The sequence below is a fragment of the Kitasatospora sp. NPDC022856 genome (assembly GCF_055561235.1).
The window spans coordinates 56371-114041 of the sequence record NZ_JBVHHE010000014.1; the positions used below are offsets into that span (position 1 = coordinate 56371).

Here is a 57671-nt window from a genome sequence, read left to right on the forward strand (position 1 = left end):
GCCACCGCCCCCGGGTGACGCGACGCGGCCGTTCCCGGGTACCGCGGGTTCGGCGGGGCGGCACGGCGCGGGCAGCACGGCAGCGACGGCCGATCCGCCGCTACCGCGCCGTCGCCTCCTCGGAAGCAGCAGACCCCGGCAGCGGCGGTCAGACACCGACCGGGACGCGCACCACGAGCGCCTCACCCACCCGGTTGTGGCGCTCCTCCCAGGTCTCCAGCGCCGTCCGGCAGGCGTGGTCGAGGTGGCGCAGGCCGGTCAGGTCCAGGTGGACGGTCCGGCCGGCGGGCAGTCGCTCCAGCGTGTCCAGGAGCCGGGGCAGGCGGAGGAAGGTCGCGTTGCCGGCCAGTGTCACCCCGACCGTTCCGTCTCCGCGCTCGTCGACCTCCACGTGCAGGTGCGAGGTGTCCCAGGCGCTCTTCAGCACGGAGAGCAGCAGGCCGAGCAGCACCCCCTCGAAGAGGTTGGTCACCACGACGGCGACCGCCGTGGCCATCAGGATCAAGGCCTCCCCGCGGTGCGTCCGCCACAGCGGAACGAGCGCCTTCGCCGGCACGAGCTTGGCCCCGGCGTGCACCAGGACCCCGGCCAGCGCGGCGAGCGGGATGACCGACAGCGCGGCGGGGAACAGCGCGGCGAACAGCAGCAGCCAGAGGCCGTGCAGCACGCGGGAGGCCTTGGTCCGCGCCCCGGCCTGGACGTTGGCGGCGCTGCGCACGATGACGGCGGTCATCGGGAGCGCGCCGAGAGCGCCGCAGACCGTGTTGCCGACCCCCTGGGCGATCAACTCCCGGTCGTAGTGGGTGCGCGGGCCGCCGTGCAGGCGGTCCACCGCCGCGGCGCTGAACAGGCTCTCCGCCGAGGCGATCAGGGCGAACGCGAGCACGGTGCCGAGGACGCCGACGTCGCCGAGTGCCGCCAGGTCCGCGCCGCCGGGGAGGTCGATCACCCCGGCCAGACCGGCGACCTCGACCTTGCCGACGGAGAGGTCGAACAGCGCGGTGGCGGCGGTGGCCGCGGCGACGGCGGCCAGCGGCGCGGGCACCGTCCGGACCCGGGCGGGCAGCCGGGGCCAGAGCACCAGAACGGCTATGGTGCCGATGCCGATCGCGGCGGCGGTGAGCGCCCGCGTCGAGGCCACGGTGTCGAGGACCAGGCCGGGAAGGCCCGCCAGCTTGTCGAGTCCGCTCCTGGGCGCTTTCGCGTCGGCCAGCGCGTAGAGCTGGCCGGAGATCAGCACCAAGCCGATGCCCGCCAGCATGCCCTGGACGACCGAGACCGAGATGGCGCGGAACAGGCGCCCGAGCCGCAGCGCGCCCATGCCGATCTGGAGCAGTCCGGCGGCCGCGGTGATCACGCCGAGGGTGGCGAGCCCGTGTTCCTGCACGGCCGCGAACACCAGGACGGTGAGGCCCGCGGCGGGGCCGGACACCTGGAGGCTGCTGCCCGGCAGCAGCCCGGTGAGAAGCCCGCCGACGATGCCGGTGAGCAGGCCGAGTTCGGCCGGGACGCCGGAGGCGACGGCCACACCGACGCAGAGCGGCAGCGCGACCAGGAAGACGACGAGGGAGGCGGCCAGGTCTGCCCGCAGGTCGGCGGGCCGGAGGGCGGGACGACGGATCATCAGGTCCTCGGTTCGATGGAGTGGACGGAGGGCAGGCGGCCGGTCACAGCGGGAGGAAGAGTCCGGAGTCGGCCCGGTGCGCGAGCACCAGCCCGGTGTGGACCTCGTAGAACCAGCCGTGGATCCGGACCCGGCCGTCGACCAGTCGCCGTGCGATGCCCGGGTAACCGCGCAGCTGTTCCAGCTGGGCGAGGACGTGCCGTTGCACGGGCCCGGCCACGGTCGGGTCGAAGACGTCCGTCCCGTCGGCCCGCAGGACGCCGCGGTCGGCGTTGCCCAGCCAGGAGCGGACGGCGGGCGCCAGGCTGAGGTCGTCGCCGCGCACCACCGCGCCGACGGCCCCGCAGTGCGAGTGGCCGCACACCACGATGTCGCGCACGCCGAGGACGTCCACGGCGTATTCGATGGTGGCGGTCTCACCGGAGGCGGAGTCCGCACGGTAGGGCGGGACGATGTTGCCCGCGGTGCGGAGTTCGAAGAGGTCGCCGGGCGCGGCCCCGGTGATCAGGGCCGGCACCACCCGGGAGTCCGAGCAGGTGATGAAGAGCGCCTGCGGCGACTGACCGGTGGCGAGGCCGTCGAGTTCGCGGCCGGCCCGGCCGGCGCGCTCGGGGAAGGCGCGGGCACGGTCGATCAACGGTTCCATGAGGGCATGCCTCCTTCTGCCTCCCGCCACGGACGGCGGGCGGGCGATCGGGATCGGGCAGGGGACGTTCGGCCCAGGCCCCGGGCCCGGACCGGCCGTCGGGCACGGCGTAGCCGCACGGCCGGTGACCTTCGGTGATCCCCCGATGACCTGATGCATCGTCAAGTGCTAGTAAAGCACGGCCATGAAGACGGTAAAGCCCGCATCTGGGAGGAAAGTGCGCCGGTCCGGTTAACATCTTGTTACCGCGTCGTGCCGGAGCGGTACGGGGCGCGGGCGGCACGTCTGGCGCCGCGCCGGCGCTCCGGCGCGCGCCTCGTCGGCCGCGCACGGATGATCACGAAAAGGTAACCGGTCTGAACCCAAGTTCGGGAGTTGTTCACGCAGCCGTGCGTTGTGTGAGGCCGGGGGATCGCCGTGCGGCTCCACACTCTTCGGCGGGCGGCCACCCCGAGCACGTGTTCCCCCCGGCCGTCCCGTCCCGCACCTCCCCCCATCTCCCCATCTCCCCATCTCCCCACGGGAGTTCCTGTGCACATGTCCCGTTCCGTCCGGGCCGCCCTCGCCACGGTCACGCTCACCGCGGCGCTGCTACCGCTCACCGGCGTCCAGGCCTCGGCCGCCACCGGCCCGCACAAGGGCCTGCCGAACGGCACCAGGACGACCAAGACCCTGGTGATCGGCGTCGACGGCACCCGGTACGACAAGCTGCTGACCGCCGACGCGCCCACCCTCAAGGCGCTGATGGCCTCGGGCCTCACCGCGACCAGCAACCTCTACGCCAGCCCGCTGGCGCCGACGCTCTCCGGGCCGGGCTGGTCCACCATCGCCACCGGCGTCTGGCCGGACAGGCACGGCGTCAAGGACAACACCTTCGCCGGCTCCCGCTTCGACCTCTACCCGGACTTCGCCACCCGGCTGGAGACGGCCTCGCCCAGCGCCTCCACCCTGGTCGCCGCCTCCTGGAACCCGATCGCCGACAACGTCTTCCACGGCACGGCGGACCTGCGGATCGACGAGAGCGAGAACGACGTCAAGACCGCCTCGGACGCCGCCGACTACCTCACCAACGGGAACCCCGACACCACCTTCCTCCACTTCGACGAGGTCGACGAGGCGGGCCACAGCTACGGCGGCACCAGCTCCCAGTACGCCGCCGCGATCCACTCGGTCGACGCGCTGGTCGGGCAGGTCGTCCAGGCGGTGCGCAACCGCGCGACCTACGCCTCCGAGGACTGGCTGATCATCGTCACCACCGACCACGGCCACACCGACGCCGGCGGCCACGGCGGGAACAGCGCCGTCGAGCGCCAGACCTTCCAGATCGTCAACGGAGCCGGCTACGAAGCCGGTTCGACCCGCTTCGACGTCAAGCCGGTCGACATCGCGCCCACCGTCCTCAAGCACGAGGGTGTCGCCCTCCAGCCGGCCTGGCAGCTGGACGGCAAGCCGATCGACGAGATCGTCCCCGACGCCTTCGACGCCCTGCGCCCCGGCCTGCAGACCCGGGTGGACGAGACCGGCATCCCCGCCACCACCAAGGGCTGGACCCACACCCCGCCGTCCGGCTGGACCGTCGACAACTCCCGGATGCCCAGCGGCGGCGTCACCGAGTGGCGGGGCTGGGCCTTCGCCACGGACGAGTTCTGGACGGCGGCCCAGCTCGGCCAGTCCCGGGAGACCAACGTCCGGGCCCGCAACGTCTTCGCGGTCGCCGACTCCGACGAGTGGGACGACAAGTCGCACGGCACCGGGCAGTTCGACTCCACGCTGATCAGCCCGGCGTTCCCGGTCAGCGGCACCCGGGCCACCGTCTCCTTCGCCACCGACTACAAGGTCGACGGCCCGCAGACCGGCGACCTGTACGTCGTCTTCGGCACCGGCACCCCGCAGCTGGTGAAGTCCTACCGCAGTGACCTCAACACCTTCGAGAAGCTCCAGGTCACCGTCCCGGCCGGCGCGACCACGGCACAGCTCCAGTTCCGCTACACCGGCACCAACAGCGCGTTCTGGACGGTCGACCAGGTCTCCGTCACCTCCTGACGCACCACCCGCCCGGGACACGTCGGCCCGGAGCAGCGGGCCGCCACGGCGGAGGGCGGTGGCGGGAGGAGCGACACCTCCCGCCGCCGCCCTCCCGCCACCGCCCTCCGGCCTACCGTCGTGGGCTCCGGCCGCCGGGGGCGCCCGTCATCCGTCCCTCACCCACCTGCCGTAGCACGGCCGCCAGGGCCCGGGCGGCGCCGTCGGCGCCCGGGCGGGGCGCGTCCGCCGCCCGACCGGCTCGGGACGGCGCGGCCCGCCCCGCCCGGTGGCCCGCCCCGCCCGCACCGTGTCGGACGACGGTCAGGTCAGTGTCGGCCCGCCTTGCGGCGGCGCATGACCAGGACGGAGCCCGCCCCGACCAGCACGACGGCGGCGAGGAGGGTCAGGCCGACGTTCGCGCCGGTCGAGGCCAGGCGGTCCGAACCGCTCGCCGCCACCGACCCCGAGGGCGAAGCCGAGAGCGAGGGCGAGGGCGACTCGCCCGCGGTCACGCCGGAGGTCGAACCCGTCGAGGGGGCGACCGTCGCGGTGGGGCTGGAAGAGGCCTTGCCGGTGGGCGACGCGGAGACGGAAGCGGTCGTCGTGGCGCCCGGCGAGGTGGAGACGCTCGGCGAGGTGGAGGCCGACGGGGTGGTCGAGGCCGACGGAGTGGTGGAGGCGGACGGCGCGGGCGTGGACGGCGTCGGGCTCGCGGTGGTGCGCACCGCCGGGCAGGTGTGCGAGAGGTTGAACCACTTCACCTCGCCGCCCATCACCTCCGCGCTGGCCGAGGTCAGCTTGGCGCCCGGGGCGGATCCGACATAGGCGTGCTTGCTCGTCGGCGGCCCGAACACGGACACCACCTGCGGCGCGCCGTTGTCGAAGGAGACCGTGAGCTTGACGAAGTCCGTCGAGTTCCCCGGGAGGACGAAGTGCCAGCCGTCCTGGTCGGCACCGATCGACCCGCACTTCGCCTCGTGCTCGCCGAAGCCGGCGGCCGTGACGGGAAGGTCCTGGTGGACGGGCACGGTGTAGGTGCCGGCGGTGGCGAAGGCCGAAGGCGCGGTGGGGAGGATCAGGAGGCCGGCGGCCGCCGCCGTGAGAACGGCGCGGGTAGTGAGGGAAGCGCGCATGGTCACCATTCGCTGTCAGAGGTAGTCGCAGAGGGGACGCCGACCGGTCCGACCGGACCGGTCACGGTCGTCTCATGTCCCTCAGCGCCGTCGCCGTCCGGCGCGTCACACCCCGGACGTAACAGTTCGGACACCACTGTGCGCGCCGACCGCCGCATCGCCGCCGGCTACGTGGCGCCACCGACCACCGGGGGCACCGACAGCCGGACAGCCGGACAGCCGAACCCTCCGGCGCGGTGCGAGGGGCCGGTGGGTGAGCTGCCCCCTGCCGAGGGCCCTGCCTCAGGGGGCCGTCCGCTCGGCCGGTTCCTCCAGACCGAGCACGGCCAGGAGCAGCTGCTCGTCCTCCAGGTCGCGGGCGTAGGCGGAGACGACCTCGCGGGCCCGGTCCGCGACCGTCCCGTCCGGGGGCCGGGCCACCCGTTCGAGCGAGCCGCCGAGTGTGGAGAGGTCACGATTCACGGCTGACACTGCTACCTCCTCGTTGCCTTGTTCGGAAGCCGACCGCCCACGCTACTGCGGCCGGCCGGCGCGGGCACGTCCGGCCGCCTCGCCCCCGCACCCCGGCGCCGAGCGGAACGGACGGTCCCCGCCCCGCCCCCTCGGCGGGACCCGGACCCGGCCCGGCCGGGGGACGGCGCGAACCAGGGCGCACGAGGGCGAAGGCGATCCACTCGGATGACAGCATGTGTCCGCGCGATGACTGGATGTCACGTTCAATGGGTAGTCCACGAACAGTCAAGCGAGGAGAAGCCGGATGAAGGGCACGACCCGGATGAACAGCACGACCCCCCGCACGGCGCTCCGCCTCGCGGCCGCCGCCCTGACGATCGCCGCCGCGACCGCCTTCACGCCCAGCACCACCGCGCGGGCCGACCAGGCCGCCACCGCGTGCGCCCCCTCCCCCACCTACCACCTGCAAGCGCTCAACCGCTACGGCGACTGGGAGCGCGCCGCGGAGGTGGACGCCTCGATCAACGCGTGCGCCTTCACGCCCGCCAACGAGTGGACGTTCGACGTCGCCCAGGCCGCACCGAACCGCGGCTACGGTCTGGCCGGCTGGAGGATCCGCGCCTGGTTCCAGAACCAGGACCAGACGCCCGACTACCGCACCGTCGTCCTGAAGATCCGCGTCGACCACTGCTACCCCAGCGGCACGTGCGCGAACGACCTCGCCGCGTTCGACGTGAAGCACCGGCTCTTCCGCGACTCCTACACCCGGCAGGTCATCACCGACACCTCCACCGAGGTGATCGGCGACCCCCGCGGGTGGCGCATCGACCCCCGCTCCTGAGCCCCGGACTCCCAGAACAGGAATCGAGGCAACGATGCGCCCGGACCGCCCCACCCACCGCCGGCCCCGCCGACGCGGCGCCGTGACCGCCCTCGTCACGGCGCTGCTGACGCTGGCCACCGCCGTCGCCGTCACCCCCGCCCGCGCGGCGGGCGCCGGCGACGCCGCCGCACGCCGGGACTACGTCCTGCTGGCCCCCGCCCACGTCCCCCTGACCGAACGCGGCCACGAACAGCCCCTCGACCAGCTCCTCGGGCGCATCCGCGCCATGGAGCCCGGTCCCCACGAGAACCACGCCCCCCGCACCGCCCAGCGCTCCGGCCAGGACGACCTGCCCGCCTACGAGTGCCGCGAGCAGGACTCCGCCTTCCACGACCAGGGGTACGGCAAATCGCGGTTCGTCACCTGCCAGGCCTTCCACCTCCACCCCACCCACGTCACCTGCTGGTGGATCTTCTGCTCCGTCACCGGCAGCGCGGACGCCGAGATGACCGACGTCCAGTACGGCCACAACGTCCGCCGCGAGGTCGACGTCGTCCAGGTCTTCGACAACTGGCGACTCGAAGGCGACATCGCCGAGGTGCCGCTCAGCGTGAACGTCACCTGCACCGCCCGGCCCGGGTTCGGCCCCTGCGTCGTCGACAGCGGCTTCGGCGGCCCCTACGTCCAGCCGATCGGGCTGTGGGCGGCCGAGGGCTCGATCACCAGCCGCTACTACTCCTTCCGCCAGGACTCCGCCGGCGGCATCGGCAGCGCCCTCATCAGCTACGCCGACCTCGCCGCGCACGTCTCGGTTATCGGCGAGGGCGCGGCCAACCCCTACGACGGCCCCGACAGCGGCATCCGCTGCGACTCCGCCTCCTACCTCGTCAGCACCGCCTCCGGTGAGGGCTGCGTCTTCCCCTGGGTCACCGAGACCCTGCACCTCCACCGCGCCGACCACCCCGAGTCCGCCGACCACATCGTCACCGCCCAGTACCACCCCGACCAGACCGTCCCCGACGCGCCGAACAAGCAGATCCCCGGCGCCCCCGGCGCGGCCCCGCTGCACCGCGTCGCCGACCAGAACGCCATTGACGCGCACCGCGTCGTCGCCGTCGCCGCCTGCCTGAAGTACTTCCCCGACTACGCCCACGAAGGCCTGGACTGTGACGAGTACCCCTTCGCGTCGACCCTCGAAGGCGCCGACGACAACCTCAAGAACTACAGCGTCGAGCCCATCCACGACTGGGACAACCGCGGCTCCGGCGGCCGGCTCAGCGGCTTCTACCAGAACCGGCGCATCCTCGGCAGCGACTTCACCAATGACCCGTTCCACGTCCAGATCGACCCCTGACCCGCTCGTGGACCCGCGCGCCGACCGGCCCCCGGCCGCACCCGTCGGCGAACCCGCCGCCGAACTCGCCGCCGAGCTCGCCATCGAGCTCGCCATCGAGGTGCGCGCGGAGAACCACCTCTTCCACCTCGTCGACACCGCCGCCCCGCCCAGCGGCGACGCCGACGACCGGCCGCCCACCCCTGGCCCCGGCCGGCTCGCGACCACCGCGGGCGGCACCGTCACCTTCAACAGCGCCCTGTCCGACCACTACCCCCACGTCACCCTCCAGTACTGGTCGGCCCGGCCCTCGGCACCGCCCGGCCACTGGCCCCAGCACATCCGGCTCACCGTCGACCTCGAAGGCGGCCGCCTCGCCCTCACCTCCGGTGTCTCCCACCTCCCGGCAGCCGCCGCGCTGCCGCTCCCACCCGGCCGCTACACGCTCGCCGCCCACCGTGGCGTCCTCCACCCCACCCAGTCCCTCCTCCCCCACCGGGCCGAGCACTGGCTGCTCCAGCTGTGGCCCCACCGGCACCCGTGATGATCCTCGTGGGCACCGCCCGGGCGGCTCGCGGCAGCCGGAGGCCGTCCGGTGGGCACCGGGACCGGTGACCGGCGACCCGAGGCGCGACGCCGCTCCGCAGTGCGAGCAAGTCGACACGTCGGGTTATATCGTCCCTCCATGAGCGATCGTCAGTCGGGGCCGGGCCGGGCGCACCTGAGGGGCCCCGGCGGTGTTCTCACGGAAACGGCCCCGGTGCGAGTGCCGCAGCGGCGGGGGCCGTCCGACGGTTCCGCGTGGTCAGGGGCCGGGCCGGGTGAGGCGACCGGCGCCCGGGCGGCCCGCCGCGGCCGGCCGGGCGGGCGTGGATCCGTGCGACCGGGAGCCCGACGGTGACCGCCGACGCCCTGGTGATCTTCGGCATCACCGGCGACCTCGCGCACAAGATGACCTTCCGATCGCTCTACCGCCTGGAGGCGGCCGGCCTCCTGGACTGCCCGATCATCGGCGTGGCCCTGGAGGACTGGTCGCACGACCACCTGGTCGCCTCCCTGCGCGAGGCCCTGCGGACAGCCGGTGAGGAGGTGGCGGCCGGGGCGCTGGAACGGCTGGCCCGACGGCTCTCCTACCTGCGGGGCGACTTCACCGACCCGGCCACCTACCAGGCGCTGAGCGCGCTGCTGGAGGGCGCCGCCAGGCCGCTCTTCTACCTGGAGATCCCGCCCTCGCTGTTCGGCCCGGTCGTGGAGGCGCTGGCGGCGGCGGGCCTCACGGCGCACGCCACGGTGATGCTGGAGAAGCCCTTCGGCCATGACCTGGCCTCCGCCAGGGCCCTCAACGCACGGCTGCACCGGGTGCTGCCCGAGGACCGCGTCCTGCGCATCGACCACTTCCTCGGCAAGCAGCCCGTGCTGGACATCCAGTTCCTGCGGTTCGCCAACTCGCTGCTCGAACCGGTCTGGAACCGCGACCACGTGGCGGCCGTGCAGATCACCCTGGCCGAGGACTTCGGCGTGGAGGACCGGGGAGCGTTCTACGACCCGGTCGGCGCGCTGCGCGACGTGGTCCAGAACCACCTCCTCCAGGTGCTCGCCCTGGTCGCGATGGAGGCGCCGGTCGGCCCCGGCCCGGACGCGCTGTGGGACCGGAGGGTCGATGTCTTCCGCGCGACGGCGGGCGTCGATCCGGCGCACTGCCTGCGCGGCCAGTACGAGGGCTACCTCGACGTACCCGGCGTCAAGTCCGACTCGGTGACCGAGACCTACGTCGAACTCGGCCTGGAGGTGGACAACTGGCGATGGAGCGGAGTGCCCTTCTCCCTCAGGGCCGGCAAGGCCCTGGCCGCCAGGGCCACCGAGGTACGGGTGGTCTTCAAGCGCCCGCCCCGGCTCGCCTTCCTGGACCAGCCCGCGCACCCCGACGCCAACGAACTCGTCCTGCGGATCGACCCGGACCCGGCGCTGCGGCTGGGCATGCTCTCGAAGGAGGCATCCGGCCGCTCGGCCCGGAGCGTCCACCTCAGCCTGTCCTTCGCCGCCGAACTCGGCAGGCCGCCCGAGCCCTACGAGCGGCTCCTCAACGACGCGCTGACCGGGGACCGTTCGCTGTTCACCCGGCAGGACGTCGTGGAGGAGACCTGGCGGGTGATCCAGCCCCTGGTGGACCACCCGCCGACGCCCGTGCCGTACGCGCGCGGGACGTGGGGACCCACCCCGGGCCTCGGCCGCACCACCTGGCGGCCGCCCTGGCTCTCCAGCCCCCACCCGTAGGTTCACCACGCGTCGCACCGCCGGCCGGCCGGCCGGCGGTGCGACGCGTCCGAACTGCGGTCCGTCAGAGGATCTCGATGGACTTCACCTTCGGCGGACGGTTCGGGAACGTGATGTCGGTCCACCGGTTGATCCTGACCGAGTCACCGTTGGCGTCGTAGTAGATCAGGTCGTTGTTCCCGGTGGAGATCCGGTCGACCCACCAGCTGCCGAAGTCGGTGCGGCCCCCGTTCGCGTAGCAGTCCACGCTCTGTCGCCCGTCGAGGTGCGACCAGATCTTCAGGAAGTTCTCGCCTCCCCGGCACTCGACGTGGTCGATGGCGTACGCGCTGGACGGCACCGCCACCGTCAACGCCGCCGCCGCGGCGAAGGTGGCGGCCGCGGCACTCACGAACTTCCTCGTTTTCGAGATCACGAATTCTCCTCGGACGAATCGGAAACCGAATCGGATACGTACAACTCGACCGAGCTCCGGTTGAGTCGTACTCGACCCAGCATTGGGGCGGCCGGCGGCGTGGTCAATGACGGCTGCGACGAACTGACCGCGTATCGGTCACATCCACCCGGCCTTCCGCGCACCGGACGGGGCCGCTGGGACGGCTGGGCCATGAGTGGTGATTGTCGGCGCGTCAGGGCCGCCACCCGCGCAACCGGTACTCGCGCCGATCATTCCCGCCCCGACCTGGGGAAACGGGAGCACCGCCCGCCGGCCGGACCAGCCGGTGGGACGCGAGGCCGCGGCGCCGCGGCGACCCGTCGGCGGATGAGTGGAACCCGCCACCGCCCGTCCGCACAAGAGGCGTTCCGCAGACGTACGACCTATCCTCCGTTTCCTCGCCACGAAGCCATGCCACGGAACAGCAGGAGCACCGGGCGGAAACGGACCGTCGAATTCCCGGAATCGGGCATTTCCCGTCGGCCACCCGCGCGGACCGGCTCGTCCGGCGGCCGGGCCGGCCGGAAGCACCGCCCAGGGGACTTGGGCTCGGCGCCACCGCGGCGAACCGGGAGAATCCGAACGGGACCTCCGTCCGGGTCCGCGGCCTCGCCCCCGGCCGGCCCTCCAGCCGCGAGGGCTGCCACCGTCCCTGACCCCCCGGGCGCCCGGCGAGAGGCTCCGGCGCGCGGATGTCAGTGCCCACCGGTAGGTTCTGCGGTGGTCCCGAGAAGACCAGGTCGGCCCCGGCAGGGCACTGCCGGGGCCTGCTGATCTTCGGGTCGGGTGTCCCCGGGGGGGGCGGCGCCCGCTACGTGGTCGAGCAGGTGCCGCGGGCGCGGGTGGAGGCGGTCCGGACGGACTCGCGGCGACTCTTCCACGCGCCACGGGCCGGGTGTCGGGCGAGGACCGTGCACGGCTGCCGGCTCCGGGGCGGTCGGTCAGGCACGTGCGCGACCTGCAGTCATCTGACGGATGCCGCCCGGGTGACTGCGCCGGGACAGTGGAGGCGTTCCGCACACCAGCACACCCGAGGAGTCGTCACCATGAGGAAGTCGTCGAACGGGCTCGCCAGGACGGCCGGTGCCCTGGGCCTCGCCGTCGCCGCGCTGACCGGCCTGTCGGCCGCCCCGGCGTCGGCGGGCACCGCCGCCACGGCCGGCTGCACCAAGTACTACTCCAATGAGAACATCCAGGTCCAGGTCGACAACTGCTCGTCCGGCTGGGTGTGGCTGTACGCCGCCGACCCCGGCACCTACTTCAAGGCCACCGTCGTCGTGACCGACTCGTTCGGACACGTGCAGCCGGAACTGGCCGTCGACCGGGGCAAGTCCACCGCGAAGAAGTTCGAGCAGGTCCACAGCTTCCACCTCTGCGGCACCAAGTACCTCAGCTGGGCTCCCCCGACCTGGAAGACCTACTGCACCAACGAGATCTACGTGTGACGGGCCGACCGCCCCTGCTGTGGCCCGGGCCCGGGCCACAGCAGGGGCGGTCCCGCCGTCGGACCGAGCGGCTCCCGGACAGCGCCGACACGTCCCGATGAGGACTCGGTCGGACCCCGCCGGGAGCCGCTCGTGAACGCCCGCGGGGTCAGAACTGCGTGCTGACCGTGACGCCGCTGAAGTCGGTCACGGCGTACAGGCTGAGGTAGCGGTAGCCGGCGGTCGGGTTGGTGACGGTGAGGGACTGAGTGGTCCCGGCGTCGGTGGAGGAGGCGGTGAAGGCGCTGGGCGAGGCCCAGGTGCCCGGGTTGTAGTACAGGTGCGCGGTGCCGGTGCCGCCGGAGGTGGTGACCTTGAGCGTGGAGGTGCCGGCCGGCAGGTAGACGTACAGGTAGTCGGTGTTGCCGGCGGTCGCGGCGCGGCCGGTGCGCGAGCAGTTCCGGCCCATCGCGTCGGCGCGCTGCTCGGTGCAGTTCGGCAGGGTGACCGGGGCGGCGGTCACGGTGACCGAGGCCGGGGTGGTGGCGGTCCTGCCGGTGTCGTCGGTCGCGGTCAGGGCGACGGTGTAGGTGCCGGCGGCCGCGTAGGTGTGGCTCGGGTTGCGCTCGTCCGAGGAGGTGCCGTCGCCGAAGGTCCAGTGCCAGGCGGTGATCCGACCCGGGCCGGTCTGGACGGACCGCTCGGTCGCGCTGACGGTGGCGCCGTTCACCGACGTGTCGAACAGCGCGGTCGGGCCCGCCGCGTAGCAGGCCCCGGCGGCGCAGGCGGTGAGCCAGGCGTCGAAGTCGGCGTCGTAGGAGGTGCCGAGACCGTTGTAGACCGCGTAGCCACCGGTGTAGTCACCGACGCGGAACCGGCCCAGCATGGCCTGGACGTCGGCGGGGTGCTTCTCCAGCATGTACCGGACGGCCAGGTAGCCCCAGGCGTAGACGCGGGTCGAGTCCGAGTTGCCGTAGGTGTTCTGGAAGACCGTGCTGAGCTTGTAGGTGTGCTTGGCCGCCTGGGCCATCGCGTCGGTGTCGGTGGTGGCGCGGTAGCTGTAGGACATGTACTCGGCGAGGCCCTCGACCCACCAGATGTCCGGGACGGACGTCTGGGTGGCGAAGCTGCCCTTCATGTCGTAGATGCCGTCCAGGTAGTGGGTGTACTCGTGGTTGAGGTTCCACACCCGGGCGGGGTCGCCGTTGTTCCACGCCTTCTGGTACATGACGTTCGCGGCCCGGTTGTTCGGGTCGGTCGGGTCCATGACCGTCTGGCCGCCGTTGTCGGTCGAGTTGCCGAAGATCGCCCACGAGTAGGTGGTGTAGTCGGTCTTGTTGGCGAAGACCCCGAGGGTGACGGTCTTGTCGTACTGGTTCGGGATCGGGCCGTTGTCCTTCACCACGTTGTGGAAGAACGCGTCCTCGTCGCGCAGGCTCGCGCAGACGGTGGCCAGCTCGGCGGCCGACAGCGCCTGGGTCTGGATGGTGCGGTTGTCACAGACCAGTTGGTGCGGCAGGACCACCGCGGTGAGCTTGGCGGGCAGGTCGCAGATGCCGTAGTACGAGCACTGGCCGTTGTCGTAGACGGTGGCCTGGAAGGCCGTGTGGACGTACAGCGGGGCGTCGGCCGTGAGGAGCGGCGCGGCGTCCAGCACCCGCTTGACCAGCGGCTTGGCCACCGCCTCGACGGTGGCGCTCGTCCCGGCCATCCGGGCCAGGTCGTTGCCCGCGTTGGTGTCGAGGACGGCGTTGGGGCCGCTGAGCAGGTCCTTGTGGTTGACCGCGAAGTTCGCGAGGGAGGTGACGAGCCGCGGGTCGGCGCCGAGCGCGCTGACGAAGGCCGGGTTCGTGTTGCCCCGCCAGAGCGGGAACCGCAGCACGGAGTTGACCGCACCGACCATCTTCGGCAGGGCGTTGTAGGAGTTGTCGAAGTCGTCCAGCACCCGCTGGTAGACGCTCAGGTAGGCGCCCTGGATGTTGGCGCTGTCGGTGAGCGTCAGCACCTCCCTGAGCACCTCGCCGTTGTTCTCGGTGACGTCGTGCCAGCGGGCGCCGGCGAAGAAGGCGTCCAGGCCGGCCTTGACGCCGCTGGTGAGCGTGGCGTCGTACGGGCCGGTCGCGTCGGGGTAGTACGACTGGATGTAGTAGCCCACCCGCAGGAAGAGCACCAGTTGCAGGATGCCGGTCGAGTTGTCGCCGGTGTAGCCGGCCGCCAGGTCCTTGAACGCGGTGGCGACGGGCAGCATCCGGGCCTGCTTGAAGATGCCCGGGTCGGCGCTGCCGTTGCCGAACAGCGAGGAGACGCAGTCCGTGGTCGAGCTCTTGAGGAACGCGACCAGGTCGGCACCGGAGCGGGCGGCGAAGTCGGCCGGGGTGCAGCTCTGCTCGGCGGCGCCCGCGAGCGCGGCCGAACGGGACCGCGCCGCCACGGAATCGGGGCGGGCCGGAGCCGGCTCGCCCATGAGGGTCTCGCTGAGCAGTGCCGGGGATATCGGGACGGCGGGGGCGGCGAGGTCCTCGGACCGGGCCGTCGCCCTGCCGGGGCCCGAGGGGCCGGCCGGCTTCGGGGCGCCGGCGGTCGCGGCGGTCGGGGTGACCGTCGCGATCCGGATCGGTCCGTCGGCGGCGGGTGCCGCGAAGGCCTGGGCCGGGGGCACGGCGGTGGCCGTGGCGCAGCAGGCGATGACGCCGGCCGCGAGGGTGGAGAGCCGTATGCGCAGTTGCACGCCGAGTCCTTCTGCGAGTGGGGGCAGCCTGACGTGAGGTCGGGCTGAACGAAGGAAATCGACACGGATCCTGCCATCGAATGGGTGACAGAACAATGTCACAGGTCATATTGCGCAACAGATTCCAGCCATGCCCAGGTCACCGGCCTCCCCGTCACCTCCGACGGGGTGGTCCGCACGGGCCGTCGTGAAAGGCCGGTGCCCGGGTGCGCCGTAGCGCACCCGGGCACCGGCCTCGGGAGGGGTCAGTCCTGCGGCTTCGCCGCGTCCCGGAGTGCGAAGTACTCCGGGACGCCGGCCACGAAGCGGCACGCGCCGGTCTCCCGGTCCACGATCACCGGGAGGTTCCCGCCGACCCGCAGTCGCCCGCGCGCGTCGGGGACCGTCGGCAGGTAGCCGAAGACGTAGGCGCCCTCGACGGCGACCGTCTCGTCGATCCGCAGCCGGTACGCGCGCTCGTCCCAGCCGCGGACCCGCTCGCGGCAGTACGCGTCCGCCGCCAGCCGGGCCGACTCCTGGTCCGTGCTCACCATCCGCTTCCTCTCCTGGCTCACCACCATGTGATCATCATTTCGAGATTCTCCCACTGCGAGGTCACGGCGTGCGTCTCGCTCTGGTAGTCGAGGAACTTGATCACACCGGCGTCGTTCACCACGTTGAAGTAGTGGCCGACGTCGACGCCGTCGGTCCAGCCGAACACGATGCCCCGGGTGCCGTAGCCGAGCACGGTCAGCTGGTGGCTGATGTCGTCGACCCCCTCGGTCATGTGGAACAGGGAGTCGTACTTGTACTCCAGTTCCTCCGGGGCGAGGATGCCGCTGTCCCAGGCCGTGGCACCGTCGTGAGTGCCCGCGAGACGGCTGTCGCCGGCCTGGGCGCAGGCGCCGCAGTTGTCGGTGTAGCCGCCGGGGTTCGCCCCCGCCAGGGTGTCCTCCGCCTTGCCGGGCTTCGGCCCCTTGGTACCGGTGCCGCCGCCGCTGTCGGGCGAGCCGCCGCCGCTGGGGCGCCCGGCGTCCTTGCCGGCCGCCGGCGTCTCGGAGGCCGGAGCGCCCGGGTCGTCGCCGCCCTTGCCGGTGCCGGACTTCGGGCTGCTCGGCTTCTCCGTCTTCGGCGTGGTCGGAGCCGGGTCCGCCTTGGTGGTGGTGGGCAGGTCGCCGGAGAGCAGCTTCTTGACCGCGCTGACGACGTCCTCTCCCTCGGACACCGCCGTCTTGATCGCCTTGACGGCCTTGACGCCGCCACTGATCGCCTTGACCGCGCCGTAGCCGTCGATCGCGAACGAGCCGACCACACCGGTGACCTGGCCCGCGAAGTACGAGGTGGAGCTGGTGTCCACCTCGAACAGGTCCGCCAGCGGCGTGTCGTCGACGTACCCGGTGTGGCCGAGCCTGAACGGGGACTCGTTGGAGTACCCGAACATGTCGTTGAACACCTGGTTGTCGCCGTTGGCGATGTCCGCGAAGGAGTTCCAGCAGTCGGAGAGGGTGTTGACGCTCCACTGGTACGGGTCGCCGACGATCGAGTCGCCGACGCCGGTGAAGAAGCTCCCGACGTCGCCCCAGCTCCACCAGAGGCCGTTGGGGTCACTGCCGGAGGTGGGGTTGCCGGCCGCGTACCCGTAGCCGCCCATCTGGTTGGGATCGCCCGACTCGAAGACCGGGTCGACGGTGAGGAACCGTCCGATCATCGGGTCGTAGACGCGCACCCCGAGCAGGTCCAGCCCGCTGGTGGCGTCCGTGGGCTTGCCGAGGTAGCCCCGGTTGTCGGCCCAGGCCGCGGGCGCGGCGCCGCGCGCGTTCCCGTACGGGTCGTACGCCCGCCGGACGACGGCCAGGCTCGCGCCGTCGACCTGGAGCTGGGCGGTGCCGTGCGGGGTGGTCGGCTGGTAGCTGACGGTGCCGGCCGAGGAGCGGACGATCACCGTGCCGTCCGGGCTGTGGTAGTACCGCAGGCCGGTGACGGTCTTCTTGACGGTGTCGAGCCTGAGCTGCTCCGCGCCGCCGAACAGGTAGAGGAGGTTGGTCCCCGGGTTGCGCTGGATCAGCAGGCTGCCGTCGGCGTCGTAGAGGTAGCCCGCCTCCGTGCCGTTGGTGGTGACCGCCTTGGTGCGGCCCTCCTCGTTGTACTCGAAGGCCTGGCTGGTGCCGGGCCCGGTCCGGGTCTTGGTGTTGCCGGCGCTGTCGTAGTCGGGCACGACGGTGGTGCTGCCGGACGGCCCGGTGGTGGTGACGGCACTGGCCGCGTTGGGCTTCTTCGCGGGAGTGACGCCGGCGCCCGGGTAGGTGATGGTCTGGGTGACGTCCTTGGTGGCCGCCCCCTTCACATCGTGGGCGACCTGCTGGGTCCGGTCACCGAGCTGGTTGAACTGCCAGTCCAGCCAGTACGGGGACGGCCCGCCGATGGTGCCCGGCGACGGTGCCGCCGTGGCGCACTTGGTGAGCTGCCCGGCCGTGACCGCGCCCAGGCCCTTGGTGTCCGTCCAGGCGGTGGTCAGCCGGTTCTGCGCGTCGTAGCCGAAGCACTGGGTGTCGGTGACCCGGTCGGTGCCCCCGCTGGACTGGACGTCGGAGACCGCGGTGACGCTGCCCGCCGCGTTGTACCCGTAGGTGGTCGCCGAGATCGGGTTGGCCGTGTTGCTCTGCAGCGTGACCCGGTTGGTGGCCAGCCGGCCGGTGGCCTGGTCCCAGGTCTGCGCGGTCCGCAGCTGCTTGCTCGGTGTCCCGAGGGTGGTCTGCAGGACCTGGCCCTGCGGGCTGTAGGCGACGGTGGCGATGTACGGCCGGCTGGGCGTGCCCATCGCGACCAGCTTGCCCTGGAGGTTGTAGCCGTAGCCGACCGTCTCCGCGGGAAGGCCCGCCTCGGTGCCGAAGGTGGTCGACGCCAGCAGGCTGACCGTCTCGGTGTAGGAGGCCGTCGTGCTGTAGCTCCCGGCGAGGTTGCCCTCGACCGCGGGGATCACCGTGGTGGTGCCGGTCGGCTGGCCGACCGCGTTGTAGCCGTTGACCTTCTTGACGTAGGCGCTGCCGCTCTTGCCGCCCACGTAGCGGGTGGACGAGACCGGCATGCCCTTGCCGAGCGAGTCGTACGTCCACTCGGCGAGCGCCTTCGCCGGGTCGCCCGGCGTGTCACCGGTGTACTCCGCCGTCTTGCGGCCGAGTTCGTCGTAGCTGTACGACAGCACCTGGCCGCGGCCGTCCTTGACGGTCAGCACCCGGCCGAGCGGGTCGTAGGTGCTGCTGGAGCTGCCGCTGTCGGGGTCGGTCTGGGCCACCACCCGGCCCTGCACGTCGTAGGTGTAGGACCAGGTGTTTCCCACCGTGTCCTTGACCGTCTCGACCTGGCCGCGGGGGGTGTAGCCGAAGGTGGTGGTGATGTCCGCGGCCGCGGCACCCACCGGGCCGGCCGACCAGAGCTGGGTGTTGGCGCCGTCGTACATGACGGCGCGGCCGTCGCCCTGCACCTTGAGGTAGCCGCCGGTGTGCCCGCCGCTCGCGCTGGTCCAGAGCGTGGTCTTCCCGGTGGTGTCCAGCACCACGAGGCTGCCGTCGGCGAGGACGCTCGCGTACGCGCCGGGGTGGCCGGCGGTCCCGGAGGACCACAGGGACTTCCCGTCGACCAGCGCGGTCAGCACCAGGTTGCCGTCGGCCTGCATGGCCAGGCGGACGCTGCGGGAGACCACCGAGGTCCCGGAGGCGATCACGCTGCCGCCGGTGAACTTGCGGTCCGGCGTGGTGTCGCGCACCACGGTCGAGCTCCGCCGGCCGAGCGCGTCGGTGTACGCCGTGGTCGCCTTGCCGCCGGGCGGCGGCGTGACGTCCACCCGGTCCACGCCCCGGTAGGTCGTGGCGGTCTGCCAGAGCGTGCTCGCGAAGGACACCTGCTGGACCGTGACCGGCCGGCCCTGGCCGTCGTACGACGTCCGGGTCACCGCCGGGCCGGTCTTGTTGGTCTCGGCCCACATCGAGGTGCCCGGCGCGTTGGCCGCGTCGTAGTAGCTCGCGATGGCGGAGACGGTCCACCCGTGGGAGTCGTAGAAGGTCGAGGAGACCAGCCGGCCCACCGAGTTGTCCGCGGTGGTCGTCTGGGTCTGCCGCGCCTGCAGCGTCCCGTCGTAGAAGGTGACCTCGGTGCTGTAGGTGCCGTCCTCGCGCAGCGTCCTGGAGGTGACGGTGGACGGGTCCGGGCTGTCCCCGGCGCCGTGGACCGCGTACGCGAAGGTCCGGTCGGGCGACTGGGTCGCCTTGTTCCGGCCCGGCATCCACACCTTCACCCGGCGCCCGAGGGCGTCGTAGGCGGAGTCGGTGACCCGGCCGTTGACGTCGGCCGCGTGGGTGATCGAGCCGCGGCCCGGCGAGACGGTGCTGGTCGCCTTCCACTTCAGCGGGTTCTCGGTCGACACCGCGGTCGGCAGGAGCCCGGTGGCCGGCGTGTACGTGGTCGTGGTGGTCCGGCCGGCCGCGTCGGTGCTGTCGCTGACGCGCCCGTAGCGGTCGTACGCCATCGCGCCGAGCACCTGGAACTGCGGGTTGCCGGCCTTGTCGTAGCCGGTGACCGACTCGGTGGCGGTCACCAGGCCGAGCGAACCGGAGCGCTGGCCGAGCCGGCCCAGGGTGCCGGGGTTCGTGACCGTCCCGTCGCCGTCGTAGTAGACCCGCTTGTGGCTGAGCGTGGTGCCCTGCCCCGGCTTCGTGTCGCACGAGCCGGCGAGGCTGAGCGTCTCCTTCGGGTAGACCAGCATCATCGGGTTGGCCGACGGCGCGTCGGCGTAGGTCGTGACCGTACAGGTCCGCTGGGAGGGCACGGACAGGTCGCCCTGCTCGTCGGCCTTCCAGATCCGGCCGAGGTCGTCGAAGGTGGTGCCGCTCCGGGAGGTCCGCCAGGTGCGGTCGTCACTGAGCAGGCCGAGCGAACGGCTGCCGCTGGAGCGCACCCGGCGCGACGTCAGGTCGGGCAGCGTCGAGAGCTTGTCCGGCTTCGGGTCCTCCGAGGTCCACGCGGTGCGCCCGGCGGTCGCCACGACCACCGAGTCCGGCACGTCGGTCAGCGTCTTGGTGACGACGGTGCCGCCGGCCTTGGTGAAGCCCTGGCTCTCGAACGGGGTGCCGGCCAGCCAGGCGCTGTCGGTGATCTCCTCGCCGAGCGAGTTCGTCACCTTCGCGCTGCGCCGGGTGCCGTCCTTGCGGTAGTCGCCGTCCATGCCCTGGAGGTAGGAGACGGTGCTCTGGGTGGTCGGGTCCGGGGCGGCGCCCGTGGTGGTGGTGACGGTCCGGTAGCCGCGGAACTCGTTCCACGTCCGGTGCTTGTCGTCGGTCAGCTCGGAGTCGTCGCGGTGCCAGGCGGCACCGCCCGAGTAGCTGTAGTCGGTCACCTTGGCGGGCGAGCCGGCCTTGGTCCGGTCGCTGGAGGTGACCTTGGAGACCAGGGTCTTGTGGAACCAGTCCTCGATCGGCTCCACACCGCCCGGGGTGTTCCAGAACACCGGGTAGCAGGCCATGGTGTTGGAGTCGGCCGAGGCCGGCATGGTGTTCTTCTCGCGCGAGCACTCCGGCGCCCGGTAGGTGACCGCGACGGACTCGCCGGTCTCGGTCTGCACGCTGGAGATCCGCGGGTGGAACAGCGGCGGGGCGGCCGGGGTGAGGCCGTCGACCCGGTTGTCCGTCTCGATGCCGACGAAGGTGACCGGGTCGAGGGAGATCGGGTCGTCGCCCCCGGCAGAGGTGTCCTTGCCCGTGTGGACGATCTCCGAGAGCCACATCACCGACTGCAGCGAGCCGCTGGACTTCGGGTCCTGGGTCTTGCCGGTGACCGGGTCGTAGGTGCCGCCGGCGTCCGAGAAGACCTGCTTCAGCTCGTAGCTGTCGACGTCCTGCCAGCCCGAGGAGGTCCGGACCTTGGTGTCGATGCCCTTCAGCCGGTACGTCTGCCAGAAGGTGGGACCGCTCTGCAGGCAGACGCCTTCGGTGTCGCCCTCCTCCCCGATCTTGGTCTTCCAGTCGGAGGGGCAGTTCAGGTCGTACGGGGTGTCCGGCCAGTTGGCGGCGGTGTCCGAGGAGAGGTTGCCGTCCTTGCAGACGCTGTCCGAGGTGGTGCAGCGCTGCGCCGTGCGGAAGACCACCTTGGCGGCCGGCTCACGGCCCGCCCGGGCGTCCGCCAGCTGGTAGCCGTAGGAGATCTGGGTGAGGTGGCCGCCCCGGGTGTACTGGGTGAGGGTGCCGCCCTTGTCGTCCTTGTCCTCGTCCGGGATCTGGCCGAAGCCCATGTTGTAGTAGTTCGACTCGGTCGACCAGTCGTAGCGCTGTACGTTGCCGTGCGGGTCGACCACGAAGTCCAGGTTGAACCGGTAGCCGACCGGCTTGTCGCACTGCGAGTCGTCGCCCTTGTCCGAACTGTGGCAGGGATCGTCCGACTTGGGGTGGTAGACCGGGATGCCCCAGGCGCTGCCGGTGGCGTCGTCCGTGCTGCCGCCGGGAGCGTGGTTGAGGCCGAGGTAGTAGGCGGTGCCGTCGGTCGTGGTGACCTTGAAGTACTCGCCCTGCCAGAGGCCGTTGGTGGCTCCGGTCAGCCGCTCGATCCTGGTGCCGTCGTCGGTCTGGAGGTGGTACGTCCCGTCCGAGTCCCGCAGCAGCTGGCCGTTGTGGGTGCCGAGCGAGATCGTGGCGTTCCAGCCGGCCCAGCAGGAGTCGCCCGAGTCCTCGATCCCCTGGTCCTTGCAGGTCTTGTACGAGCGCTCGATGAAGCCGGGGCTGTAGGACCAGCCGTCACCGACCCAGGACGACTGCGAGTTGCGCGCGGAGGTCTCGCCGTCCACCGACTGCGAGTCGTAGGCGAGTCCGACGGTCGGCGCCGCGCCACCCAGGGACGGGGGCGCGGTGATCGGGTACCGGTACGTGAACGCGCCCGAGGCGGACGCGGACCAGGCACCCGAGGCGGACAGCGACGTCGCGCCGTAGTCGCCCTGGGACCCGCCGCTGCTCGCCACGGCCGCCACCGCGACCCCGCCGGACCGGGCGGCCGCCAGCGCCGCCGGGGCGGCGAAGGCGCTGCCCGGCTTCGCCGCCCCGGCGGTGCCACCGGCCGCTGCGAGCACGACCGTACCGCTCAGCTTCCGGCCGACCGGGTCGTTGACCGCCTCGATCGGCGTGCGGGTCCGGCAGGCGGCGAGCTGCGGCGTGGTGAGCGCGCACGCGGGCATCGCCACCAGCTGCAGCCGGGAGGCCCAACCACCGCCGTACGCCTGCTCGATGCCGCCGTAGTCGAGGGAGACCGCGACGCTGCCGCTCTCCGCGCGGGCGTCGGCCCGGTCCAGGCCGACCAGCAGGCCGTCCACGCCGGCCCGCTTGGCCCGGCCCCGGTCGGCGAGGTCCACCCGGACCGAGGAGACGGCGCTGAGCGGGGCGACCGACGGCGCCAGGGACTTGGCCCGGGCACCGAGCGCCGCGGGGGCGGCGGGCGAGACCGAGACCGGCAGGCTGCCGGCCTTCGCCTTCCCGGCGGGCGCCGCCAGGCTGCGCACCTCGGGGGTGTTCCCCAGGTCGACGGTGGCGGTCGCGGCCGCCGGCCACTGCACGGGCTTCACCACGTGCGGGACCAGCTCACGGGCACCGGGCGGGATCGCGGGGGCCGGGACGACCGACCCCCGGCCGCTCACCGGGCTGCCCGGGACCTTCGCCTGGTCGGGGAGCGGGTCCGCGCCCCAGAGCTTGTCCGTGTACTGATAGCCGCCGACGACGTCGGCGACGGCGAGCGGGGTCGCCAACGAGAAGACGGCGGCCGTCGCTATCGCGACGGTCGCCCGTTCCACCCAGGCCCGTTTCCGGGCACCTCGAATTCCGCGCGGTCCTGCGCGCATGCGTATTCCCCCTGAAGGCACATCAGAGAGCCGGTGAACTGACGAATCACCAGCTGACGGCACGTTCGGCCGACCGGAACCGTATTGCCATGGCAGGGTCAGAGCAATACCCTTCCCCAGCAGTCACTCTGTCCCCTTCCGTCACACAGACCCCAAAGAGTCTTCACAGGCGGCGCCAGGGGTGAGTAAAGACCGCAATTCCGACACGTGGCGGGGGGCCACGGGGGGCCGTTCTGTGACGAGGAACACAACGGCGCCCGGGTTCGTCCGCCTCCGGTCCCTGAAAGGGCGATCCATGGGGGAGCACCTCCGCGTCCGGAGAAATCCGGCGCGCACACTGACACGCCGTCTGGCGCTGTCGGCGGCCGTCACCGGCCTGCTGCTCGGCAGTGCCGGACCGGCGCTCGCGGACGATCCGGCCGCCGGATCCGCGAGCACGACGACGGGCCCGGCCGCCGACTCGCCGCTGGCGGCCGCCAAGGCCGAGGCCGCGCGCACCGGCCGGCCGGTGACCGTCGACAGCCTCACCACCGAGACGTCGCGGACCGTCGCCAACGCCGACGGCACCTTCACCGCCACCACCCACCTGCAGCCCGCCCGGGTGCGCGAGGACGGCCACTGGAGGGACGTCGACGCCACGCTGACCAGGAACGGCGACGGGACCCTCTCCCCCGCGGCCACCCCCTCCGCGCTGGCCCTCTCCGGCGGGGGCGACGGGCCACTGGCCACCCTCACCGACCCGGACGGGCGACGGCTCTCCTACACCCTCCCGTTCCCGCTCCCCGCTCCCGTGGTGAACGGCAGCACCGCGCGCTACGACGGCGTCCTGCCGGGCGTCGACCTCAAGGTCACCAGCACCGACCAGGGCGGTTTCCACGAGGTCCTGATCGTGCGCGACGCCGCCGCGGCCGCCAACCCCGCGCTCGCCTCGCTCAAGCTGACCACCTCCGTCGGCGGAGGCCTGTCGCTGACGGCCGACCAGGACGGCCGGGTCGCGGTCACCGCGCCCGACGGCAGCGCGGTCTTCCGTTCGCCGACCCCGCTGATGTGGGACTCGGCGACGACCGCCCCGGCCGGGGCCGCCGCGGACCCGGCCCCGGCCGCCAAGGCGGCGCCGAAGACCGCACCGCAGGCCGCGCCGCAAGCCGCACCGCAGGCGGAGGCCCCCGCGGACGGCGCCCCCGCCACGGCGTCGACTCCCGAGGAACCGGGCAGCTCCGCCCAGGTCAAGCGGATCGCGGTGACCCATGCGGCCGACACCCTGACGCTGGTCCCCGACGCCGGCCTGCTCCGCGGCGCCGACACCGTCTGGCCGCTGTACATCGACCCGTACACCAGCCCGATCACCAGCAAGAAGAGCCACTTCGTCACCGTCAAGGAGGGCTGCGCGAGCCAGAGCCCGTACGACGACGCGCAGGACAACGGCGAGGGCGTCGGCTACCAGCGCTGGCAGGACTGCTTCGGCCTGAACCGCGCCTACTACGAGCTGAACATCGCCGGCCTCGACAAGAAGATGGTGATCTCCAAGTCGGTGGTCCACCTGACCTCGACCTACGGTGCCTCCTTCGACTGCGACAACGAGACCGGCGTCCGGCTCGCGACGGTGACCCCGATCAGCGGCTCCACCAGCTGGAACAACCAGCCGGACATCACCGGCGACGGCTACATCGGCGGCACCCAGCAGGTCAAGAGCTCCAACATCAGCCAGAAGTGCGGCAACCACGACGTCAACTTCGACGTGACCGGCCAGATCAGGAAGCTCTCCGGCGTCAAGGACAGCTGGACCTTCGGGCTCTGGGGCAACGAGTCCAAGTCGACGAGCAACAACGACTTCGTCCGCTTCGCCAACAACCCCTACCTGACCACGGTGTTCGACATCGCCCCGGAGACGCCGGACAACCTGGGCACCACCCCGGCCACCCGCGCCCCCGCGAGCAACGGCTGCGCCGGCGCGGCCGACGGCTGGATCGGCCAGTCCGGCCTGGCCGGGGACGCCTCCGACATCACCCTCAACGCCCACCTCACCACCGACATGAGCGGGGTCAACCTGCGCGCCCGGTACGAGGTCTGGGACACCAAGACGGCGGCCGCCGACGGCGGCTCGACCGACAAGGGCGCCCCGGTCAGCAGCTGGGTCAGCAACGGCGGCACCACCCGGGTCAACATCGGCTTCAAGGTCGCGGACGGCCACCAGTACGGGTGGCACGTCAAGGCCGAGGACGGCACCCTGGCGAGCGGCTGGACCGCCAACTGCTACTTCAAGACCGACCTGAGCGCGCCGAGCATCCCGTCCTTCACCGACTCCCCGGTCTTCCCGCCGCTCGGCGGCGACAAGGCGCCCACCGGCCACGCCGGTGACACCGGAGTCAAGATCACGGTGACCTCCAACGACCCGACGCCCACCGGCTGCACCCGCGGCAGCTGCGTCAGCAGCGGCATCGACCGCTTCGAGTACTCGCTGGACGCCAACATCCCGGCCAACGGCGCCGCGGCGGTCAACGCCGTCCCCACCACCGGCGGCAGCGCCACCGGCGACGTCCCGATCGTGCTGAGCGCCGCCCAGTGGGGCGCCCACACCCTGTTCGTCCGGGCCGTCGACAACGCCGGCAACACCCAGGGCACCGTCGGCCAGTACAGCTTCTTCGCGCCCTGGAACCCGGCCACCAAGGTGACCGCCGGCGACGCCGACGGCGACGCGGTGCCCGACCTGCTCGCCCCGACCACCGACGGCGACCTCGTCCTGGTCCGCGGCAACGCCGACCCGGCCGGACCGCCCGTCAGCGCCTCCGCCAAGGCCCAGAGCCCGGACGGCACGGGGTGGGACAACTACCTGGTCGCCCACCGGGGCACCGCCACCGGCACCAACGTCGACGACCTGTTCGCCTACTCCAGGGCGACCCACGAGCTGTACCTCTACCAGAACGACGCCGTGACCCCCGGCGGCGTCACCGGGCACTTCACGCTCACCCAGAACGTGATCCCGATCCGCAACTCCTCCTCCTGCCCGGCCAAGGGCTCGGACGGCACCTGGAAGAACGTCACCCAGCTGCTCGCCCCCGGCAAGCTCGCCCAGTTCGCCGACGCCCCCGACCTGGTCACCGTCGACAAGGGCGAACTCTGGTACTACCCGGGGACGTTCCAGGCCGGCTGCAACCTCGGGGCCGGCGTCCGGATCGGCACCGGCGACTGGTCCGGCACCACGCTGCTCGCCCCCGGCACCGTGGGCGGCGTGCCGACCCTGTGGGCCCGGGACAACGCCACCGGCGCGGTCAGCAGCTTCCCCCTGACCTTCGACGCCGGCCTGCCGACCACGAAGATCGCCGCGCCGACCCACGCCCCGCTGGTCTCCGGCGTGCTGGACACCGCCAACAAGAACCTCTGCCTGGACATCGCCGGCGGCAGGACCGTCAACGGCACCGCGGCCCAGATGTACACCTGCAACGGCACCGACGCGCAGCAGTTCGCGCTCGGCGCGGACGGCAGCATCCACGCGCTCGGCAAGTGCCTGGACGTGCAGAAGGGCGAGACCGCCAACAACACCCTCGTGCAGCTCTACCAGTGCAACAACACCGGCGCCCAGCAGTGGGCCCCCGGACCGTACCCGGGCACGCTGAAGAACCCGCAGTCCGGCCGTTGCCTGGCCGACCCGGCGAGCAACCGCAACCCGCGCACCCAGGTGATCATCTACGACTGCATGAACATCGCCGACCAGAAGTGGGCCGCCACCACCGGCAACGTGCTGCCCGCCGCGCAGAAGGTGCTGCCGATCGGCGTCGGCGACCGGGACGCCCCGACCGTCGCCTCCCCGGGTGACGTGCAGGGCACCGGGTACCCGGCGCTCTACGCCGGCTCCCGTTCCGGCCGGCTGACCGAGTACCCCGGCGCGGCACCGGCCGGCGGCCTGGCCCAGTTCGGGAACCCGGTCGGCATCGGCAACGTCCGCCAGCCCTCGGCCTGGTGGAAGCTGGACGGCACCGCGGACAGCATCCGCCCGACCGGTGCGCTCACCCTCAACGGCGGCGCCGCCCTCGGCACCGACCCGGCCCGCGGCGGCATCCTGAACCTGAACGGCTCCACCGCGTACGCGGCGGCCGCCGGTCCGGCGGTGGACACCAGCCGCAGCTACACGGTGTCCGCCTGGGTGCGGCTCACCAGCCTCACCGCCAACTCCACCTTCGTCTCGCAGTCCGGCACCAGCGCCAACGCCCTCCAGCTCTACTACTCCAGCGGCGCCCACGCGTTCGCCTTCGGCCACGCCCACGCCGACGACACCGCCGGCGCCTTCACCAGCGCCTACGGGCCCACCACCGGCGCCCTCGCCCCGAAGACCAACACCTGGTACCACCTGGTGGGCGTCTACGACGCGGACTCCGCCGACCTGCGCCTCTACGTCGACGGCTCGCTCGCGGGCACCGCCGAGTACGCGGGCACGGTCTGGAACGCGACCGGTCCGCTGCAGCTCGGCCGCCGCCTCTATATGGGCGCCTACGGCGAGTACGCCGCCGGCCAGATCGCCGACGTCCAGCTCTTCCCCGAGGCCCTCACCCCGATCGGCGTCTCCTCCCTCGACGGCAGGCGCCCCGTCCCCGCCCAGCTGAGCTGAGGCATCCGCCCCTCCGGCGCCCGCGGCCCGTCCACCCCACCCGGGTGGACGGGCCGCGGGCGTCTGGGGCGTCTGGGGCGTCGGGGGCGTCGGGTATCGGGGTGGGGACCACCGGCGCCGACACCGACCGCGGCCGGTCAGCTCGCGCCGGCCGCCGCGCGCAGCGCCGCCAGGACGCGATCGGTGTCGGTCGCGGTGGTGCGCCAGTTGCTGAAGGCGGCGCGGACCGCGGGCACCCCGTCGTACACCGTCGGTGTCAGGAACGCCTCCCCGGAGGCCGCGACGCGGCGCAGCAGGGCGTCGACGTCCTGCTGCGCGGGCCGCCCGGCGAGGGTGAAGCAGACCACGTTGAGGCGCACCGGCGCGAGCAGCCGGAAGGCCGGATCCGCGGCGAGGGACGCGCCCAGCCGGGCCGCCTCGGCGCAGTTGCGCTCCACGATCTCCCGGTGGCCCGCCCGGCCGTAGGCGGTGAGCGCGAACCAGGCCGGCAGGGCCCGCAGCCGCCTGGAGTTCTCCGGGGCCAGGTGCACCGGGTCCGGGTCGCCGGTCGGGGCGCCGAGGTACGGCGAGGCGTTGTGGAAGGCGGCCACCTGGAGGTCCCGGCGGCGGGTGAACTGCACGGCCGCGTCGTACGGGACGTTCAGCCACTTGTGCAGGTCCACGCAGACCGAGTCGGCCGCGTCCAGACCGTCGACCAGGTGCGCGTGGGCCGGCGAGAGCGCCGCGAAGGCGCCGAACGCGGCGTCGACGTGCAGCCAGAACGGGTACCGCTCGCGCAGCGCGGCGATCGCCCGCAGGTCGTCGAAGTCGACGGTGTTGACCGTGCCGGCGTTGGCGACCACCACGGCCGGACGCCCGTCCAGTGCCGCGAGTTCGTCGGCGAGCGCGGCCACGTCGACCGCCTCCCGCCCGTCCAGCGTCCGCACCTGCCGCAGGGCGCCCCGGCCGAGTCCGAGCACGGACAGCGCCTTCCCGATGCTCGAATGCGCGGCGCCGGACAGGACGTCGACCGGCCCGAGGGCGGCGAGGCCGTCCTGGGTGACGCTGACGCCGCGCCGCTCGCCCACCCACTCACGGGCGACGGCGAGGCCGACGAGGTTCGAGGTCGTCGCGCCGCTGACGAAGACGCCCGCGTGGGCCTCGCCGAGGCCGAAGAGGCCGCGGAGCCAGCCGATGGTCTCCTGTTCCAGGTCGGCCGCGGCCGAGCCGGTCCGGTTGCTGACGTTCTGGTCGAAGGCGGCCGTCAGCCAGTCACCGGCGAGCGCGGCCGGGGTCGCCCCGCCCGTGACGAAGCCGAGGTAACGGGGGCCGGCGCTGCCGCTGAACCCCGGCTCCCAGCGCTGGGCGAACAGCTTCAGCGCGCCGTCGGTGCCGCTCCCCTCGTCGGGCAGCGGCTCCACGGGCCCGGGCGCGCCGGGCGTCACCACCGGCCGGTCCGCGAGGCCCGCGAGCACGTGCGCGGCGCGATCGCCGACCGCGTCGAGGAGTTCGGGCAGTCGGGCGAGGTCTTCACCGAGGCGAGGATGCATGCGGACAGCCTAGGCTCGGGCCCGGCCGTCCCACGGCCCCCGGGGCGGGACGCGGCCCGCGGGCCGTGGGACGGCCGCGAGCTTCTGCCGGTGCCGTCGGCGAAGCCCGACTCCCCCGCCACGACGTGTACTTCAGGGGCGCCGTCACCTGCGGCTCCACCCGCCGGTGAGCGGAGGCGTCCAGCGCCCCGGGGCCCTGCCCTCAGGGCTCACCGGCCGGGCCGACACGTCCGGCGCGTCGCACCGGGTAGGGCGGGCGCCCGCCGCGACGCGGCGCCGGGCAGACGGTTTCCGAACTCGACCGCGGTACGGGGGTTTGCCGCACGCGATCGGGGTCAGAAGTGCCGCGGGGCGTCGCGCCTCCCGATCGGGGCCATCCCCCCCCGGACCGGTCGGGACCGCGCGCGACGCCCGTGCGGTTCCCAGGGTCCGCCGCCACTCCCCCTCCCGGCGGCGGACCTGGGCCCGCTCCCCACCTCCGTCGTACGCCGTGGCCCTTCGGGCCGGCGGCCGCCGACACCCCCGTGCCCCGTCGTACAGCTGAACCCACCTCAGCGACCCACCACGGCCGGGGCGGCGGCGTGAGGGCCTCGGCGCGAGCGGCCGGTTTCACCCATCCTCTACAGTCCTGTAGATTTTGGCTGGCAGCGGGCCGCACCGGCCCGGCCGGGGCGCGACCTGGTGGCGACACCGACGCACCCGTGCCGACGCAGTACCGATCGAGTGCTCCGGGGGAAGCGACCGTGGTCCCACCGCTCGGGCTCCGCCCGGAGGGCCGAGTCGGTGGCGGGCACGTCCTGGCCCGGAGTGACGGTCGGCGCACGCGGATCGGCAGCCGGGACCACCGCGGCCGTGACGGAGCGCGAACTCTGCGGCCGGCGTCGGCGGCGCGGGTGGGCGCCGCCGCCGGGGTGTCGGAGGCTCCCTGACGACGTGCCACCGGGCGCTGTCCGGAGGCCCGCCTCTGACGGAGCGTGCCCAGGCCGAGAGCCGCGCCCGCAGGACACCATGGAAAACAGCAGGAGGAACAGTGAAGTCGCGCATCATCGCGAGAGTCGTCCCCGCCCTCGTTCTGGCAGGCCTGATGCTGGGCTCGCCGGGCGTCGCCGCGGCCGCGCCGGCCGCGGTCCACGCGGCCGGATCCGTCGCCCGGCCCGCGGAGTCCGGCGTCGACCGGGCGGGGGACCGCGCGGCGCCCGCCGTCGCGCAGCCGGTCGAGAACCGCGCGGCCCGGGCCGGCGCGCTCGCGGCCGGCGACAAGAAGGAGAAGAAGAAGGGCGGCTTCTTCAAGAAGCTCGGCATAGCCGTCCTCGTCGTCATCCTGTTGATCGTGCTGTTCGCCGTCGGGCTCGTCGTCGCGATCGTCTTCGCGATCCGCGCCATCTTCCGCCGCCGCCGGGAGGCGTGAGCACCGGCCCGGGTGCCGGGGGCGGGCGGCCGTGCGGCCCCGGCCCGGCCCAGGACGAGTGCGCCGGGCCACCGCCGGCGGGCGGTGGCCCTCCCCCAATTGGTGCGCGCAGACGTCTTGGCAGAAGGAGGGGGCCTTCCCTACCGTCGAGTAACGCAATCGACCGACGCCCACCCCCCACTCTGCGCGTCTGCGCGAAGGAGCGGCGATGTCCCCGCACGCGTTATCGTCCGACGCCCGCCCGTCCCGCCGGTCCCGGCCCGTCAGGGCCGCCGTGGGCGCCCTCGCGGCCGCCCTCGTCCTGCCCCTCGCCGCCGTCGCCCCGGCCGCCGCGACGGCCGGGCCGGCCCCCGGGCACGTGCGCGCCCTGCGCGAGGTGATGTTCGTCGGCAACAACTGGGACGGCACCGCGGACGTCATCCGCTCCACCGGTGACCTGGCCGGGATCGGCCGTGTCAACGTCGTCCCCGACAAGGACCAGCGGCTCACCGAGATCTACCTCAACCCCGTCAAACTCGCCTACTTCCTGGGCGTCCGGCTGGGCCCGGGCGAGGGCCACGACCAGTTCGTCGACGACATGTACTCCACCCCGGACGGGTCCGCGGTGGTCGTCTCGCGCCCGAGCTTCGCCGACGTCGTCTCCATCGACCTCGCCACCGGGCGGATCAACTGGCGCTTTCCCGTGTCGGGTTACCGCTCGGACCACATGGCGCTCTCCCCGGACGGCACCCGCGTGGCGGTCTCCGCCTCCACCTCCAACACGGTCCATGTGCTGGACGTCCGCACCGGCGCGCAACTCGGCTCGTTCGCGACCGGGGACAAGCCCCACGAGAACCTCTTCACCGACGGCGGGCGACGGATCTGGAACATGTCGATCGGCGAGGTCAACACCGCCCTCGACGCGCCGTGGCTGGACTGGACGAAGGGCGACCGCCGGATCACCGTGGTCGACGCCGACACGTTCGCGCCGGTCAGGGTCATCGACATGCGGGAGCGGCTGGATGCCGCCGGCCGCTCGGACCTCTCCGACGCGATCCGCCCGGCGGCGTTCACCCCGGACGGGTCGACGCTCTTCTTCCAGGTGTCCTTCTTCAACGGCCTGGTCGAGTACGACGTCGCCGCCGACCGGATCACCCGGGTCAAGACCCTGCCGAAGAACCCCGCGGCCAGCGAGGACCGCACCACCTGGGTCAACGACTCGCGCCACCACGGCCTGTCGATGAGCCCGGCCGGTGACAAGCTCTGTGTCGCCGGCACCATGGACGACTACGCGACCGTGGTCGACCGGGCCACGCTCCAGGAGGGCCCGCTGGTGCCCGCCTCGAAACCGTACTGGGCCACCGTGAGCGGCGACGGCACGGCCTGCGTGATCTCCGAGAGCGGCGCCGACCAGGTCACCGCGATCGACTTCGCGACCGGACGGAAGACCGTCTCCGTACCGGTCGGCGACCACCCGCAGCGCGTGCGCCTCGGCCACGTGCCGGCCGACTGGACCGGCCCCTCGGGGGCGTGACCCGGGCCGGCCCGGGCGCCCGGGCGTCCGGTCGGCCCCGCCGCAGCCCCCGCCGCCCGTTCGCCGCACGGACACTGCCGGGACGGGCGCGGTGGAGCGGCTACCGGGACAGCGCCCGGTCCGACGGGGTGCCGGTGTCCGCTCCCGGACCGGGGCGGCGCCGGACCAGCCGCAGCGCCAACGCGACGGCGCCCAGCAGGACGCAGGTGCCCAGGGCGGCGTGCAGGAGCAGCCCGTCGAGCCGGTCCGCCGCCAGGTAGGCGCCGACGGCGAGTGCCACCAGGGCGCACACCCCTCGGTCGATGATCGACTCCAGGGACAGCAGGGTCGCCCGGTAGGGGGTCGGCGGGATGGCCGCGTTGATCAGGTAGCGCTGGACCGGGTAGGCGAGGCCGGTGGCGGCGGCGAACACGCACAGCCACGCGATGGTCGCCGCCGCACCGGACAGGGCGGTGGCGGCCAGCGATCCGGCCATCACGAGGCTCAGCACGGTGACGGCCGCGGTGTCCGAGAGCCTGGCCCGGATCCAGCCGGGCCGGGAGGAGCCCAGCGCCTCGGCCACCGTCATCGCGGAGAGCACCGCGCCGTGGTCGGCGACCGGGACGGCCCTGGCCAGCAGCAGCGGCTGGAACAGGTTGACCTGGCAGATCCGGGCCAGGGTGAAGATCGCCACGCCCTGGACCATCAGCGGTCCCAGGGCCCGGGAGGTCCGCAGCACCTTCCACGCCTGACGCACGGAGTCCAGGAACCCGCCGCCGGGCACGGCCCCGGCCGGCGGAGGCGCCGAGGGCGGCGGGGGCAGCGCCGGCAACGCGGCGGCGCAGGCCAGGGAGCCGAGGGTGCAGGCGGCGGTCAGCAGGTAGGGCGCCTGGTGGACCGTACCCATCAGCACGCCCACCAGCGGCCAGCAGGCGATCTTCGCCCACAGGCCGAGGGCCCGCGCGGTGCCCTCCGCCTGCACGTAGCGCTCTCCGGCGCCCTCGGCGTGCAGGTACTCGTAGAGGTAGGCGCTGGAGGCACCGGAGACCAGGGAGCGGGCGGCGGCGATCGCCAGGAAGTGCAGCAGGAAGCCGGTGGCGGAGGGCAGCGCCACCGGCACCAGGTTGGCGGCCGTCATCACCGCGGCCCCGAGCCGCAGGCAGGTCCGCTGCCCGATCCGGTCGGCGATGAAGCCGGTGGGGACCTCCAGCAGGCAGAAGGCGACGTAGTAGACGCTCTGGATGCCGAAGATCTGGCTGTCCGACAGGCCGGCCTGCCGCTGGTACTCGTAGAAGACCGGCATCCACCACAGCAGGTTGAACAGCAGTTGGAAGCCGTTGTTCAGGCGGACCACCCGGCGGACCCCGGGCGGGGCGGCGGGACCGCGCTTGGCTCGGCCGAGCAGGGACACGAGCTTGCCTTCCTTCGCGTCGGGGGGGGTGGTTCCGCGGGCCGCTCAGCCGTTGTAGGGGCGCAGTTGCAGCAGGTGGACCCGGCCGCCGGGGGCCAGCAGCCACTCCACGTCGAGGGGTGCGGCGAAGGTGTAGTCCGCGGCGAAGTGGGACTGGAGCAGGCGTCCGGCCAGGGCGAGCCGGCCGAGGTGTGCCCGGGTCTCGGCGTCGAGGTCCTCGGCGGCGGCGCCGAGCGAGAGCGTCCGGCCGCCACCCTCCACGGTGTTGTAGAGGTACTGCAGCGGCAGCGCGGTGCCCTCGACCACCGCCGAGGTCGAGCCGGGCGCGCAGTTGAGGTAGACGTTGCGGAAGTCCGCCCGGTTGGTGGGGTTGCAGGTCACCATCACCCCACCGAGCGGGGACGGCTCGTAGCGCTGGACGATCACCCCCATGAACGTGTCGTCCAGGGAGATGCCGGCCTCGTGGCGCAGCCGGACGCTGCGCGGCGACAGCAGCGAGGCCCACACCTGGCGGATCGCGTCGAGCAGGCCCGGCAGGTCGGTGACCTTGGTGTGCGACTCGTAGATGCCCGCGGCGGAGAAGCCCGGCAGGTCCTCGGCGTTGGAGGAGGAGCGCACCGCCAGCCGCCCGGCGCCGGCGAGGTGGCGCACCGCGTGCGCGTCCAGTGCCCGCACCAGGTCGTCGGGGACGGGGGTGGCCACGATGAGGTGCTGGAGCTGGACGCAGACCGAGTCGACCGCGTCCATCGCGCCGAGTTCGAGCGCCATCTTCAGCTTGCCGATGCTCTGCTGCACGGCCCGGGAGGAGTCCAGGAAGCGCTGCTGGACGGCGAACGGCACCGCGATCCCCTCGGGCGCGCTGACGTGCCGGGACAGGAAGTCCGCCGCCGCCTGGACGAGGTCGGCGTCCGCGGCCACCCCCAGCCGCCCGGCCAGGTGGCCCAGCAGGTCGGGTCGCGGCGCGCGGGGCACCGAGTAGTAGCCGGTCAGCCGGGCCGATCCGTGGCGCAGCACGTGGTGGAGTTCGCCCAGGTTGGCCGCCTTGGTGCCGTAGCCGCGGCGGTCCCCGGCGCGCAGCCGGGAGAGCGGCACGATCGGCACGTCCTCCACCCGGGGGGCGTCGATCCGGATGCGCTGGGTGTGCCAGACCGGCTGGGTGAGGTCGGCCGGCTCCTCGGCCCGCTCGATGGTGACGCCGTCGGCGCCGACCTCGTAGCGGACCCAGCCGCCGTCCAGGTCGTCGGCGGCGATCCGGTCGAGGGCGCCGCGCACGATGGCGTTGGGTATCCCCCAGCCGGCGGCCAGCATGTTGGTGTGCGACAGCGGGGTGGTGGGCAGGGCGTTGACCAGGCCGGCCAGCCGGGGGATGTCGTCGGGGACGACCGGCATGGCCACGATGTCGTACCAGGTGAGGTCCGCCCGGGCGGCGCGGTACGCGTCCGCGTCGGCGAAGGCGCGCAGCCGGCCGGTGGCCGATCCCAGGGTGAGCGGGACGAAGGGCCGCGCGGCGAGCAGCGCGTCCGAGCCGGTCCGGGGCAGGACGCTCTCGGGCACGGCCGCCAGGGCGTTCTCCTGTGCGTGGTTGGCCGGCTTCACCAGCAGGGCGAGGGACTGGTCGAGGTGCTCGCGGACGAAGCGGTGGAACTCGGTGAGCAGGTCGGCGCCCATGGTGTCGGCCTCGGTGGTCTCCAGGACCATGAACGGCTCGGTCGACCGGCCGGGCTGGTCGGCCTGGCTGGGCCGGTTCGCCTGGTCGCCGGCGTGCAGGGAGAGCACGCCGAGCAGGAAGCGCCGTTCCGGGTCCTGGTAGACGCTCCGGTTGAAGCCGTCGAGGTCGGCGTCGAGCTCCTCCAGGGTCAGGCCCTCGATCGTGGTGGCGATGTAGTCGACGTGGAACGGGTGCACGGCGCTGTCGAGGATGTGCCACAGCGCCTTGTGCCGGTCGACGACGACCTTGACGTAGGGATGGCCGCCGAGCGTGCCGCAGAGCCGTTCGAAGAGCGGCATGGTGAGACGCGCGCCGATCACCGCACCGGTCTCGGTGCCGGTGTCCGTGTCGCTCTCCGTGCCGAGCATCGCGTCGGTCTCCGTGCCGGTCGGCGCGCCGTCCGGCGCCGCGTTCGTGGCCTCGTTCGGCGCGTCGTACGTCGCCTCGTTCGTCTGCGGGCCGGCGGCGCCCGCCGACGCGCCGGGGTGGGCGGTCACCGGCTCGCTCCGGTCGTCAGGTGGGCGGTCAGTGCCTTCGGCAACGCCTCGATGATCCGGGTGCAGTCCGCCACCAGGACGTCCGCCGACCTCGCGGTCAGGAAGCACAGGGCAGCCATGGTGTTGGCGCCCTCGGCCCGCTCGTACGCGGGCATCGGGGTGCCGGCGGGGAGGCTGCGTTCCCGGACCGGTTCGATCGTGGAGCCGGGGCTGAGCAGGTCCGTCCAGTCCACGGCGTCGAAGTCCCAGCGCGGCTGCTCGCTCCAGGGCTCGCCCGCGCGGTCGGCGGCGAGGATCACCAGCGAGCCGGCGGCCCCGGCGGCCCCGCTGCCCCCGGCGCCGGTGAGCATGGCGGGCGGGTAGGCGACGGGCCGCCCGAGCAGTTCGCGCGTCAGCATGCCGATCATGTCGAGTCCGAAGACGGCCTCCACCTGCCGGGTCGTCATCACGCCCCCGAACCGGGCGGCGGTCTCGATCAGCCACATGTCCCGTCCGCCGGGGGCGAGTTTGATCTCGGTGTGGGTGGCGCAGGTGTCCAGACCGAGCGCGTCCACGGCGGCCCGGGAGGCCGCCTCGATCCGGCGCTGGAGGGGCTCGGACAGGTCCGCCGGAGCGATGCTCGCGCGCTCGGTGAAGGGCGGGACGGTCGGCAGCCGGCCGGTGAGGCACAGCGGGTGGTAGACGCCGCCGGCGACGATGCCCTCCACGCTGACGTAGTCGCCCCAGCCCGGATCGGCGAACCAGCCCCGGGTGCCGCCGGTGACGATCTCCTCCAGCAGGAAGTCGCTCACCCCCTCGTCGGCGGCGTGCAGTTCGGCGTAGCCCTCCTCGGCGGAGGAGGCCATCACGGACCGGCCGAGCCGCCAGGCGCGGCCCGCCTCCCGGGCGTCGCGCACGGTGAGGTGCGCGGTCGATCCGGCGCTCCACGCGGCCTTCAGCAGCAGCGGCGGGGTCAGCCGTCGGAACGCCTCGTCGATGTCGGCGGCGCCGTGGATCTCGGCGAAGCCCGGGACGGGTACGCCGGCGTCACGCCAGATCCGCCGCATCAGGCGCTTGTCGCGGGCCGCCGCGACGTGCTCCCCCGGGCCGGCCAGCCCGAGCCGGCGGCAGGCGAGGGCCACGGCCACCACCGCGTACTCGGAGAACGTCAGCACGGCCTGCGCCGCGACGCGTTCGGCGTGGTCGGCGATCAGCTCGACCAGCGCCGTCCCGCCCGAGGGCGGCGCCTCGGTGACCGACGCGCAGGCCGGCCGCCAGGTGTCCGCCGTGACCTGCGGCAGTGGCGCGAGCGCCAGCAGATGGACCTCGCCGTACGCCGCCATGCGCGGGACCGCGTACTCCAGGGGCGGACCGCCCCTCGCATGCACGAACAGGATGCTGCTCATCTCGCTCCTCGGGGTTGGGCGGACAGGGACGTTGCCTGTCGTGTCGGGTGCCCGGTGGCCGGCCCGTCCTCGGGCGCCCGGACCACGGCGGGGGCGCGGCGCCCCGGTGCGGCGTGCACCGCACCGGAGGACGGATGCCCGGTTGTACCGTTGCCAACAGCAGCAGCTGACCGGCCGTCACGTGCTTTCGGCCTGACGTCGGCAGCGCATCTCCGCCTCGGGCCGGGCCTGCCTCTATCCTCAGCAGCCATGCTTGTCATGCACCAATCGGACTGGACCCCGACCGAGACTTTCCGCCACCCGGCACAGGCCACCGGCACCGGGCCCGGTCGGCAGCCCGACCCCGCCCGGACACGCCCGCACGATCGGGGCCGCGCCCGCACCCGCCGGGCGCCGCACTCCGCTCCCCCGCGCCGAGCACGACCGGCGAAGTCGTGAGCGGGCGGCACCGGAGAAGCGCCGGTACGCGGCGGCGGCGCCCGTGAAAGCCTCGGACCGCTGGGCCCGCCCCCGCCCGCCGTGGCCGCGGCGGAGCCAGGTGGCGGGCCGGTCCGACGCCCGGCGCGGGATCCTCCACCGGCATCGTGCGGGGCCGTCGGACGCCGGCCCCCACCAGCCCGTGCCGCCCGCCTCGCCGCAGCCGACGATGGCCGGAATCGTCTCCCGCCCGTGGTGGGTCGGGCACCGCTCGGCCCGGCGGCTGCCGGCCCGCCGTCCCGGGAAGGGCGTGGCGCTCCTCTCGGCGAGCGGCTCGACCTCCGCGCCACCCTCAGCAGGGCCGCCGGGACGCGCGCCCCGCCGACCGCGCTGCTACTCGGCCCGCCAGTGCACGAAGCGGGGCGGGACCGCGCCGCAGATGACGACGGCACCGATGGGACTCCTCTACGGGGAGGCCTCCGGGGGGGATCACCCCGTCGCCGAGACCGTCAGTCGTCCAAGGGACGCGTCCCGGCAACGACCCGAGCGTGGGTCGAGCTGCCCGGCCACCAAGGGGCCGGCGGGCGGTCGGTGGCGGAGATGACCCTTCTATCTCCGATCCACGTTGTTCCTAGAATGGCGGGGTGAACGACATCGATGCGATCGCACTGTTGCAGGATCCGGTGCGGCGACGCCTGTACGAGTACGTGGTGGCGCAGGGCCGCGAGGTCGGCCGCAACGAGGCCGCCGAGGCGGCCGGGGTGGCGCGCACTCTCGCCGCGCACCATCTGGACCGGCTGACCGAGGCCGGGCTGCTGGAGAGCGGCAGCCGTCGGCTGTCGGGCCGCTCGGGGCCGGGGGCGGGCCGTCCGGCCAAGGTGTACACGCGGGCGCCGGGCGAACGCTCGGTGTCCCTGCCCGCCCGCGACTACCGGACCGTCGCCGAGCTGCTCGCGGAGGCCGCCGAGCAGGCCGGGCTGGATTCCGGGCTGTACGCGGCCGCGCGCCGCCGGGGGGAGGCGCTGCGCGGCTCGGCGGAACCCTGCGGCGGTCTCGCGGAGGCCATGGAGTTGCTGGCCGCGCGCGGGTACGAGCCGCGTCTGGACACCCTCGGGGAGGACCGGGGTGTCGAGGGCGACGACGCCGCCGACGGCGTCGAGGAGGCGACCGGGGCGGTGGCCGAAGCGGGGGTGGTCCGCATGCGCAACTGTCCCTTCCACGCGGTCTCCGAGCGCTTTCCGCCCCTCGTCTGCGGCATGAACCTGGCCCTCCTGGAAGGGCTGCTCGGAGTGGACGGCCCCGTCCGCGCCCGGATGGACGCCCGGCCCGGGGACTGCTGCGTGATCGTCGAGCCCTCTAAAACCAATACTGATTGACATAGAAAAGCGAGCCGTGCTGGGATGAGGCCATGACCTCCTCCACGCACGCCCTCCACCTGGCCCAGCTCAATGTCGCCACCCTCCGGCACCCCCTCGACGACCCCCGCACCGCACCGTTCGTCGAGCTGCTCGAACCGATCAACACCGCCGCCGACGGTGCGCCCGGCTTCGTGTGGCGGCTCACCGAGGACGGCGAGGCCGACGCGACCGGACTGCGCCCGGCGGGCGAGAACGTCATCGTCAACCTGTCGGTGTGGGAGAGCCAGGAAGCCCTCTGGGACTTCACCTACCGCAGTGGCCACCTGGACGCGACACGGCGGCGGCGCGAATGGTTCCACCGGCACGCCGAGGCACACCTGGTGCTCTGGTGGATCCCCGCCGGTCACCTCCCCACCGTCGGCGAGGCCTTGGCACGACTGGCCGACCTGCGGGAGCACGGTCCGTCTCCCCGCGCCTTCACCTTCGCGTCCTCGTTCACGCCCGCCGAGGCCGCCCCGCAGCCCGCGCCGTGACACCGGCTCCGCCCTCGACGGCTGTCTGAGGCCGGGCCACCCGGTCCGGGGCGCCGCCTGCCGGGTCAGTCAACGGCGGAGACGGTACCCGGCCCTGCGGGCCGTCGTGCGTCGACCTCGATCTCGATCTTCATCCGGGGGTCGGAGAGGCCGCATTCGAGCATCGTCGCGGCCGGTCGCACCGCCCCGAAGGTGCGGCGCAGGGCGGGCCAGCACGGCGGGAAGTCCTCGCGATCGGGCAGGAGGTACCTGACCCGAACGACGTCCGCGAAGGTGCAACCCGCCTGTGCCAGTGCCTCCGCGATGTTGCGCAGGCACTGCTCCGCCTGCTCCACCACGTCGTCGGAGATGGTCATGGTCGGGTAGTCGAACCCGGTCGTCCCCGACACGTGCACCCGGTCGCCGTCCACCACCGCCCGGGCGTAGCCGATCTCCTCCTCGAAAGTGGAACCGCTCAGGATCGCGCGTCGCTCTGTCATGCAGCGAAAGCTAGGGAACCAGCGGGTGATATGTCCAATAGCATGGAAACCATCGTGTGATATCCCTGGCGGTATGGATCGCCCGGAACTCGGACTGCACCAACTCCACGCCTTCGCCGTTCTCGCCGAGGAACTCCACTTCGGACGCGCGGCGGAGCGGCTGGGCATCGCACAACCGCCGCTCAGCCAGCAGATCCGCCGTCTGGAGGCGAAGGTCGGGCACCCGCTGTTCAGCCGGGCGCCGGGCCGGGTCGCGCTCACCGCGGCAGGACAGGAGCTCCTGCCGGCCGCGCGGCACGCGCTCGACGAGGTCGCCGCCGCACTGAGCGCGGCGCGGGCCGTCGCCGACGGCGAGGCCGGTCGCATCCGGATCGGCTTCTCCGGGTCACTCGCGCTGAGTGTCCTGCCGGGCCTGCTGCGCGCCTACCACGACCGGTACCCCGCGGTGGAGATGGAGATCCGGGAGATGACCACGGCGGTGCAGGTGACCGCCCTGCACGAGCAGGTGATCGACCTCGGGCTCCTGCGGGAGCCGCCGGACGAGCCGGGACTGATGAACGAGATGATCCTGTCCGAGGAGTTCGTCGCCGTCCTGCCGCGGTCCCACCCCCTCGCGGCCCGACGCGTGGTCCCCGTCGAGGCGCTGGCGGGCGAGCCGTTCGTGCTGCTGCCCCGCAGCGCCGGACCGACCGTGCTCGACCGGATCCTCCACCTGTGCCGCGACGCGGGATTCGAGCCGCGCCTCGGACAGCAGGCGGTGGAGTGGCAGACGGTCTCCGCGCTCGTGGAGGCGGGGCTCGGCGTCTCGCTCGCCCCGGCGAGCATCCGCCGGATCCGGCTGAAAGGCGTCGCGTACCGCCGGATCGAGCCGAACACCACACGCACCACCGTCGCGATGACCTGGCGGCGCGACGACCGGAATCCCCTGGTCGCGCGGTTCCTGGAGGAAGCCCGTCGCGAACCCTGAACCCGTTCGGTGGGCAGGTGGCGGCACGCTCCGGCTGGGGACTCCCACACATCGGTCACGTGGAGGCCCCGCGCGTGACCTCCCGGCCGACGCCGCCGCTCAGCCGGAGTGCACCCGCCGCTGGGCGTGCTCCGCCCAGTCGACGATCTGGATCGCCGCGCCCGCGGCCTCCTCGCCCTGGCAGCGGGTGTGGTGGCGGCGGGCGATGCCGTCCAGATCGAGGTGGCGGCCGAAGGCGGGGTGTCCGGCGAGCCGCCGGGCGTGGGCCCACACCCGGGAGTGCTCGGCGATGCGATGCACGGCGGTGGCGTCCAGGTGCCAGCGGTGCACGGTGTCCAGCCGCACCAGGGTCACCCAGAGCTCCACGTCCGCGAGGGTCAGCTCCTCGCCCAGCAGGAACTCCCGGGTGGCCAGGCGGTGCTCGATCGCGGCCAGCCCGTCGAGCAGGCTCCGCAGGGCCGTCGCGCGCTCGGCCGCGGTGGCGTCGGCCCGGCCGGCGCGTTGGGCCGGGGCGTTGATGCTCCGCTCGCACAGCTCCCGGACCGCCTCGATCGCCGTGTCGAGGCCGCACGGGTGGAGGTCGGGGCCGGGGAACCGCCGGGCCAGGTCGGTGAGGATCTCGGTGGTGTCGGTGCTGACGATCCGTCCGCTCCAGCTGTCGCTGAGCACCGGCGCCACGGCCGGCCCGGGGTACTGGTGCGCGCTCGCCTCGTACAGCGGCCGCAGCGCCAGGTACCCGCCGGCGCCGTCGTCCGGCAGCGCCGGCAGCAGGGTCACCGGGAGGGTGTCGTCGAGGCCGAGCAGGCTGTGGGTGACGGCGATCTGCAGACAGTGCGGACAGGACAGCGTGAGGTGCAGCCGGTAGCGGTGCGGCACGGCGTAGTACCCGCTGCGGGCGTCGCGGCCGATCCGGCCGCGGAGGGAGGGGACGGCGGAGGAGGAGGCGTCGGACATGGGTCTCCCAGGGGTCGGGGGTGCGCGCACGCGCGTGCGACGCATCGGGTGCGGGAGGAGCGGGGGAGGGCGGAACTCGGGGCGGGCGAGTGCCCGGTGGGGAATCAGACGGCGAGGGCCGCCGGGCCGTGGGGCGCGGGCGCTCCTGCCAGGCTGCTGCAGACCCGCTGCAGGTCGATGTGGCGGCGGCACGTCAGCACCGGGCGCAGCCGGACAGCGTGGGCCACGCCATCGACGACCGGCTCCGCGTGCCTCACGGCTCTCCCACCCACGTTCGAGGATTCCTGCTCCGGAGTGTCATCCCGGATCCGCGCCGCGTCAAGGGCCCCGGCACCGGAGGACCGGCCGTCCCGCATGGTGGGACGCGCGTCCCGCTCCGGCCGGACCGGCGCGCCCGCAGAAGACGGAGGCTCATAGCGAACGCCGGTGCGCCGGCCGTGGGTTCACCCCCGGGTCCCGGCGGGGCCGCCGAGGAGCGGGGCCCGGCCCGGGGCCCCCTGACTTCACGTCAGGCGCGCCGCGGGGACGGCCGCGGCAGGGGTGTCTCAGTGCGCGGGCCGCCAGCCGAGCGCGGGGCCGAGGCCGGTGGCGATGTCGGTGAGGATCTGGACGTAGTCCTCGAAGTCGAAGGAGAACGGCAGTGCGAAGACGACCTCGTCGACCTCCCGGAACCCGGCGTGGGCGTAGAGCTGCTCGGCGATCTCGGCGGACGTGCCGATCAGGTCCGGGGCGAAGAGCATCCGCGCCGGCCCCTGCGGGGCGGTGGTGCGCGGGATCCGACTCCGCACGTACGCGCGGTACTTGGCGCGCTGCTGCGCCGAGGCCCCGTCGGTGGGGATGACGACCAGCCCCTGGGAGACCCGGGCGCTGGCACCGGCGGGGTGGTGGGCGCGGAAGGCGGCGATCTGCGAGCGCTGGATCTCGGCGAAGTCCTCCGACTCCTCCGCCCGCACCACGCTGCTGGTGAGCAGGCTCAGCCCCTGCTCGCCCGCCCACCGGGCCGAGCGCAGGCTCCCGCCGCCGTACCACAGGCGGTCCGCCAGGCCGGGCGCGACGGGCTGGACGCGGTCGGAGTACACCTCGATGCCCTCGGTCCCGCTGAAGTCGGTGGCCCGCTCGCCGCGGACGAAGTCCAGCAGCCGGCGCACCCGTTCGTAGCTGAAGTCCTCGGCCTCGGCGGTGTCGGGGTAGAGCGCGGGGGCGATCCGGTCGTAGTGCCCGGGACGGCCCACGCTGACACCGGGGTTGAGCCTGCCGCCGGACAGGAGGTCGACGGTCGCCAGGTCCTCGGCCAGCCGCAGGGGGTTCTCCCACCCCAGCGGGATGACCGCCGTGCCCAGGTGGATGCGGCTGGTGCGCTGGGTGGCCGCGGCCAGCACCGCGACGGGGGAGGAGATTCCGTACTGCAGGTGCCGGTGGCGCAGCCAGGCGCTGTCGAATCCCAGGCGCTCGCCGAGTTCGACGAGCCGCAGCGTCGACTCGTGCCCGTGGCGGGGATCGGCCGGGTCGAACAGGCCGATGGTCAGGAATCCCAGCTTCCGAAGCGGTTGCGAGGGCGAGGGCACCGGTTCCTCCGTCCTCCGCGACGGGCCCGGTCGGAGCTGCGCGGTTCGACTGTCACGGCCCGGATTTCGATCACCGGACGTCGGCCCCACACTCACACAACGCCCGGCGGCGCTCAAGTGCTCCACCGGAAGCGCAATCCGGGGAAACACGCACGTGACGCGCCCGTCAGGGACCGCGCGGTCCGGGGGCGAGAGACGTCGCCCGGTCGGTTCCACGTGGGCCGCCGCCCGCGCGCAGGGCGGCGGACCGCCGGGGAACCGTCAACGCGTCAGAGGATCTGGATGTCCTTCACCTTCGGAGGGTTGTTGGGGAAGGTGATGTCGTGCCAGCGGTCGATCCGCACCGAGTCGCCGTTGGCGTCGTAGTAGATCAGGTCGTTGTTCCCGGTGGAGATGCGGTCGACCCACCAGTTGCCGAAGCTCGTCCTTCCGGCGTTCGCGTAGCAGTCGACGCTCTGGCGCCCGTCGAGGTGCGACCAGATCTTCAGGAAGTCCTCGCCGCCGACGCACTCCACGTGGTTGATGGCGTAGGCGTTGCCGCTCGGCAGGGTGATGGTGAACGCGGTGGCCGTGGCGAGTGCCACGGCCAGGGAACGCGCGAGCCTCATCTTCTTCGAAAGCACGAGCTCTCCTTGCTGGGGGGGGGACCGACGCATGGTGCCCGGCCCGTCGGCGGTGTCGCGCCCTGGCGGAGCGTTGAGGTCGCCGAGGCACGGAACCGGCGGGAGACCGCCCCGGGCCCCGGCCGGGGCCGGGGCCGAGGGGGTCCGGGACAGCCAACATAGCGACCGCCGTTCCCCCGTCCGGCGGATACGTTCCGGACACGAATGACCGGGGAGGAATTTCACCCGTTCGTGGAGAGCGGCTCCCACGGGGCCGGCCGAGGAGCCGGGGATTTCCGGATCCGGAGCCAGTGGCGACGGTGCGGCACCCGGCGGCCGAACGGCCGGGGTCAGACCTCGCGCGCGGGCCCGGTCGCCGGCGGGGCCGCCGCTCGGAGCCGGGCGGTGATGCCGGTCAGGATCAGGTCGATGCCGGTGAGGAACTCCTCGCGGTCGTCGTGCTCGCGCATCTGGCCGGCGACGGTGCGGACGAACGCGAACTCGTCGGGGTCGAGCTCCGCCCAGGCGGCGGAGGTGGCGGCCAGGAAGGCGGTCCGGCTCGTCGGCGGGCGGTGGGTGGCGGCCGCGACGGCGTTGGCGGCGTTCTGGTTGCTCACCCCGAGGATGTAGTGCAGCAGGGCGGACGCCGAGCCGAACAGCTCGGGTTCGGGGACGCCGAGGGCCTGGACCTGGCGGCCGATGCCTTCCATCAGGCGCAGCAGCGGCGACGGCGAGAAGGGCCGGGCGAGCTGGGCGCCGGCCCAGGGGTGGGCGTCGATCGCGTCGAAGACGCCCAGCGCCAGGGAGCGGACGGCCTGCTGCGGCGTGCTGCCGGGGGCGGCGGCGGTGAGGGCGCCGGTGAGGACGGCGGCGGTGGCCGCGCCGAGGAGCTCGTCCTTGTTCGCGATGTGCCAGTAGATCGCGCCGGGGCCGGTGGCGAGCTGCTGCGCCAGGGCGCGGAAGGTGAGACCGCCCTCGCCGGACCGGTCGAGGAGTTCGACGGCCGTCTCGACGATGCGCTCGCGGGAGAGCGGCTCCTCCCGCCGCTCGGCGCGGCGCGCGCTGGTTGCCATGCCTCCATCCTGGCACACCTGGAACACCGTTCCATCTTGACAGGGCTGGAACGGTGTTCCACTCTGGCCCTGGAACGACGTTCCACGGTTCGGCCGGGCGGAGACCGCCCGCGAGCAGCAGAGAGGGCACCGCCATGACCACCGCACCGACCGTGCCGAACGCGCCCGGCACTCCCGGCACTCCCGTCACTCCCGTCACGATCGTCGGCGCCGGGCTCGGCGGGCTGGTGCTCGCCCGCGTCCTGCACGTCCACGGCATCCCCGCGACGGTCTACGAGGCCGAGCCCTCCCCGCAGGCCCGGACGCAGGGCGGCCAGCTCGACATCCACGAGCACGACGGGCAGCGCGCGCTGGCGGCGGCCGGCCTCACCGAGGAGTTCCGCGCGATCATCCACGAGGGCGGCGAGGCCTCCCGGGTGCTCGACCGGCACGGCACGGTGCTGCTGGACGAGCCCGACGACGGCACCGGACGGCGCCCCGAGGTGCTCCGCGGCGACCTCCGCCGGATCCTGGTCGAATCGCTGCCCGAAGGGACGGTCGTCTGGGGGAAGAAGGTCGCCGGGGCCCGGCCCCTCGGCGGCGGCCGGCACGAGGTGGCGTTCACGGACGGGTCGGCCGTGACCACCGGACTGCTCGTCGGCGCCGACGGCGCCTGGTCCCGGATCCGGCCCCTGCTCTCCGGTGCGGAGCCGGAGTACCTCGGCACGTGCTTCGTCGAGACCTACCTCTACGACGCCGACGAGCGGCACCCGGCGGCGGCCGCGGCGGTCGGCGCCGGGTCGATGTTCGCGCTCGCCCCCGGGCAGGGGATCTCCGCCCACCGGGAGGCCGAGGGAGTGCTGCACACCTACGTCCAGCTGACCCGCCCCGCCGACTGGATCTCCGGGATCGACTTCGCCGACGCGGACGCGGCCAGGGCCGCGGTGGCCGCGGAGTTCGAGGGGTGGGCGCCGCAGCTCACCGCGCTGATCACCGAGGGCGAGAGCGCACCCGTCGGGCGCGCCCTGCACACACTGCCGGTCGGACACCGCTGGGACCGCGTGCCCGGGGTGACGCTGCTCGGCGACGCCGCACACCTGGCGCCCCCGGCGGGCGAGGGCGCCAACCTCGCGATGCTCGACGGCGCCGAGCTCGGGCGGGCGATCGCCGCGCACCCCGGCGACACCGAAGCGGCCCTCGCCGCGTACGAGGCGGAGCTGTTCCCCCGCAGCGCGAGCGCCGCCACGCGTGCGTCCGCGATCCTGGACCTCTGCATCGGCGACCGGGCACCGTACGGGCTGGTCGAGTTCTTCACCGGCGGCGGACCGGTGGGGTGAGCCGCCGGTCCGGTCATGGACGGGGACTCCCCGAGGTTCGGGGCGGGTGCGGCGTGCGCGTCAGCGGGCCGCCACCGCAGCGGTTCCGACGCCGACCGACCGGAGGTAGCCGGCGAGGTCGGCGGCGTCCTCGGTGGCCAGCCCGACGTAGCCGTCCGGCCGGATCAGGAACAGCCCCCGGCCGTAGCCGTCCACCCGTCGCGAGCGGACCCCGGCCGGCACCGCCGGCGGTTCGCAGCCGGCCGCCACGAGGGTGAAGTGCGGCCCGCGCAGGACGTCGAACAGCCGCTCGCCGTTCGGGAGTTCCGCGTCGGGGGCGCGGTCGCCGGCCCGCACGGCGTCCTCGGGCAGGCCGCTGCGGCGCTCGATGCTGAGCGGGCCGCCCCGGTAGGCCAGGCCGAGTTGTTCGGTGCGCTCGCCGCGTCGGACCTGCTGCCCGTCGCCGTCACTGTCGGCGCCGCTGCGGGCGCGGTGCAGCGAGGTGCTGATCTCCAGCACGTCCGAGGCCACCGGCAGCCGTTCGGCCTCGTAGCTGTCCAGCAGCGCGGGGGCCGCGCCGTGCCCCAGCACCTGGCCGAGCTTCCAGCCGAGGTTGTAGGCGTCCTGGACGCTGGTGTTGAGGCCCTGGCCGCCGGCCGGCGAGTGGATGTGCGCGGCGTCGCCCGCCAGGAACACCCGGCCCTGGCGGAAGCGGTCGGCCAGTGCGGCGCGCGGGCGGAACCCGGAGGCCCAGCGGACCTCGGTCACCGCCGCCTCCGGAAGGTGGGTGCGGTCGGCCACGAGGCGCCGGATCGCGCCGACCGAGGTGTCCGGGGCGGTGTCGGGGTCACCGTCGTCGAACAACGCGAACAGCTGGAAGTCCGGCGTGCCGGGCAGCGGACAGAGCAGCAGGACGCCGCCCGGCGCCGTCGGCCAGATGTGCCAGTCGTCATGGTCCAGACCGCTGATCCGTACGTCCGCCACCAGGGCCGGGCGCGGATCCACCGTCTCACCGGCCATCGGGATGCCGACGGCCCGCCGCACGGTGCTCCGCCCGCCGTCGGCGGCGACCAGGTAGTCGGCGGTGACCGTGCGCGGGGCGCCGTCCGGGCCGGTGAGCCGCGCGGTCACGCCGTCGTCGTCCTGGGTCAGGTCGGTGAGCGCGGTGCCGAAGACCGCCTCGCCGCCCAGTTCCCGCAGGCGGGTGTGCAGGATCTCCTGGGTGCGCCACTGGGGCAGCATCCAGACTTCCGGGTACGGCACCGACGGGTCGCCCGGCTCCCGGCGTTCGATCAGGTCCCAGCGGGCGCCGCGCTCGCCGTCCGCCCAGCTCTGCATCCGCGGGTAGCGGCCGCCGGCGGCCAGCACCGCGTCGATCACGCCGAGGTCGTCGAGCACCTCCAGGGTGCGGGGCTGCAGGCCCTTGCCGCGGGAGCCCGGGAACAGGCCCGTTGCCCGGTCGACGAGCAGTGCGGACACGCCCCGGCGGGCGAGGTCGCAGGCGAGCGCGAGGCCGGTCGGCCCGGCCCCGACGATCAGCACTTCGGTGTGCATCCCAGTCTCCTTAACGTTGTTAAGTTGCGGTGCCCCGAGCGTGTCCTTAACGGTGTTAGATTGTCAAGCGGCGACGACGAGGAACGAGGACATGGCACCTAAACTGGACCGGGCACAGGTGGCCGACACCGCCCTGCGACTTCTCAACGAGGTCGGTCTCGAAGGCCTGACCCTGCGCCGGATCGCCACCGAGCTCGACGTCAAGGCACCCGCCCTGTACTGGCACTTCGCCAACAAGCAGGCACTGCTCGACGAACTCGCGACCGAGATGCTCCGCCGGATGCAGGCCGCCGGCCCCGCTCCCGCCGCCGACGCCCCCTGGGCCGACCACCTCACCGCCGCCTGCCGCGGACTGCGCCGCGCCCTGCTCGGCTACCGCGACGGCGCCAAGGTCTTCAGCGGCACCCGGCTCACCGACACCGGCCACGCCGCCGCGCTGGAGGGGTACCTCGCCGCCTTCCGCCGGGACGGCTTCGACCTGCCCGACGCCGTCGACGCCTACTTCACCGCCTACAGCTTCACCATCGGCTTCGTGATCGAGGAGCAGGCCGTCCACCCGATGCCCGGCGAACGCGCGCCCGGCTACGACGCGGCCGAACGGGCCGAGCGGATCGGCTCGGCCCACCCGCTCGCGGCCGACGCCGGTGCGGACCTGTTCGGCGGGTACGACCGGCGGTTCGAGCGCGGCCTGGCCATCCTCGTCGCCGGCATCGCCGCCCGGCCCGGGAGCTGAACAGGGCGACGACGAACTCGGCGGACCGGCAGCAGCCTCACATCCGGGCTCTCAGCACATCGACCTCACAGCCCGGTGCGAAGGGGTCGAAGCCGTGCTCGATCAGCCAGCGAACCGCCAGCAGGCTCCGCAACGACCACCACGCGTGGATCACGTCGAGGTCGAGGTCGGTGCCGTAGCCGCCGATGACGTCGTCGAGGTGCTCCTCGTGTCCGAGCGTGAAGGTGGCGAGGTCGTACAGGGCGTCACCCCGACCCGCCTCGGACCAGTCGATGATGCCGGTGACCTCGCCGCCGTCGACGAACACGTGCGCGATCTGCAGATCGCCGTGCGTGAACACCGGAGTCCACGGCCGGAGCGCGGCCTCGGCGACCCGGCGGTTACGGGTGACCAGGTCGCCGGGCAGGACGCCGTTCGCCACGAGCGCCTCGCACTCGGCGTCGAGTTCCGTCGCCAGCGCGACGATGCTCCGGCCGGCCCGGCCCGTTCGGGGCGGCAGCGGCGCGTCGTGCAGCTTCCGGATGACGGCGCCCGCCGCGGCCCACGCCGCCGGTGACCCGGTCGACGGCCCGCCGAGGCGCCCGAGCGTCGCCCCCGGGAGCGCGGAGATCGCGAGCACCGGCGGCTTGCGCCACAGGACCTTCGGGGTCGGGACCGGCGCGAGGGACATCGCCTCGACCTCGACGTCGATGCGCGACTGATCGGCGTCCACCTTCAGGAACACCTCGCCGACGCGCAGGGTCGCACGCTCGGAGTGGGCGACCACGACTTCGACCTCATCCATGGCCGACCAGTATCCCGGGGACGCCCGCCGATGTCGCCGGATTTGTCGTGTGCGGGGACGCGCCCCGCCCGACCGCGTCCCGCTGCCGAGCCGGGCGGCCCGGCTCGCCGCACGCACCCGCCCGGCTGCCCGGCTGGGGCCGGTGGAAGGCTGGAGGTGTGCACGCGCGGGGCAGCCGTGCCGCCGCTCACGCCGCCCGTGCCGCAGCAGCCTCGGGGAACGGCCGCCGCCGGCCCGCGCTCCCGTGCCGGGCACGGGGTGATCGCCGGGACGGCCGCCACCGTCCGGCGCGCGGCGAAAGGGGACCACGATGACCGGGACGAGAATACTGAGCTGCGACACCATGAAGAAGCCGGTCAAGCTCGGCAGTCGGGAGATCGCCTCCGAGGAACGGACGTTGGACGACCTGTGACAGGACCTCGGCGCCCTGCAGGGCTCACCCGACGCCACGGCCGCCCACCTCGCGCTGCTGCGACAGCGGATCACGCCGGGTGGATGAGGCGGCTGTCGTAGGCGAAGATCACGGCCTGGACCCGGTCGCGGAGTTCGAGCTTCTGCAGGATCCGCCCCAGATGGGACTTCACCGTCCCCTCCGCGAGGTACAGGGTGGCCGCGATCTCGCTGTTGGACAGGCCGCGGCCCACCTGGACGAGCACCTCGCGTTCACGGGCGCTGAGCCGGCTCAGCCGGTCGTCGCCGTCGGTGCCGCTGCCGCCGCCGGGGATGTGCGGGCGGAAGTTCTCCAGCAGGCGGCGGGTGATCCGCGGGGACACCACCGCGTCGCCCGCGGCGACGTTGCGTATCGCGGTGAGCAGTTCCTCGGGCCTGGTGTTCTTCAGCAGGAAGCCCGAGGCTCCGGCGTTGAGTCCGGCGAAGGCGTATTCGTCCAGGTCGAAGGTGGTGAGGATGAGCACTCTGCTCTGCGGGGCGGTCTCGACGAGCTGCCGGGTCGCCTCGATCCCGTCCGTCCCGGGCATCCGGACGTCCATCAGGACGACGTCGGGGCGCAGCTCCCGGGCGAGGCGCACGGCCTCGGCGCCGTCGGCGGCTTCGCCGACCGGTGCCATGTCGGGCTGGGCCTCCAGGACGGTGGCGAAGGCCATCCGGAGCAGGGCTTCGTCGTCGGCGATCAGGATGCGGATGGTCATGCGGACGACGCTCCGCCGCTGTCGAGGAGGAGGCGGGTACGGACTCCCCAGCCGCCCTCCGGGAGAGGTCCGGCCTGCAGCGCGCCCCCGTAGGCGGCCGAGCGCTCGCGCATGCCGGGGATGCCGTGGCCGGACGGTGCGGCGGCGGGCCGTGGCCGGTGGGGGCCGCTGTCGGTGACGTCCACGGTGACGGCCTCGGTCGAGCACCGGATCCGGACCGTCGCGCGGGTGCCCGCGGGGGTGTGCTTCAGGGTGTTGGTCAAGGCTTCCTGTACCAGGCGGTAGACGGTGAGTTGCGCGGTGGCGGGGATGTGGGTGCGGCCGCCGTGGACCTCCAGGACGGTCGGCAGCCCGGCGGCGCACATCTGGTCGGCGAGCGCCTCCAGTTGGGCGATGCCGGGCAGCGGGTGGCGCTCCGCGTCCGGCTCGTCGGTCCGCAGGATGCCGAGCGAGCGCCGCATGTCGGTCAGGGCCTGTCGGCCGGTCTCGGAGATCTGGAGCATCGCGGCGGTGGCCTTGTCGGGCGACCGGTGCTGCGCGTAGACGGCGGCGTCGGTGAGCGCGACCATGACGGACAGGTTGTGGGTGACGATGTCGTGCATCTCCCGGGTGATGCGTGTCCTCTCCTCGGCGACGGCCAGGCGCGCCTGCTGGTCCTGTTGCTGTCTCAGGCGGTCGGCCCGTTCCTCCAGGGCCGCGAGGTAGGCGCGCGTGGTCCGCACGTTCACACCGAGCACGGCGGCGGCGACGACCATCGCGGTGACCGCGACGAAGGGGGTCAGGAACGCGCCGTGCGGCGCCCAGCGCAGGCAGGCCAGCAGGGCGCCGGCCTCGACGAGGGCACCGGCGACGAGCGTCCCGCGGCGGCCCGAGTTCGCGGCCGCCGTGTAGAGCGCCACCAGCAGGGCCACGTCGGCGGGCAGTTGGATGCCCATCAGCCACTGGACGAAGGCCGCGGCCGTCACGGCGGCGAACACCGTGAGCGGGGCCCGGCGCCGCCACAGCAGGGGCAGCGCGAGGGCGGCGGTGAGGGCCACGGCCGCCGGGAACTCGTGCGACCCGTCCGTGGTCACGATGTTGAGCAGCAGGAGCGCCGGCAACAGCGAGTCCCAGACCAGGGGTGGCAGCCGGACGCCCCGGCGCCAGGCGGCGGGTGCCGGTCGCGCCGCCCGCCCGGTGGCCGGGTCGGCGTACCGCGCCGGCCGCAGGGCCGTACGTGCCCACCGCCCCCGGTCGCGGCGGCGCACCGGGTGGGTGGCGCCGGGTTCCGCGGCCGCCTCGGTCATCACACGTCCCTGTCGTTCCAGCACCGGCGTGGCCCCGGCCGGGGCCACGTCCGCGTACCACCCGCAGCCGAGGCGGGTACGGGAAACGTCCGCCTCGCGCCGCACGGCAGGTACCGCGGCCCTGCTCACGGTAGGTCACGGGCCCCGCGACGCACATGAGTCCAGCGACTGATCGGCGCCGGGCCGCATACGACCGCAGGAGGAGCCGCGCCACCTCCCGTGGTCGCAGGCCGACCGCTGGTCCGGCGCAGCCGGTTGCCACCGCGGTCGTACGGGGCCCGCTCCGGACGACGACCGCGGTCGTACCCGGCGACGACCCGGGATCGATGTGGCGGCGCAGGCCCGGCGCCGACGATGGGCGGGTGACCGAGATCATCACGGGGCTGTCCATGTCCCCCCTGGAAATAGTTGTCCTGCTGGGCGCCGTCGCACTGGTGGTGGCGCGCTGGCTGCCCCCCGCCGCCCGCCCGCGCGTCACGATCGCGGCCGGGGCGGTCGAGGTGCTGTCCGCGATCCTGCTGGCCGTGGCGGGAGTCCGCTGGCAGATGCTGCCGGTACTGGCGGGCGCCGCCTTCGCGTTGCCGTTCGCCGTCCTTCCCCTGCGGCGACGCCGTACCGGCCGGCCCGCGTGGCGGGCCCGCTGGTGGCTGGCGCTGCCCGGATCACTGGCCTGCGCCGGCCTGATCGCCACCGGCCCGGCGGCCGCCTGGGCCTTCCCCGTACCCGTCTTCCCCGAGCCGTCGGGCGACTTCGCGGTCGGCACCCGGGTGGTGCAGTGGACCGACCCGCTGCGCCCCGAGACCTTCACCGCCGACCCGGACGACCGGCGCACGGTCGTGGTCCAGCTCTGGTACCCCGCGCAGCGGAGCCCCTCGGGCACGCGGCGGGCCCAGTACCTCGGACGCACGGAGCAGGAGGCGCGTACCGTCTCCGACGCCCTCGCCCAGGGGGTCGGCCTGCCGGGATTCCTGGTCGACGGGGTTCCGCGCGCCCGCTCCCGCTCGGTCTTCGACGCCCCGGTGGACGGTGGCGGGGGCCGGTTCCCCGTCGTGCTGTTCTCTCCCGGGTCGGGCGGGGTGCGCACCCAGAACACCGCCTGGGCGGAGGAACTGGCCAGCCACGGGTACGTGGTCGCCGCCCTCGACCATCCGTACGACTCCGCCGCCGTCGTCCTCGCCGACGGCCGGACGATCACCACCGCGACCGCCTCCAGCGGCGACCCGGACGAGGACGAGAAGCTCGCGGCCGGGTGGACCGCGATCCGGGCCGCCGACCTCGGCTTCGTCCTCACCCAGTTGGACGGTCTGGACCGCGGTGCGATCGCCGACCCGATGAACGGACGCCTGGACACCGGCCGGGTCGCGGTGGCCGGCCATTCCATGGGTGGGGCCGCGGCGCTGCAGGCGGCCCGGCAGGACCGCCGGTTCGACGCCGTCATCGACCTGGACGGCTTCCCCCACGGCCCGACCTCGCCGTCCCTCGTCCAGCCGGTGCTCGCGCTCACCCAGGCCATCACCCCGGCGACCGACGCCCGCTACCTGCCCCGCCTCACCGAGGCGCTCGGGTCCAGTACCGCGACGAGCTACCGGCTCACCGTCCCCGGCGCCGCGCACCTCACCTTCATGGACGGCCCCCTCTATCTGCCGCCCGTGCCCTCGATCGTCGGCACCCTGGGCCGCGTCGAGAGCCCGCGCGTCGTCGCCGCGGCCACCCGCGCCTTCCTGGACGCCGTCCTGCGAGGCGCACCCGGCGACCAGGCCGGCGACCTGGCCGCCGTCCTCCCGGCGTACGGCGAGCTCAGCGTCCACCGCCCCGGATAGCCGCCGCCGAAGAACCGCTGACGGCGAGCCGGCACGACCCGCGGTCCCCGGCCGCTCCGACCGGTGCGGCCCGGGCCCGGCAGGGTGTCAGCCGGGTCCGCCCCCGGCCGCCGCTCTCGCGGCGGCCCTGATCTCCTCGGTCGACAGTCCGGCCTGTTCGCAGAGCGTGGCGAGGTCGAAGTAGATCCGCTCGCCCGCCATCCGACCGTCCTTGAACGGCGCGACGTTGGCGAACGGCACCACGAACGACCCGCCGCCCGGCGGGACACCGAGCCAGGGGCCGCCGCTCGTGCCGCGCAGCTCGCCCCAGACGACGATCACGTCGTCGCCGAAGGTCATGCCCTGGTCGACGGGCACGATGTCCGGGAAGGCGGTGAAGAAGGCCGCGTAAGCGGCGCGGGTGGCCGCCTTCCCCTCGACCCGGCGTCCGAGGGCCACCGTCTCGAAGAAGCAGTCGTCGGTGAAGGTCGCGAGCACGGCATCGAAGTCGCGCGCTCTCTCGGCTTCGCGGTGGACCTCGAAGAGGTGCAGCATCTCGTCACGTTGCATGCCAACGTTCTCCCGTCGGCCGGGCCCCGCCCAACCCATGGGACCCGTTCATCAGCCGTTCGGCCCCCGGCTTCAGGCGACGGGCAACGGGCGGCGGGGCGGGGCTCAGACCGGCTCGGAGGGGCGGCAGTAGCGGTGGATGAGCTCCTGGTGGCCCGGGAAGCGGGCCAGGAGGTCCGCGGGCCGGCCGAGGGTCATGTCGGCGAAGTCGAAGCCAGGTGCGACCGCCTCGCTGATCAGCCCGTGGTCGCCGGACGTGAGGTGCGAGGCCTTCCAGACACCGCCCGGGACGGCGAGCATGAGGTGCTCCCCCCGGGCCGGGTCCTGGCCGAGGACGGCGGTCTCCGCTGTTCCGTCAGGGAGCAGCAGGTGGTACGTGATCGGGTCACCATGGTGGTGGAAGTGCAGGATGTCGGACCGGTTGAGGTGCCGGTGGCCGATCGGCGACCAGGAGGTCAGCAGGTAGTGGATGGAGGTGAGGGTGTACCGCTCACCCGCCGGCGTGCGCACCCGGGCGCGGTGGTCCGCCTGGAACGTACGCCGGAAGTACCCGCCCTCCACATGCGGCTCAAGCCCCAGCAGCTCGATCCACTCGCGTGCCGTCGTCATCCCACGCTCCCTCGCCTCGGCACCCCATTGTCCCCCGCGGCCCGACGGCGAGGGCGGCGTTCGCGAGGCCTCGGGCCCGCAGGGAAGGTACTGGGATCGGGGAGCGCGGCGCCGGCGGGAACCGTGTCGCACACGCTCTCGGCGACGCCGCGGCCGCGATCCGGCGGCGGTCCGCACCCCCGGCGTGGCTGGACCGTTGGCTGGAAGCGCACTCCGCGAAAGCCGCGGTCGGATCGACCGGGCCGCCCGCCGGGGCTGACCGGCGGCGTCCCGGTCGGCCGCCGGCCGCTGCGGGCGGGCCGGACCGGGCCGGCGCCCTCCTCCGCCCCGACCGCCGTCCGACCACTCGCCACCACACCCGACGCCTCTCCCGGGATCGGCCGTGCGCGCGGCGAGCTGCCCTCCCGGACGTCCGGGAGGACGGCGAGGTACCGATCGGCCCCCGAACGTCTACCATCCGCGGGCGAGTTGCACGGGCCACAGCGCGTGCGAAGGGCCGCGCCCGCCCTCGACCGCCCGCAGGGGCGACCGCTCCCGTCGGGACTCCCCGGCCCGGTCCGTCAGGTCGGTGTCCGCTCGGGAGGCCTCAGCCCTTCGCCACGGTGCGGTCCAGGAGTGGGAGCAGCCGGTCCCAGTGGCGCTCCAGCCCGGACGGGCTGAAGGCGTCGGTGTCGGCCATGGTGAAGCCGTGGAGGGTGCCGGGGTAGATCTCGGAGGTGTGGTCGACACCCGCGGCGTCCAGGGCCCGGTTGAGCTCGGCGAGTGCCTCGGGTGTCATGTCGCCCTCGGCATGGCCGAGGTGGACCTGGGCGGTGAGCCTGGAGAGGAGGCCGGGCCCGTCGGCGCCCACGGGGCCGTGGAACGCGGCGACGGCGGCCACCCGGCCGGGGTGGGCCGCGGCGGTGCGCATCGCCAGGAGACCGCCGACGCAGTAGCCGGTCACCGCGACCGGACCGTCGCCGACCTCGGGCCGGGTGGTCAGGAATCCGAGGTAGGCCTCGGCGTCGCTCAGGGCGCGCTCGGCGGTGTGCGCCTCGATCAAGGGCATCAGCTGGGCGAAGACCGCGGGCCGGGCCTCCGCTCCGATGTGCGCGGGAAGGTCGAGCACCGGTGTCGGGCCGTGCCGGTAGAGGACGTTGGGGACCAGCACGTAGTATCCGTGCCCGGCCAGTTCGAGGGCCAGCTCCCGCAGCACGGGCCGGATACCGAAGCCGTCGGCGTACATCAGCACCCCGGGGTGCCGCTCGCCGTCGTCGGGGAAGGCGGCGAACGCGTCGGCCTCGCCGTCCGGGGTGGGAATCCGCAGCGTCTCGATGGGCATGAACTCTCCTGTCGTGGTTGATGTGTCGAACCCGTGAACAACACGACAAGGGGCGGAGCCCGGGCGGCGGCGCCGGGTGCGGGCCGAGAACCCGGGCGCCGCGACGCGCCGGGCGGGCCGCTCCTCGGCCGGCCGGGCTGCCCTCCCTCGAACAGCCGTCCCGTACCGGCCCGTTCGGCGCTCAGGAGAGCACCGGGTCGCCGATCCGTGTGTGGCGCGAGGCCGTCCCGGTAGTCATGGTCACGAAGCGTAGTCCACCGGACCGGGCCGCCCCCGGGACGCTGGATCACCCGGGAGCGGATCCGGGCCGGCGCCGTCCTGCTGGAGTCCGCGGACCAGCCGATCGAGGGGGTGGCCGCCCGGGTGGGACTGACCGTCGCGGGCTTTCGGCACCACTTCCGGGAGACGATGGGCGTCAGCCCCGCCGTGTACCGGCGCCAGTTCCGGCGCTGACCGGCAGGGTCGACGCCTCCGGGCGTCACGTGGTCCTGGTGGCCCCGGCCCGGCGACCCGTCGTGTGGCCGGTCCAGGTCCGGCAACCCGGCCGCGCCGGGCGAAGCGAAGTCGCCGAAGAGAGGTCGCCGGAGAGAAGTCGCCGGAGAGAGCGCGGCGAACGCCCGGGTGATCGGGCGGCCGCCGCAGGTCAGGACCGCGCGGCGGCACGCACGGAGCCGGTCAGATCTGCCGGTCCGGGTCGGAGAAGGTCAGGCCGCCGACGCCGAGCGGGCGCCGCACCGGGGCGGGCTCGTCGACGGTCTCGGTGGGCGGCTGGCGGAAGTCGGCGCCCTGCTCGACCGGCAGCGGTCGGTGGCCGCCGGACTGGGCGGGCACGGCGGAGGCATCGGCGACGGGCTCGGAGAACGCGGGCAGCCCGAGGCTGCGACGGTCAGGGGTCATGATCCCAGTCTCGCAGCAGAGCGGCGTGAACCAAAGCACGATCGACGTGACGAAGATCCGGCCCCGCCGGCGGCACGGACCCCGGCCCGCTTCGTCGGGCCCGCTACCAGAGGGTGGCCGGTCCGGTGAGGACCCAGCCGGTGTCGGTGGGCCTGACCCAGAAGCCCAGGGCCAGCTCGATCCTCCGGCCGCGGCAGGTGAGCTCCACGTAGAGGTGGCTGCCGGTGGGCCCCCAACTGAAGTCGGCGAGGTCGAGGTCGCCCAGCCAGGACAGGTCCCGCTCCCACGCGTCGGCCGCGGGGCCGCGCCCCGCCCCGGCCTCCTCGGCGCCGGTTTCGCGAGCGCCCGCCCAGAGGGACGTGAGCACGTGCCGGACCGGCGCGTGATCGACGAGCTGTTCGGCCTCGGAGATCCTTCCGGACCGCAGCAGGCCGAAGTAGCGGCGGACGACGGCTTCGACATCGGTCTCGGCGGGGAGCTCAGTCCAGGTCTTCACCAGCGGGATCGTAGACGCCCTCCGGCGCAGGTCCGCGCCGGGCGGCCGACCGGGGCGGCACGGGCGGGCTCGTACGCGGGCCGCTGTCCCGGTCCCGGGGGTGACCGGAACCCCGGCCGTCACCCGCCGTGGCCGAGCGCCGCCCCCACGTCCGCGGCCCCGCCGGGGGCCCGGCCGGCTGGGGAACTATCGGGCCGACTCGTCTAGCATCGGTGGTATGGCAGAGCGAGAATTCGCGCTCACCGCGCCGCAGCTCCTCATCGAGACCGACAGTGACTCGCAGGTGATGAGCCCGGGGCACAGCTATGCCGTCGGGCGTGACCCCACCAGCGACGTCGTGCTCACCGACCCGAGGGTGTCCTGGCACCACGCCGTCCTGCACGTCGACGACGGCCACTGGATGCTCGACGACGCCGGCTCCACCAACGGCACCTTCTGCCAGGGCCACCG

44 protein-coding genes and 1 pseudogene (2 of these 45 only partly in view) are annotated in these 57671 nt (G+C 73.5%); 18 read left to right on the forward strand and 27 right to left on the reverse strand.

Annotated features, from left to right (window positions below; translation table 11 throughout):
- On the forward strand, positions 1–18 hold the final stretch of the coding sequence (locus ACZ34W_RS19180) for an excinuclease ABC subunit UvrA (protein WP_465605593.1). Its footprint begins 2328 nt before the window's first position; 18 of the gene's 2346 nt are visible here — the last part of the coding sequence; its start codon lies off the left edge, out of view; the stop codon is at positions 16–18.
- Between the two features lie 130 nt (positions 19–148).
- Here ACZ34W_RS19180 and ACZ34W_RS19185 read toward each other — a convergent pair whose 3' ends face one another.
- Together ACZ34W_RS19185 and ACZ34W_RS19190 are read right to left on the reverse strand one after the other, a co-directional pair.
- Positions 149–1624 carry a SulP family inorganic anion transporter gene (locus ACZ34W_RS19185; protein ID WP_465605595.1) on the reverse strand — a complete coding sequence of 492 codons (1476 nt, stop codon included), beginning with the start codon at positions 1622–1624 and terminating at the stop codon, positions 149–151.
- A 43-nt stretch (positions 1625–1667) separates the two neighbouring features.
- The gene (locus ACZ34W_RS19190) at positions 1668–2270 is read right to left on the reverse strand and encodes a carbonic anhydrase (protein ID WP_329485180.1); all 603 of its coding nucleotides are present in this window, start codon (positions 2268–2270) and stop codon (positions 1668–1670) included.
- A gap of 537 nt (positions 2271–2807) precedes the next feature.
- Here ACZ34W_RS19190 and ACZ34W_RS19195 point away from each other — a divergent pair.
- On the forward strand, positions 2808–4313 hold the full coding sequence (locus ACZ34W_RS19195; protein ID WP_465605598.1) for an alkaline phosphatase family protein: 1506 nt from the start codon (positions 2808–2810) through the stop codon (positions 4311–4313).
- 308 nt (positions 4314–4621) lie between these two features.
- Here ACZ34W_RS19195 and ACZ34W_RS19200 read toward each other — a convergent pair whose 3' ends face one another.
- The gene (locus ACZ34W_RS19200; RefSeq protein ID WP_465605600.1) at positions 4622–5428 is read right to left on the reverse strand and encodes an LPXTG cell wall anchor domain-containing protein; all 807 of its coding nucleotides are present in this window, start codon (positions 5426–5428) and stop codon (positions 4622–4624) included.
- Between the two features lie 282 nt (positions 5429–5710).
- Positions 5711–5899, reverse strand: coding sequence for a hypothetical protein (locus ACZ34W_RS19205; protein ID WP_329485184.1), 189 nt, complete (start codon positions 5897–5899; stop codon positions 5711–5713).
- Positions 5900–6185: 286 nt separating this feature from the next.
- On the opposite strand from ACZ34W_RS19205, the gene ACZ34W_RS19210 reads away from it, so the two are divergent.
- The 4 genes from ACZ34W_RS19210 (at position 6186) to ACZ34W_RS19225 (ending at position 10311) form a co-directional block, all read left to right on the forward strand.
- Positions 6186–6722, forward strand: a complete 537-nt coding sequence (locus tag ACZ34W_RS19210; RefSeq protein WP_329485186.1) for a hypothetical protein — start codon at positions 6186–6188, stop codon at positions 6720–6722.
- Positions 6723–6756: 34 nt separating this feature from the next.
- Positions 6757–8058 carry a NucA/NucB deoxyribonuclease domain-containing protein gene (locus tag ACZ34W_RS19215; RefSeq protein ID WP_465605603.1) on the forward strand — a complete coding sequence of 434 codons (1302 nt, stop codon included), beginning with the start codon at positions 6757–6759 and terminating at the stop codon, positions 8056–8058.
- Positions 8027–8581 carry a hypothetical protein gene (locus ACZ34W_RS19220; RefSeq protein WP_465605605.1) on the forward strand — a complete coding sequence of 185 codons (555 nt, stop codon included), beginning with the start codon at positions 8027–8029 and terminating at the stop codon, positions 8579–8581. Before ACZ34W_RS19215 ends, ACZ34W_RS19220 begins: the two co-directional genes overlap by 32 nt.
- 353 nt (positions 8582–8934) lie before the next feature.
- Positions 8935–10311: a glucose-6-phosphate dehydrogenase gene (locus ACZ34W_RS19225; RefSeq protein WP_465605607.1), complete on the forward strand. Its 1377-nt coding sequence runs from the start codon at positions 8935–8937 to the stop codon at positions 10309–10311.
- A 64-nt stretch (positions 10312–10375) separates the two neighbouring features.
- Here ACZ34W_RS19225 and ACZ34W_RS19230 read toward each other — a convergent pair whose 3' ends face one another.
- Positions 10376–10726 (reverse strand): beta/gamma crystallin domain-containing protein, encoded by a 351-nt coding sequence (locus tag ACZ34W_RS19230; RefSeq protein WP_329485190.1) that lies wholly within the window; start codon positions 10724–10726, stop codon positions 10376–10378.
- Positions 10727–11793: 1067 nt separating this feature from the next.
- On the opposite strand from ACZ34W_RS19230, the gene ACZ34W_RS19235 reads away from it, so the two are divergent.
- Complete coding sequence (locus tag ACZ34W_RS19235; protein WP_329485191.1) at positions 11794–12192, forward strand: hypothetical protein; 399 nt, start codon at positions 11794–11796, stop codon at positions 12190–12192.
- 148 nt (positions 12193–12340) lie between these two features.
- On the opposite strand, the gene ACZ34W_RS19240 is transcribed toward ACZ34W_RS19235, so the two are convergent.
- From ACZ34W_RS19240 to ACZ34W_RS19250, 3 genes are all read right to left on the reverse strand, one after another.
- Complete coding sequence (locus ACZ34W_RS19240) at positions 12341–14899, reverse strand: collagenase (RefSeq protein WP_465605610.1); 2559 nt, start codon at positions 14897–14899, stop codon at positions 12341–12343.
- Between the two features lie 245 nt (positions 14900–15144).
- Entirely contained in the window at positions 15145–15432 is a 288-nt protein-coding gene (locus tag ACZ34W_RS19245) for a hypothetical protein (protein WP_465605612.1), read from the reverse strand.
- A 17-nt stretch (positions 15433–15449) separates the two neighbouring features.
- Positions 15450–22700 carry an RHS repeat-associated core domain-containing protein gene (locus ACZ34W_RS19250; RefSeq protein WP_465605613.1) on the reverse strand — a complete coding sequence of 2417 codons (7251 nt, stop codon included), beginning with the start codon at positions 22698–22700 and terminating at the stop codon, positions 15450–15452.
- 343 nt (positions 22701–23043) lie between these two features.
- Between ACZ34W_RS19250 and ACZ34W_RS19255 the strand changes: the two genes are divergently transcribed.
- Complete coding sequence (locus tag ACZ34W_RS19255) at positions 23044–27351, forward strand: LamG-like jellyroll fold domain-containing protein (protein ID WP_465605615.1); 4308 nt, start codon at positions 23044–23046, stop codon at positions 27349–27351.
- A 137-nt stretch (positions 27352–27488) separates the two neighbouring features.
- Here ACZ34W_RS19255 and ACZ34W_RS19260 read toward each other — a convergent pair whose 3' ends face one another.
- The gene (locus ACZ34W_RS19260) at positions 27489–28880 is read right to left on the reverse strand and encodes a pyridoxal phosphate-dependent decarboxylase family protein (RefSeq protein ID WP_465605617.1); all 1392 of its coding nucleotides are present in this window, start codon (positions 28878–28880) and stop codon (positions 27489–27491) included.
- Between the two features lie 1030 nt (positions 28881–29910).
- Between ACZ34W_RS19260 and ACZ34W_RS19265 the strand changes: the two genes are divergently transcribed.
- Positions 29911–30288 carry a hypothetical protein gene (locus ACZ34W_RS19265; RefSeq protein ID WP_465605619.1) on the forward strand — a complete coding sequence of 126 codons (378 nt, stop codon included), beginning with the start codon at positions 29911–29913 and terminating at the stop codon, positions 30286–30288.
- A 208-nt stretch (positions 30289–30496) separates the two neighbouring features.
- Complete coding sequence (locus ACZ34W_RS19270; protein ID WP_465605621.1) at positions 30497–31801, forward strand: YncE family protein; 1305 nt, start codon at positions 30497–30499, stop codon at positions 31799–31801.
- Positions 31802–31901: 100 nt separating this feature from the next.
- On the opposite strand, the gene ACZ34W_RS19275 is transcribed toward ACZ34W_RS19270, so the two are convergent.
- Genes ACZ34W_RS19275 through ACZ34W_RS19285 form a run of 3 tightly spaced genes read right to left on the reverse strand, consistent with a single transcriptional unit; the run spans position 31902 to position 36781 of the window.
- Entirely contained in the window at positions 31902–33191 is a 1290-nt protein-coding gene (locus tag ACZ34W_RS19275) for an MFS transporter (protein WP_465605623.1), read from the reverse strand.
- 45 nt (positions 33192–33236) lie between these two features.
- Positions 33237–35396, reverse strand: a complete 2160-nt coding sequence (locus tag ACZ34W_RS19280) for a PEP/pyruvate-binding domain-containing protein (protein WP_465605625.1) — start codon at positions 35394–35396, stop codon at positions 33237–33239.
- A complete protein-coding gene (locus tag ACZ34W_RS19285; protein WP_465605627.1) occupies positions 35393–36781 on the reverse strand; it encodes an ATP-grasp domain-containing protein in 1389 nt (462 codons plus the stop codon). Before ACZ34W_RS19285 ends, ACZ34W_RS19280 begins: the two co-directional genes overlap by 4 nt.
- 1061 nt (positions 36782–37842) lie before the next feature.
- On the opposite strand from ACZ34W_RS19285, the gene ACZ34W_RS19290 reads away from it, so the two are divergent.
- Positions 37843–38574 carry a helix-turn-helix transcriptional regulator gene (locus tag ACZ34W_RS19290; RefSeq protein ID WP_329485204.1) on the forward strand — a complete coding sequence of 244 codons (732 nt, stop codon included), beginning with the start codon at positions 37843–37845 and terminating at the stop codon, positions 38572–38574.
- A gap of 32 nt (positions 38575–38606) precedes the next feature.
- Positions 38607–39089 carry a DUF3291 domain-containing protein gene (locus tag ACZ34W_RS19295; RefSeq protein WP_329485205.1) on the forward strand — a complete coding sequence of 161 codons (483 nt, stop codon included), beginning with the start codon at positions 38607–38609 and terminating at the stop codon, positions 39087–39089.
- 65 nt (positions 39090–39154) lie between these two features.
- Here the strand turns inward: ACZ34W_RS19295 and ACZ34W_RS19300 are convergent, their stop codons facing one another.
- The gene (locus ACZ34W_RS19300) at positions 39155–39568 is read right to left on the reverse strand and encodes a RidA family protein (RefSeq protein WP_329485206.1); all 414 of its coding nucleotides are present in this window, start codon (positions 39566–39568) and stop codon (positions 39155–39157) included.
- Between the two features lie 73 nt (positions 39569–39641).
- Here ACZ34W_RS19300 and ACZ34W_RS19305 point away from each other — a divergent pair, with 73 nt between their 5' ends.
- The gene (locus ACZ34W_RS19305) at positions 39642–40535 is read left to right on the forward strand and encodes a LysR family transcriptional regulator (RefSeq protein ID WP_329485207.1); all 894 of its coding nucleotides are present in this window, start codon (positions 39642–39644) and stop codon (positions 40533–40535) included.
- A 99-nt stretch (positions 40536–40634) separates the two neighbouring features.
- Here the strand turns inward: ACZ34W_RS19305 and ACZ34W_RS19310 are convergent, their stop codons facing one another.
- The 5 genes from ACZ34W_RS19310 to ACZ34W_RS19330 all read right to left on the reverse strand — a co-directional run bounded on the left by ACZ34W_RS19310 (position 40635) and on the right by ACZ34W_RS19330 (position 44729).
- Positions 40635–41489 (reverse strand): glutathione S-transferase C-terminal domain-containing protein, encoded by an 855-nt coding sequence (locus ACZ34W_RS19310; RefSeq protein ID WP_329485209.1) that lies wholly within the window; start codon positions 41487–41489, stop codon positions 40635–40637.
- A 104-nt stretch (positions 41490–41593) separates the two neighbouring features.
- The gene (locus tag ACZ34W_RS19315; protein ID WP_329485210.1) at positions 41594–41716 is read right to left on the reverse strand and encodes a hypothetical protein; all 123 of its coding nucleotides are present in this window, start codon (positions 41714–41716) and stop codon (positions 41594–41596) included.
- A 318-nt stretch (positions 41717–42034) separates the two neighbouring features.
- The gene (locus ACZ34W_RS19320) at positions 42035–43054 is read right to left on the reverse strand and encodes an LLM class flavin-dependent oxidoreductase (RefSeq protein ID WP_329485211.1); all 1020 of its coding nucleotides are present in this window, start codon (positions 43052–43054) and stop codon (positions 42035–42037) included.
- 269 nt (positions 43055–43323) lie between these two features.
- Entirely contained in the window at positions 43324–43662 is a 339-nt protein-coding gene (locus tag ACZ34W_RS19325) for a beta/gamma crystallin domain-containing protein (RefSeq protein ID WP_380391752.1), read from the reverse strand.
- Between the two features lie 344 nt (positions 43663–44006).
- Positions 44007–44729, reverse strand: coding sequence for a TetR/AcrR family transcriptional regulator (locus ACZ34W_RS19330; RefSeq protein WP_465605632.1), 723 nt, complete (start codon positions 44727–44729; stop codon positions 44007–44009).
- A gap of 134 nt (positions 44730–44863) precedes the next feature.
- Here ACZ34W_RS19330 and ACZ34W_RS19335 point away from each other — a divergent pair, with 134 nt between their 5' ends.
- A complete protein-coding gene (locus tag ACZ34W_RS19335; protein ID WP_465605634.1) occupies positions 44864–46045 on the forward strand; it encodes an FAD-dependent oxidoreductase in 1182 nt (393 codons plus the stop codon).
- A gap of 60 nt (positions 46046–46105) precedes the next feature.
- Here ACZ34W_RS19335 and ACZ34W_RS19340 read toward each other — a convergent pair whose 3' ends face one another.
- Positions 46106–47578: an FAD-dependent monooxygenase gene (locus ACZ34W_RS19340; RefSeq protein WP_465605636.1), complete on the reverse strand. Its 1473-nt coding sequence runs from the start codon at positions 47576–47578 to the stop codon at positions 46106–46108.
- Between the two features lie 91 nt (positions 47579–47669).
- Here ACZ34W_RS19340 and ACZ34W_RS19345 point away from each other — a divergent pair, with 91 nt between their 5' ends.
- Positions 47670–48311, forward strand: coding sequence for a TetR/AcrR family transcriptional regulator C-terminal domain-containing protein (locus ACZ34W_RS19345; RefSeq protein ID WP_465605638.1), 642 nt, complete (start codon positions 47670–47672; stop codon positions 48309–48311).
- 37 nt (positions 48312–48348) lie between these two features.
- On the opposite strand, the gene ACZ34W_RS19350 is transcribed toward ACZ34W_RS19345, so the two are convergent.
- The 3 genes from ACZ34W_RS19350 to ACZ34W_RS19360 all read right to left on the reverse strand — a co-directional run bounded on the left by ACZ34W_RS19350 (position 48349) and on the right by ACZ34W_RS19360 (position 51529).
- Positions 48349–49095 carry a phosphotransferase family protein gene (locus tag ACZ34W_RS19350; RefSeq protein WP_465605640.1) on the reverse strand — a complete coding sequence of 249 codons (747 nt, stop codon included), beginning with the start codon at positions 49093–49095 and terminating at the stop codon, positions 48349–48351.
- Between the two features lie 482 nt (positions 49096–49577).
- Positions 49578–50243 (reverse strand): response regulator transcription factor, encoded by a 666-nt coding sequence (locus ACZ34W_RS19355; RefSeq protein WP_329485219.1) that lies wholly within the window; start codon positions 50241–50243, stop codon positions 49578–49580.
- Positions 50240–51529, reverse strand: a complete 1290-nt coding sequence (locus tag ACZ34W_RS19360) for a sensor histidine kinase (RefSeq protein ID WP_465605642.1) — start codon at positions 51527–51529, stop codon at positions 50240–50242. Before ACZ34W_RS19360 ends, ACZ34W_RS19355 begins: the two co-directional genes overlap by 4 nt.
- A gap of 326 nt (positions 51530–51855) precedes the next feature.
- On the opposite strand from ACZ34W_RS19360, the gene ACZ34W_RS19365 reads away from it, so the two are divergent.
- On the forward strand, positions 51856–53349 hold the full coding sequence (locus ACZ34W_RS19365) for an alpha/beta hydrolase family protein (RefSeq protein ID WP_465605644.1): 1494 nt from the start codon (positions 51856–51858) through the stop codon (positions 53347–53349).
- Positions 53350–53436: 87 nt separating this feature from the next.
- On the opposite strand, the gene ACZ34W_RS19370 is transcribed toward ACZ34W_RS19365, so the two are convergent.
- The 3 genes from ACZ34W_RS19370 to ACZ34W_RS19380 all read right to left on the reverse strand — a co-directional run bounded on the left by ACZ34W_RS19370 (position 53437) and on the right by ACZ34W_RS19380 (position 55828).
- A complete protein-coding gene (locus tag ACZ34W_RS19370) occupies positions 53437–53898 on the reverse strand; it encodes an ester cyclase (RefSeq protein ID WP_465605646.1) in 462 nt (153 codons plus the stop codon).
- Positions 53899–54003: 105 nt separating this feature from the next.
- Entirely contained in the window at positions 54004–54507 is a 504-nt protein-coding gene (locus tag ACZ34W_RS19375) for a cupin domain-containing protein (protein WP_465605648.1), read from the reverse strand.
- A 586-nt stretch (positions 54508–55093) separates the two neighbouring features.
- On the reverse strand, positions 55094–55828 hold the full coding sequence (locus ACZ34W_RS19380) for a dienelactone hydrolase family protein (RefSeq protein WP_465605650.1): 735 nt from the start codon (positions 55826–55828) through the stop codon (positions 55094–55096).
- A 252-nt stretch (positions 55829–56080) separates the two neighbouring features.
- On the opposite strand from ACZ34W_RS19380, the pseudogene ACZ34W_RS19385 reads away from it, so the two are divergent.
- A pseudogene (locus ACZ34W_RS19385) lies at positions 56081–56281 on the forward strand (helix-turn-helix domain-containing protein); the annotation flags it as partial.
- Between the two features lie 222 nt (positions 56282–56503).
- Here ACZ34W_RS19385 and ACZ34W_RS19390 read toward each other — a convergent pair.
- A complete protein-coding gene (locus ACZ34W_RS19390; RefSeq protein ID WP_329485227.1) occupies positions 56504–56725 on the reverse strand; it encodes a hypothetical protein in 222 nt (73 codons plus the stop codon).
- Positions 56726–56828: 103 nt separating this feature from the next.
- Positions 56829–57221, reverse strand: a complete 393-nt coding sequence (locus ACZ34W_RS19395) for a hypothetical protein (RefSeq protein ID WP_465605652.1) — start codon at positions 57219–57221, stop codon at positions 56829–56831.
- Positions 57222–57438: 217 nt separating this feature from the next.
- On the opposite strand from ACZ34W_RS19395, the gene ACZ34W_RS19400 reads away from it, so the two are divergent.
- Positions 57439–57671, forward strand: the beginning of a protein-coding gene (locus ACZ34W_RS19400) for an FHA domain-containing protein (RefSeq protein WP_465605654.1). It continues 2149 nt past the right edge of the window; 233 of the gene's 2382 nt are visible here — the first part of the coding sequence; it begins with the start codon at positions 57439–57441; its stop codon lies off the right edge, out of view.

Bases quoted from the DNA above. Each gene is read 5' to 3' on its own strand.
- ACZ34W_RS19325 (WP_380391752.1), bottom strand. From the start codon at position 43,662: ATGAGGCTCGCGCGTTCCCTGGCCGTGGCACTCGCCACGGCCACCGCG.
- ACZ34W_RS19300 (WP_329485206.1), bottom strand. From the start codon at position 39,568: ATGACAGAGCGACGCGCGATCCTGAGCGGTTCCACTTTCGAGGAGGAG.
- ACZ34W_RS19270 (WP_465605621.1), top strand. From the start codon at position 30,497: ATGTCCCCGCACGCGTTATCGTCCGACGCCCGCCCGTCCCGCCGGTCC.
- ACZ34W_RS19340 (WP_465605636.1), bottom strand. From the start codon at position 47,578: ATGCACACCGAAGTGCTGATCGTCGGGGCCGGGCCGACCGGCCTCGCG.
- ACZ34W_RS19200 (WP_465605600.1), bottom strand. From the start codon at position 5,428: ATGCGCGCTTCCCTCACTACCCGCGCCGTTCTCACGGCGGCGGCCGCC.
- ACZ34W_RS19260 (WP_465605617.1), bottom strand. From the start codon at position 28,880: ATGCATCCTCGCCTCGGTGAAGACCTCGCCCGACTGCCCGAACTCCTC.
- ACZ34W_RS19295 (WP_329485205.1), top strand. From the start codon at position 38,607: ATGACCTCCTCCACGCACGCCCTCCACCTGGCCCAGCTCAATGTCGCC.
- ACZ34W_RS19220 (WP_465605605.1), top strand. From the start codon at position 8,027: ATGACCCGTTCCACGTCCAGATCGACCCCTGACCCGCTCGTGGACCCG.
- ACZ34W_RS19380 (WP_465605650.1), bottom strand. From the start codon at position 55,828: ATGCCCATCGAGACGCTGCGGATTCCCACCCCGGACGGCGAGGCCGAC.
- ACZ34W_RS19255 (WP_465605615.1), top strand. From the start codon at position 23,044: ATGGGGGAGCACCTCCGCGTCCGGAGAAATCCGGCGCGCACACTGACA.
- ACZ34W_RS19310 (WP_329485209.1), bottom strand. From the start codon at position 41,489: ATGTCCGACGCCTCCTCCTCCGCCGTCCCCTCCCTCCGCGGCCGGATC.
- ACZ34W_RS19195 (WP_465605598.1), top strand. From the start codon at position 2,808: ATGTCCCGTTCCGTCCGGGCCGCCCTCGCCACGGTCACGCTCACCGCG.
- ACZ34W_RS19335 (WP_465605634.1), top strand. From the start codon at position 44,864: ATGACCACCGCACCGACCGTGCCGAACGCGCCCGGCACTCCCGGCACT.
- ACZ34W_RS19185 (WP_465605595.1), bottom strand. From the start codon at position 1,624: ATGATCCGTCGTCCCGCCCTCCGGCCCGCCGACCTGCGGGCAGACCTG.
- ACZ34W_RS19345 (WP_465605638.1), top strand. From the start codon at position 47,670: ATGGCACCTAAACTGGACCGGGCACAGGTGGCCGACACCGCCCTGCGA.
- ACZ34W_RS19190 (WP_329485180.1), bottom strand. From the start codon at position 2,270: ATGGAACCGTTGATCGACCGTGCCCGCGCCTTCCCCGAGCGCGCCGGC.
- ACZ34W_RS19355 (WP_329485219.1), bottom strand. From the start codon at position 50,243: ATGACCATCCGCATCCTGATCGCCGACGACGAAGCCCTGCTCCGGATG.
- ACZ34W_RS19360 (WP_465605642.1), bottom strand. From the start codon at position 51,529: ATGACCGAGGCGGCCGCGGAACCCGGCGCCACCCACCCGGTGCGCCGC.
- ACZ34W_RS19285 (WP_465605627.1), bottom strand. From the start codon at position 36,781: ATGAGCAGCATCCTGTTCGTGCATGCGAGGGGCGGTCCGCCCCTGGAG.
- ACZ34W_RS19375 (WP_465605648.1), bottom strand. From the start codon at position 54,507: ATGACGACGGCACGCGAGTGGATCGAGCTGCTGGGGCTTGAGCCGCAT.
- ACZ34W_RS19330 (WP_465605632.1), bottom strand. From the start codon at position 44,729: ATGGCAACCAGCGCGCGCCGCGCCGAGCGGCGGGAGGAGCCGCTCTCC.
- ACZ34W_RS19390 (WP_329485227.1), bottom strand. From the start codon at position 56,725: ATGACCCCTGACCGTCGCAGCCTCGGGCTGCCCGCGTTCTCCGAGCCC.
- ACZ34W_RS19245 (WP_465605612.1), bottom strand. From the start codon at position 15,432: ATGGTGAGCACGGACCAGGAGTCGGCCCGGCTGGCGGCGGACGCGTAC.
- ACZ34W_RS19370 (WP_465605646.1), bottom strand. From the start codon at position 53,898: ATGCAACGTGACGAGATGCTGCACCTCTTCGAGGTCCACCGCGAAGCC.
- ACZ34W_RS19305 (WP_329485207.1), top strand. From the start codon at position 39,642: ATGGATCGCCCGGAACTCGGACTGCACCAACTCCACGCCTTCGCCGTT.
- ACZ34W_RS19365 (WP_465605644.1), top strand. From the start codon at position 51,856: ATGTGGCGGCGCAGGCCCGGCGCCGACGATGGGCGGGTGACCGAGATC.
- ACZ34W_RS19350 (WP_465605640.1), bottom strand. From the start codon at position 49,095: ATGGATGAGGTCGAAGTCGTGGTCGCCCACTCCGAGCGTGCGACCCTG.
- ACZ34W_RS19210 (WP_329485186.1), top strand. From the start codon at position 6,186: ATGAAGGGCACGACCCGGATGAACAGCACGACCCCCCGCACGGCGCTC.
- ACZ34W_RS19215 (WP_465605603.1), top strand. From the start codon at position 6,757: ATGCGCCCGGACCGCCCCACCCACCGCCGGCCCCGCCGACGCGGCGCC.
- ACZ34W_RS19235 (WP_329485191.1), top strand. From the start codon at position 11,794: ATGAGGAAGTCGTCGAACGGGCTCGCCAGGACGGCCGGTGCCCTGGGC.